This window comes from Oscillospiraceae bacterium (assembly GCA_009780275.1).
Lineage (GTDB): Bacteria > Bacillota > Clostridia > Oscillospirales > UBA929 > WRAI01.
Genome location: WRAI01000017.1, coordinates 1 through 53,166, shown reverse-complemented (window position 1 = coordinate 53,166; position 53,166 = coordinate 1). Strand labels below are relative to the sequence as shown.

The window sequence follows — 53,166 nt, the reverse complement described above, 5'->3', positions numbered from 1 at the left end:
GGCCCCGAGGGTGGGTTTAGCGAAGATGAAGCCGAAAAAGCGATGCAATCATTGACAGCTGTGACGCTGGGTGCGAGAATATTACGTTGTGAAACCGCACCCGTGGCGGTGTTAGCGAGCATTACGTTATATTATGAGGTGTAATTTTGGAGCAGATTATTCAAGTAGACCGCATGGAGGAGCTTATCGCACTATTCGGCAGCTTTGACCAAAACATTCGGCTGATTGAAAAGCAGTATGGCGTGGTGATTGTCAGCCGCGGCGATGAGGTGAAAATTAGCGGTGAGGTTGAGGTGGTAGCCTTGGCGGCGCGGGCGGTGCAAGCGTTGCTGTCGCTGGTTGCCAAAGGCGAAGCACTTGATGAGCAGAACGTCAATATGGTCATGCAGATGGTGGAAGACGGGCAGGACAGTCAGCTTGAAGCTATGGGCAAGGGCGTGGTATGTGTGACGGCGCGCGGCAAGCCTATCAAAGCAAAAACGCCCGGGCAGCAGCGATATATTGATGCCATTGCAAAGAACACTGTAACGTTGGGCGTTGGTCCCGCAGGCACGGGCAAGACGTATTTGGCGGTCGCGGCGGCAGTGACGGCGTTCCGTGATAGAGCGGTCAGCCGCATTATTTTGACGCGCCCGGCGGTTGAGGCAGGGGAGAAGTTGGGCTTTTTGCCCGGCGATCTGCAAAATAAAGTTGATCCGTATCTGCGCCCGTTATATGACGCCATGTTTGATATGTTGGGCGGCGACAATTATCAAAAGCATATGGAGCGCGGTTCAATCGAAGTCGCACCCTTGGCATATATGCGCGGGCGGACATTAGATGATTCATTTATCATCCTTGATGAAGCGCAAAATACCTCGCGTGAGCAGATGAAAATGTTTCTTACGCGCATGGGACAGAACTCCAAAGTTGTTGTCACCGGCGACGTGACACAAGTTGATTTACCGAAAGATAAACCATCGGGGCTGATTGAGGCCATGCGGGTGCTGAGAAATGTCGAAGGCATTGCACAGTGTGAATTGAGCCATAAAGATGTTGTGCGGCACGTAATGGTACAGCGGATTATTCAAGCGTATGAGAATTATGCGAAACGTAAAAATTAGCGTATCGAGCGCGCCGTGGAGTATGCGGCGAGCAATTAAACGCGCGGCACGGTGTGCGTTGCGGTGTGAGGGTGTGGACGGCAAACGTCAAATTGCCGTTGCTTGCGTAGACGAAGAAAGCATACGCGGGCTCAACGCTCGTACGCGGAATATTGATAAGACCACAGATGTGCTATCGTTCCCGAGCGGTGAAGATGTTTTTCTGGGCGATGTGGCAATCTGCTTGCCGATAGTAGAGCAGCAGGCTGTTGAGTTCGGACATAGCGTTAGGCGTGAGCTTAGCTACATGACGGTACATTCGATACTGCACCTGTTGGGTTACGACCATGTTGACGAGGGCGCGGAAAAAGCGCGGATGCGTGCGCGGGAGAAAGAGATTATGGAAACATTGGGGGAACTGCGATGAAATCGGGTTTAATTACTATTGTCGGACGGCCAAATGCCGGAAAATCGACGTTGACCAATACACTTTGCGGCGCGAAAGTCGCCATTGTGAGCAACAAGCCACAGACAACGCGTAATCGAATCAGTGCAGTGGCGTATTATGACGATGTGCAGCTTGTGTTGATGGACACGCCGGGCTTTCACAAGCCTAAAAACAAGTTGGATGATGTCATGCAGCGCACGGTGAATGAGAGCATGCTGGATGTTGATGCTCTTGTGCTGGTTGTTGAGCCGGTGGCGCGTATTGGCAAGCCGGAGGGCATTTTGTTGGAGCGTATTAAGGCGATGGGCGTGCCTTGTGTGTTGGTCATCAATAAAATTGACACGTTGCCGCGACAGGAATTGCTGTCTGTGTTGCAACTGTACGCTGAGCAGTATGACTTTACTGCCATGATACCGTTGTCTGCGCGGACGGGAAATGGCGTCGACGCGTTGAAGCAAGAGTTGGCAAAGCTTATGCCTGAAGGGCCGCAACTTTTTCCCGACGGCATGGTGACAGATCAGCCCGACCAACAGTATGCTTGCGAAATTGTGCGTGAGAAGTTGCTGTGGGCGTTGAATCAGGAGATTCCGCACGGTATTGCCTGCGTGTGTGAGCAATGGGAAGAGAGCGCCGGGTTGCTGAGCATCGGCGTGACGATTGTGTGCGAGCGGGAGAGCCACAAGTCGATTGTTATCGGTAAGCAGGGTTCTGTTTTGAAAAAAGTGGGCGAGCAGGCGCGGATTGAACTGGAAAAGTTCTTTAACTGCAAAGTTTTTTTGGAAACATGGGTCAAAGTGCGCAAAAATTGGCGTGATTCGCAGGCGCATGTGCGGAGCTATGGTTACACAGTCGAATGAGCCAGATATTTAGCGAGTTGGACGCCCTTGTGTTGCGGGCAACGCCGTATGGTGACAACAGTGCGTATCTGCTCGTACTGTCCAGACAGCATGGCAAGGTGATGTTGCGTGCGCGGGGTGCGCGGCGGCGCAAATCGCCATTGTTGGCGTTTGTTGAGCCGTTGGTGTATGCACGATTTTCGGTGTTCGACTACCGCGAACGCTTGACTATCAACGACGCCGAAGCACACAGTTTTTTTGTGCCGTTGCGCAGCGATGTACGGAAGCTGGCACTGGCAACATATATGGCCGACGTTGCCGATGTCGTGGCGGACGGCGACAGGCAGGACGATGCGCTGCTGAGATTGATGTTAACTGCCCTGCACAAACTAAGTGGCACTCAGTATACGCTGGAACATATCAAGGCGGTCTTTGAGTGGCGCATCGCGGCGATCGCAGGTTATCAATTAGAAGCTCCGCAAGGGCTTTCTTCTGACCGTGTGAAAGCCATTCATCATAGCCAAACCGCGCCGACTGAGCGGGCATTTTCCTTTGTCGTGAGTGATGATGATTGGCGCGATGAGGCTGAAGATTATCTGCAAACGCACTTGGCGCACGCGTTTGAGAGCTTGGTGTTTTATAAGAGGTTATCATAAGCGCTGAGCAGGTGTCCGGCAAAAATGGAATCCCGGAAACTTGCGTGTAGTTGCGCAGACAACGAAATCAGAAGTGAGTGAAGTTTTGTCAACTAAATGCCGTTGTAAAGTGTGCCAAAAGGGAGAGATAATATGATGGACTTGCAGCAAAAATCTATGCGCATCTTAGAGTTGTCGCGTATTTTAGCTATGCTTGCCGATTGTGCGCAAAGTGCTGAGGGCAAGGCTTGGACAGTGGCACTTATACCGGCGAATAATATGCACGATGCACAGTGTTTGCTGGATGAAACGGCTAACGCATATGATTGCATCGGTACACAGGGTAGTCCGTCTTTTGCCGGGTTGCGCCCGGTGAAAGATATTGTCAAGCGGGCAAACGACGGCGGTGTATTGTCTACGGGGGAATTATTGCAGGTTGCTGATTTGTTGCGCACGGCGCGGGGGGCAAAGTCATATGCGAGTGAAGATAAAGCGGGCAATGTCAACCATTTAAGCAAATATTTTTCCGCCTTGCAACCCATCAAACGTCTCGAAGACGCTATCACAACGGCGATTCTCGGCGAAGACGAGATTGCTGACCATGCCAGTCCGGAACTGGCAAATATTCGTCGAAAAAAACGTATTGCGGCGAGTAAAGTGCGTGAAGTATTGCAAAAAATTGTGTCATCCCGTTCAAAAGTGTTGCAAGATGCCGTGATTACGCAACGCGGCGGGCGGTTTGTTGTGCCGGTGCGCAACGAGCATAAAAATGACGTGCCGGGATTGGTGCATGACGTGAGTTCCAGCGGTGCGACGTTTTTTATCGAACCGCAGGAAGTGGTGACGCTGAACAACGAAATCCATGAATGGGAGGCCGCCGAACGCGCTGAAATTGAGCGAATTTTGGCAGCGCTGAGCAGAGATGTTTCTGAGGTTGGCGACGCGATTTTGATGAATCATGATATGTTGCTTGCGCTAGACTGCATTTTTGCCCGCGCAAAGTTGGCGTATGAAATGTACGCAAGCAGGCCGACGCTTACAGAAAACGGCGCGTTGTCGCTAAGCCGTGCGCGCCACCCGCTGCTTGACCGAAAAATTGCCGTGCCGATTACCGTGACGTTGGGCGAAACGTTTGACACGCTTATCGTGACCGGCCCAAACACAGGCGGCAAGACGGTTGCGTTGAAAACCATCGGGCTACTGTCGTTAATGGCAGCTTGCGGACTGTTTATTACCGCCGATGACGGTAGCCAAGTGCCGCTCTATCGCGCAGTATTGGCAGATATCGGTGATGAGCAAAGCATTGAGCAATCTCTATCCACATTTAGTGCGCATATGACGAATATTGTTGCTATTTTGGCGCAATCAGGGCAGAATACGCTGGTTTTGTTTGATGAATTGGGCGCGGGGACTGACCCGGTCGAAGGCGCGGCATTGGCGCGGAGCATTATTGAATACGCGCGGAGTCAAGGCGCGGTTATTGCTGCGACGACACATTATGCCGAGCTGAAAGCCTTTGCATTGACGACGGCCGGTGTGGAAAATGCGGCATGTGAATTTGATGTTGATACATTGAAACCGACGTATAGGTTGTTGCTTGGCGTGCCCGGCAAGTCTAATGCGTTTGCCATCTCGCGGCGGCTGGGGCTGCCGGAACATATTGTCACACAGGCGGTGCGGCATATTGAAACGGGTGACGCGGCGGTTGAGGATGTCGTCGCGGCACTCGACAGCCAGCGAAAGAAGCTGGAAGACGCGCGTCAAACAGCTGAAGAGCATGCGCGGCTGGCAGGCAATAAACGCGCCGAATGGGACAGGCTGGCGCGTGAGATTGAAAACGAGCGTCAAAAAGCCGCCGAAAAAGCACAAACTGAGGCACACCGTATCTTAGACGAAGCGCGGGCGGCGGCCGATTTAGTGCATGAGGAAATCGCCGCTTTGCGCCGCAAGGCGAACAAGGGCAGCTTTGACACATTGCAAGAGGCGCGGACAAGCATGAAGCGGCAGCTTAATGAGACGGAGAAAGCTTTGCAAATAAAACGAAAAATAGCTGCAAAGCCTAAACAATGTGCTATACAAGTTGGTGATACCGTCGAAATGCTGAAATTGGGTGGACAGGCAACGGTTATCAAGTTACCGGATAAAGACGGCAAGGTTGAGTTGCAAGCAGGCATTTTGAAGGTCAAGGCACATGTCGATGAATTGCAGCTGATTGAGCGCGAGCGAGTGACCGTGGAGGCTAAAAACTACGGGCACGGTGACGGCAGCAGCAATGAACCGACATTTCGCACTGCGCCGCAGGAGCTGCTCATCCTTGGCAAGAACGTTGATGAGGCATTGCCGGAAGTTGACGCATATTTAGATAGTGCCGTTATGGCGAAGATGGAGACGGCGCGTATTGTGCATGGCAAAGGTACGGGTGTGTTGCGAAGTGCAGTGCATGGGCATTTGAAGGGTCATCGGCAGGTTAAGGCATTTCGGCTGGGGCGTTATGGTGAGGGAGAAGATGGCGTGACGGTTGTGACGTTGAAATAGGAGGAAAAGCATGGCGATTATGCTACGAAACGCGGGCGCAAGTGACGTTGAGCTTGTCACCGAACTGTTGCGCGAACTGTACGGCGATGATGAGTCGTACGAAGAATTGCGCGAATGTACCGCGAAAGATTTAGTAAACAAAAAGTCGGCATTTTTTCTCGCGTATGAAGATGAACGGCCAATCGGCGTCAGCCACGGCGCATTGCGGAGCGAGTATGTAAACGGCAAGGCGTACGACGAAACTTGCGGGTACTTAGAGGCAATTTACGTTCGGGAAGCACATCGTAAAAACGGTATTGCGCGCGCGCTTGTTGCTGTGTGCGAGCATTGGGCGCGGGAGAACGGTTGCCGCGAGTTTCTGAGCGATTGCTTGCTGGATAATGTTGACAGCTATAAATTTCATTTGCGGTTGGGATTTGTTGAAACAGAGCGGTGTATATTTTTTAGAAAAGAGTTGGGACGGGGCGGTTGTTGCGCGGGGGATAAAGCGTAAAGTTGTTATGTCAACCAAAAAATGCGGAAATTTGCATTCCATGCATAAGGAGCAAAAAAGTTGCCATGAAAAAGTTAGTCATATTGGTCGCGTTGATTACAGTGCTGCTTAATATTGTTGTAATGCCTGTTATGGCGTTGTCGATTGCGCCGCCGGAATCGTTTGAGATTATCTCAGAGGACCAAACAAGGGTGTTTCGTTTCTACGGTTACGTCTTTTGCGAAGAGAGCGGCTATTATCGGTTTGAACACGAAGATGGTGATGAAAGAGCGGCGATTTATACAAATACAGAGCCGAGGCAACTTGTATATACCATCAATCATTTTAGGAGGGCATGGCTGGGGCTGCGGGCGTATTTTTCCAATGATATGTCGTATTTTGTTTCGTCTGTTACTTGCTCATCGGGCAGGAGCCAGTCGTTGGTTTTTTATGCGTATGGCGAAGTTGTCAGAACATATTCAAGGCATCATTTGTTAAATAATCCTGATGCAGAAACAAGACGTAGGGAGATGGATTTTGCAAGACCGTATCGGTACAACTGGTCAATTACAAACTTTGATGCCGAAAGCAACGAGCTGACAATACGAACGGACGAGCGCAGAACGGTGGTTTTTGACATTGAAACCGGCGAAATTATATTAGATAATCAAGGATTTTTTATTGATTTTGCCGGACTTTTTGCAAGATTTTTCAGACAAATTATGGCAATTGTCATTGTAGCGATAATTGCTGTCAGTATAGGGATGTTTTTGCAGCAACAAAATAAGGGCAAAAAAGCATGATGCAATCTCTGGGGTTATGCCGTCCAACAAGCATTTTCTGCAATGTGGACAAATACGCCGATATGGTATATACTATTAAAGTTATACATTTTTAACCCGAATTGGAGATAAGTCATGGAAAAGAACTATAATCATGCCGCTGCTGAAAGTCGCACATATGCCATGTGGATGGACGCAAACGCTTTTCGCGCCCGGGTCAATCCCGATAAACCGCCGTTTTCTATCGCTATGCCGCCGCCGAATGTAACAGGGCAGCTGCACATCGGTCACGCTTATGACAACAGTTTGCAGGACATTCTTATTCGCGCCAAACGCTTGCAGGGGTATGAATCGTGTTGGGTTCCCGGTATTGACCATGCCGGCATTGCAACGCAAGCGCGTGTGGAAAAAATGCTGCGCGAAGAGCATGGTGTGACGCGCCACGATTTGGGGCGTGAGAAATTTCTTGAACATGTTTGGGCGTGGAAAGAACAGTACGGCGGGCGTATTTTTGAGCAGTTTAAGAGCCTTGGTGTGTCCTGTGACTGGGAACGTCAGCGTTTTACCATGGACGAGGGATGTTCTCGTGCAGTGGTTGAGGCATTTGTTAAGCTGTACGAAAAAGGCTTGATTTATAAAGGGTTGCGCATTATCAACTGGTGTCCGAAATGTGAAACGGCGTTGGCGAACGATGAGGTTGAGCATAACGACCGTGAAGGAAATTTGTGGCATATCAAGTATCCTGTTAAAGGCACTGACGAGTATTTGATCGTTGCGACGACGCGCCCTGAAACGATGCTGGGCGACATGGCGGTTGCCGTACACCCCGAAGATGAGCGATATACGCACTTGGTAGGCAAGATGGTGGTGCTGCCGCTTGTTGGGCGCGAAATCCCCGTAATTGCCGACGAATATGTCGACCGCGAATTTGGCACGGGCTGTGTAAAAATCACGCCGTCGCATGACCCGAATGACTTTGATGTAGCGCAGCGGCACGGCTTGGCGCAATTGATTGTGCTGGACGGGCAGGCTGTTGTAAACGAAAATGGCGGGCAGTATCAAGGCTTAGCGCGTTATGATGCGCGCAAGAAAATGCTGGCTGATCTAGAAGCAGCGGGGCTGCTTGCAAAAACCGAAAAACGCACTCACGCCGTTGGTAGCTGCTATCGTTGCAAAGACACAGTTGAGCCGCTGGCGAGTGAGCAGTGGTTTGTCAAAATGGAGCCGTTGGCGAAAAAAGCGATAGACGTTGTAAAAAACGGGAAAATGGCGTTTGAACCGGAACGTTTTACGAAAATTTATTTACACTGGATGGAAAATATTCGCGATTGGTGTATTTCGCGGCAATTGTGGTGGGGACACCGCATTCCGGCCTACACTTGCGCGGCGTGCGACGAACTTGTTGTGGCGCGTGCCGTGCCGAAGGAATGCCAAAAATGCGGGCAAAATGATTGGCAGCAGGATTCTGATGTGCTGGATACGTGGTTTTCGGCGGCATTGTGGCCATTTGAGGTCTTTGGCTGGCCGGAGAAAACATCCGATTTGGCGTATTTTTATCCCACAATGGTTGTCAACCCCGCGTACGACATCATTTTCTTTTGGGTTGCGCGCATGATTGTTATGGGCTTGGAATTCATGGGCGATGTGCCGTTCAAAACGGCGTTTATTCACGGTCTTGTGCGGGCTGAAGATGGGCGAAAAATTTCAAAATCGCTCGACAACGGCGTTGATGTGGTTGAAATGGTGCAAAAGTATGGCGCAGATTCGTTGCGCTTGGCGTTGACAATTGGCGTAGGCAACGGCAACGACTTGCGGTTTAGCGACGAGAAGTGCGAATCTATGCGAAATTTCGGGAATAAGCTATGGAACGCGGCAAGATTTGTACTGAGTAACGATGTTGAATTAAGCGAATCAAGCTTGCCCGATACATTGCAGCAAGAAGACAAATGGATTCTTAACCGTTTGCACACGACAGTACAAAATGTTACGGCGGCAATCGACCGTTACGATTTAGGCATGGCGGCGCAGATGATGGTGGACTTTGTGTGGAACGAATTTTGCGATTGGTATATCGAGTTGTCCAAACCGCGCGTATTTGCGCACGAACAGGACGTTCAGCGCGTGTTGACATACGTTTTGTCCAAGATTTTGACGTTGTTGCACCCGTTTATGCCATTTATTACCGAGGAAATATGGCAATCGTTGCCGCATAAACCGTGTGATTTACTCGTGCGCGGCACATGGCCGCAAGCTGACGGCAATGCGCCGTATGCGGCAGAAACCGCGGCGATGGAACGCGTGATGGAAGCTATCCGCGCCATCCGTGCCAAGCGTGCCGAGATGAATATTCCGCCGAGCAAAAAGACGGCACTTATGATTGTAACAGACGAGCTTGTCGCTTATGATGCAGGTCAAGCTGTGTTGTGTAGGTTGGCTTCGGGCAGTGAAGTGTCGGTTACGAATGTTAAACCAAGTGACTTGACAGGATATGTGCAAGTAATGACGCAGGAGGCGCTGATTCTTCTGCCATTAGATCAGTTGGTTGATCGTGAGGCCGAGATCAAGCGGTTGCAGGCTGAGAAAGTCAAAGTGGAAAAAGAGCTTGCGCCGTTGCAAGCGCGGTTGAACAATGAGGGATTCATTGCCAAAGCACCGCCGAATGTCGTTGCGGCCGACCGAGAAAAAGAGGCATCATTAATGGCGAAATTGGCGAAAATCACGGAAGGATTGGGCAGTTTGTGAACTATCAGGAGTCGTTAAATTATTTACATGGTGTTGCGAAGTTTGGCACAAAGCCTGGTTTAACACGCATTCAAGCATTGCTCAATGCGATGGGTAATCCCGAAAAAGGCTTGCGTTGTATTCATGTCGCCGGCACGAACGGCAAGGGGTCGACGTGTGCTATGATTGACGCGGTGCTGCGTAAACAGGGCTATCGTGTGGGGTTGTGTACGTCGCCGTATATGTTTGATTTTTGTGAGCGAATCCGTATTAACGGCGAGATGATTTCGCAGGACGAATTGGCAGAGCGGATGACGGCAGTCAAGGCGGTTATCGAACAAATGGAACGCGACGGGGAAGAGCCGCCGAGCGAATTTGAAATTGTTGTGGCCGTGACGTTGCAAGTGTTTTCGGCGCATGACGTTGATTTTTGCGTGATTGAGGTCGGCATGGGCGGGCGTTGGGACGCTACCAATGTGATTGAGCCGCCGTTGATTGCGGCGGTGACGGCGATTGCGTTTGACCATATGGAATACCTCGGCGACACATTACCGCAAATTGCGTACGAAAAATGTGGTATATTCAAGCGTGGCAGCCGTGCTGTGGCAATGGGCGGGCAGTCTGACGGCGTGTTGAACGTGATTTTAGAGCAATCGCTTGTCAAGGAAATTCCTTTGACATTTACCGAGCCGGAGTCTATTATTATCTTGGAAGCAACGCCGGCGCAAACGCGGTTCACATACCGCGGCAAGCCGTATTGTTTGGCGTTGGCGGGCGAACATCAAGTTAAAAATGCTGCCGTTGCAATTGACTGTTTAGAGCAACTGCGTCTTTGCGGCGTAGTGGTTGATGAGCAAGTGATTCAAGACGGTTTGCAATCGGTAGAGTGGGCGGGGCGGCAGCAGATTTTGAGCGAAAAGCCGCTGGTCATGGCGGATGTTGCGCACAATCCCGACGGTATGTATGCGTTGGTGAATTCGTTGAGATCAATGTACGAAGGGCGCGAAATTCACGCCGTTGTCAGTATGCGCCGCGGCAAGCAGGCGGATGTATGCGTTGGTTTACTTGCGCCGCATTGTAAGGTGTTTTATGCAACCGCGGCGAATGCCGACCGTGTTATGCCTGCCGAGGACTTAGCCGCGTTGGCGAGTGCGCATTGTGCTGATGTAAAAACCTGCGAGACAGTCACGAATGCGGTTAAAATGGCGTTAAAGGCGGCGCAAGATGGCGATTTAGTGTTGATTTGCGGCTCGCATTACATGATGGAAGAAGCGTATTTAGAAGTTCAGAATTCGGGATTCGGAATTCGGGGTTAAGGAGCAACGATGAAATTACGAGAATTATTGTCAAACCCCGGTGTTCGGGTACATTTTATTGGAATTGGCGGCGTTTCGATGGCGCAATTGGCGGAATTACTGCACAAATCGGGGCATTTTGTAAGTGGCTCGGATATGCAGGACAGCCAACGTGTTGGTGACTTGGAAGCGTTGGGCATTGAAATATCGACAGTACACGACGGCAGCTTGATTGGCGATGCAAAAGTTTGCGTGCGGTCGGCGGCGATTCGTGATGACAACGCTGAAGTCTTACAAGCCAAGGCGTTGGGGATTCCGTTGTATGAACGCGCCGAACTCTTGGGCGCGATTATGACGGCGTATGAATACTCGGTTTGCGTTGCGGGCACGCATGGCAAGACGACAACTTCGTCAATGCTGACGCATATTGCAACGACTGCCGACCGCTCGCCCACGGCGTTTATCGGCGCGCGGACGCCGACGCAGCCCAAGGGCTTTTGTTTGGGTGACTCGAATTTAATGATTACCGAGTCGTGTGAATACTACAATTCGTTTTTGCATTTTCATCCGAAAATTAGCCTAATTTTGAACATTGAGTATGACCATCAAGACTTTTTTAGCGATTTAGGTGCGGTTTTGGATGCTTTTAGGCAATTTGCGAAAAACACGCCGGAAGACGGCATTTTGCTGATTAACGGCGCGTGTCCGAATTGCCGCGAGGCATTGGACGGCATGAAGTACAAGACGTTCGGCTTGGCTGAAAGCGACAATGTGCAAGCGACAAACATTATGTGGGACAAAGGGTGCGCCAGTTTTGACGTAACTGTGGACGGGCGTTTTTACGCGCACGTTGCGTTGAGTGTGCCGGGCGATTTTAATATGCTTAATGCGCTTGGTGCGTTGGGCGTAGCGCAAATGCTGGGGATTCCGGGGCAAGAGGCGGCCGTTGCATTACAGAGCTTTCGGTCGGCGGAACGGCGCATGGAGTTGAAAGGGCGGTGCAACGATGCGTGGGTCTATGATGATTATGCGCATCATCCCACGGCGGTGGAATTAACACTCAATGCCGTGCGCGAGATGGGTTTCAATGCTGTGCGCGTGGTGTTTCAACCGCATTTGTACAGCCGCACCGCGCAAATGCTCAACGAATTTGCCGAGGCGTTAAGACTGGCCGACAGCGTGATTGTTGCCGATATTTATGCGGCGCGCGAGCCGGACGAGGGTATTGTGTCGAGCGCGAAATTGGCAGCGTTGATACCCGGCGCGCGGGCAGTGAGTGATTTTGGCGAGATTGCCGAGATTTTGCGCAAAGAGGTTCAGCCGAACGATTTGATTTTGACCATGGGTGCGGGGGATGCGTATCAAGTGGGGGAAATGTTGGTTGTTAATAACGTTTAGGAGTATACTCAGAAAATTTATATTAGGTGGTATAGCTATGAGCCATATTATTGAGAAATGCGAAAAATGCGGAAGTGATAATTTGAGGCAAGGTGAACTTACAGGTTATGGTGGCAGTTTGTTCAACCCAGATGGAAAAAGATCTATTTTTGGTATGCTGAAAGTTACAGCTATCGCTTGTAAAAATTGCGGAAATGTTTTCAATTTGGCGTTAGAGAACCCACATAAACTTAAATAATGATTTCGCAGTATAAGCAAAGTACCACACAACGGCTTGATAATCAATAGTGAATAAGTTTTATATTTTGAACAAAAGAGGTATTTTGAAATGACAGAAAAACAAAAAAACGCCTTAAACAAAATAATTGTTACTTTACCGAATGATTGCCGGAAAAGCTACTTGGAAGTTGCCGAATATGCAATATCATTGGGTTATATGCCTGCATTAACAGGAAAAAACGAAGATAAAGCGGATTTTAGAAAGAGTAAAACGAAGAAAACAATTTTAAGTATCAGAACGAAAAATAATTCACCACAAATAGCCATGAGTTTTTATGCACTACAACAATACACAGGTGTGTTCAAAGAAGCCCTTGAAAAAATATATAACTATGAAAATACTGGATACGAAACGCGTTGTTTTGAATGTGAAAATAAGTGCGGGCAATGCGGCACTGGAATAGCATACGGTTATTCAATTATTCTGCCCGACGGCAAGTATGGGTTTATTTGTGGGCATTGTGTCATTCCATTGCCGACATTCTGTGCCGAAAACATACAAGAAGTCAAAGAAGCCTTGAAAATACAAGATGAGTTTTACTTAAAGAAAATGTCTGAATAGTATAAGCATTTTCAGCTGTAATTCGTCTTCGACGCTCAACGTATTTTATGCGCCGATAGGCGTTGTATCGTGACGCTATATAGCAAAATCCAAGGAGAAAATAATGCAAGAAACATTTTACGCCAACGCTATCGAGCGTGATTTAGCGGCGGGCGCGAGTGCTGCGCAACATACATTTACCGTTCAAGCCATTATTGACAAAGGCTTGGCCGGGATGGGACTGTCGCCGTTTGAGGCAGCAGTGCTGCTGAAAAACAAAGACCCGCAAGTGACGCAGAGCATTCTCGATGCCGCACGGCAGGTTAAGCAACGCATTTACGGCAAGCGTGTAGTCATTTTTGCGCCGTTATATATCAATGACCATTGCGTAAACAATTGCCGCTATTGCGGTTACAAAGCCGATAATCAAACGCTGCGCCGTGTGTTGACGCAGGACGAAATTGCCGCCGAAGTGCGCGTGTTGGAGTCGATGGGACACAAGCGTTTGGCGCTCGAAGCCGGGCAACATCCCGACCACGCGCCGATTGAGTATATCACTGAAAGCATTGAAACGATTTACAACACCGTCAACGATAACGGTGTGATTCGCCGTGTCAATGTCAACATTGCGGCGGCGAGTGAGGATGATTACCGCAAACTCAAAGCTGCCAATATAGGCACTTATGTTTTGTTTCAAGAGACGTATCACCCCGAGGCATACGCCTACTATCACCCCGACGGTCCGAAAAGCGATTTTACGTGGCACTCAACGGCGATGGATAGGGCCATGTCTGCCGGTATTGACGATATTGGCTTGGGGGCATTGTTTGGGTTGTACGACGCCGACTTTGAGGTGTTGGGTCTACTGCACCATGCGTTGCATTTGGAGAAAACGCACGGCGTTGGACCGCATACGATTAGTGTGCCGCGAATGAAAGCGGCTGCGGGTTCAGCCGAGCCGTTGTACCCGTTGGATGACGAACATTTTGTAAAAATTGTTGCCGTGCTGCGATTGGCGTTGCCGTATGTTGGATTGATTGCTTCAACGCGAGAGTCGGAGATTTTGCGTAAGCGGCTGTTACACGCCGGAGTCAGCCAAATTTCGGCGGGTTCGCGGACAGGGGTTGGCTCTTATACGTTGGACGAAGAAGCATTAAGCCAGTTTTCAGTTTCCGATACGCGAAATTTAGACGAAGTGGTACGCTGGCTGTGTGAAGATGGATTTATTCCCAGTTTCTGTGTTGACTGCTATCGTGAGGGCAGGACAGGGGATTTGTTTATGAATTTAGCTAAAAGTGGAAAAATTAATGAATATTGCACGCCGAGTGCGTTGAAAACTTTAGTAGAATATAGTGCGGGTTATGCCACAGGCGACACTAAGGCGGCGATTGCGGCGTTGTTGGAGCGCCTGCAATCAGAACCGGAAGAAGACGTGGCCTACAAAGGGCATTGTTGCAATAGTCATTAAAAAAGCTGGGAGGGCAATACGAATGAAACGGACAATTTTAGCAATCTTACTACTGACAGTACTCGCGCTCGCCGGATGTGAGGACAGTATCGACAGTGATTTAGTCGGCACATGGGTGGCTGAGATTTCTGATACTAGCATGGACGAAAAGTTAGAAATTGTCTACATATTCCGTGCTGACGGCAGCGGGGAAGTCGGCACGAGGATCGACGGTGCGGAAATATCGGCAATTTCGCCGGATCCATTTTATTGGCATGTCGACGGCAGACAAATTGTCTTTGCTTTCCCGCATGGAGATGACACATCACCGCCCGCCGAAGAACGCCATTGGTTTGAATTGCGTGAAGGAGAGCTTGTATTGCGCGATACGCGCGAACCGGATGTAGAGTGGTTCTTTGAGCGGGAATAAAAATAACAACGTAAACAACCCCCATGGGATTGGCAACGCCATATCCCATGGGGGTTGTCGTATCAGTTAATCTGCAAAATCCTTTTCCAATGCAGTAAAGACGTCACGGCCTACCAAAAAGAAAATCCATCTTCATCAATGCCGAAGTTATCGCCAAGAGCCGCCTAGTATAGAATTACAGACTCTCTCCAAAATCCTGTCTAAATGCCTTGGCCAAATCATCTGCCCAATTCCCCACAGGCGCAAGCCGCCCGAAGAAGAAGCGCAATACGTTCGGCTCTTCGACAAACTTCAAGCCGCCAATCAGTTTGCGGTTTTCATACAGCCACGCCAAACGGTCGGCGGTGTACTTCACTTGCGATAGTGTAAAGACACGCTTAGGCACAGCCAAACGCAGCAATTCCATCTCGGCGAGTTTATCCTTGCCGGTGGTCTTGTCGCGTTCCTCACTCATTGTGCCGCGCTCCATACCGCGCACGCCGCTGGCGATATACATCGCCGCTGCCAATGCGCCTGCCGGATAAATTTCCTGTGGAATATGTTCACAGAACGCCCGCGCGTCAATATGACACCCAAGTCCACCCGGCGGTGTGACAACAGGCACACCGCGCCCGAGCAGTTCATTGCACAACGCCTCAACAAAAATCGGCGTTTGGCTGATGACTTCGATATCCATCGTCTCGCGCAACCCAACGGCCAATGCCTCCATTTCGCGCACCGACATGCCGCCATAAGTCAAAAAGCCCTCGTATAACGGAATTAGCTCGCGCATCCGTAGGAATAAATTGTCGTCCGATACCATAATACCACCGCCGCGCGCTGCGCCCAGTTTCCGTGCCGAGAAGTACACAATATCCATCAACTCGCCGATTTCGCGCGTAATCGCTTTGATATCAACGCTCTTATATGCCGCCTCACGGGTTTTGATAAAGTACAGGTTGTCGGCCAACAGGCTGGCGTCATAGACAAGCGGAATGCCATGATTGCGGCAAATGCCGGATACGTCGCGCATATTCGCCATCGAAACAGGCTGACCGCCGATAAGGTTTGTGCCTGCCTCAATGCGTACAAAGCAAATCTTATCTTTGCCCAGCCGCGAAATGGCGGCATTGAGCTTATCAAGGCACATATTACCCTTAAATGGATGGTTGCTCGTGATGTTGAGACCCTCGTCGATGACAATTTCTTCGATTGAACCGCCATTCAGCCCGATATGCGCCTTAGTCGTAGTGAAGTGGTAATTCATCAGCGCGACCGAACCGGGGTTGGGCTTGACCAGCACTTCGGCAAGGATGTTTTCACAGGCCCGTCCTTGGTGAGTGGGCAGAAAATGCTTCATGCCAAAAACATCTTGAATGACTTCTTCAAGACGATAATATGTTTCCGAGCCGGCATAGCTGTCGTCGGCCTGCATCATAGCGGCGAATTGATTTTCGCTCATGGCGTTGACGCCGCTGTCTGTCAGCATATCTAAAAATACATCGCGATTTCGCAGCAGGAAAGTATTAAAACCGGCTTTTTTCATTGTTTCCAGTCGTTCTTCGACCGGCAAGAGGTTAATTTTTTGCACCATACGCACCTTGTGCATTTCGAGGGGGATGGACTCACCGCTTCGCATTTTGACGTTAGACATGATGGCCTCCTATGTAATGGACAGATTTTGAGTTTCGTGTTAGAATACAAAGTATAACACGCTTGCGCTGCGCCTGTCAATATTTAGTGCGTGATGACGTTTGCGCCGCATTCATCACCCGTTGCAAAATCCGACATTCTTTGGTATGATAGTTTCACGGACGAAAACGCCGTCTGCCACTTAGCGTTGGGACAAGTTTGCACGCAGTCGCTGGACACTTTTTGACATAAGGAGAACGGGTCACATGACAGCACCAAAAACATTACTAAGTGCCGAGAAAATCGCCGCAAAAGTCCGCGAGCTCGGCGCGGAAATCACGCAAGATTATCAAGGAAAAAGCCCATTGTTGGTCGGCGTTTTGAAAGGCTGTGTCACCTTTATGGCCGACTTGGCGCGCGCCATTGACTTACCCTGTGAATTCGAGTTTATGAAAGTATCATCCTACGGCGCCGGCACAAAAACATCTGGCACAGTCAAAATTTTGATGGATTTGGGTTGTGACATTGAAGGGCGCGACATCATCATCATTGAAGACATCCTCGACAGCGGCTTGACACTTGATTATCTTATCAAGCAACTGCAAATCCGCAAACCGGCGTCAATTAAAATCTGTACGCTGCTGGAAAAACCATCACGCCGTCAAACCGATGTGGTGGTGGATTATCTTGGCTTTCAGGTGGAAGATTTATTCGTAGTAGGCTACGGCCTCGACTACGCGGGGCTGTATCGGAATTTATCGTATATCGGTATCCTCGAAAATTAACTATTGACAAATACTGTCATACCATATATAGTATGTCTCTACGAATTTTTTCGAAAGGTGGAGTGATACATGTCCGAGCTCATTCGCATCGCCGATTGCGTGGTGTCGTTTGACGACGAAATTATCTTGAACAGCATCAATCTCAACATTAAGGATAAAGAATTTCTCACACTGTTGGGTCCCAGCGGCTGCGGCAAGACAACAACCCTGCGTATTTTAGGCGGCTTCCTGTCGCCGACAAAAGGTGATGTCTTTTTCGAAGGCGTGAGAATTAACGACGTGCCGCCGCACAAGCGCAACGTCAATACAGTCTTCCAACGATATGCTCTGTTCCCGCACCTCAATGTCTACGAAAACGTTGCGTTCGGCTTGCGTATCGCCAAGCTGCCTGAACGCGAAATTCGTGCGCGTGTTAAAGAAGCACTCGAAATTGTCAACCTTAAAGGCTTTGAAAGCCGCAAAACGCATCAAATGTCTGGTGGGCAACAGCAGCGCGTCGCCATCGCTCGTGCCATTGTCAACCGTCCGCGCGTATTGCTGTTGGACGAGCCTCTCGGCGCGCTTGATTTACGATTGCGCAAAGATATGCAAAATGAACTGAAGCGCATTCAGCAAACCCTTGATATCACGTTCGTCTATGTCACGCACGATCAAGAGGAAGCATTGACCATGAGCGATACCGTTGTCGTTATGGATAAGGGCGAAATCCATCAAGTCGGCACGCCCGAGGACATCTATAATGAACCGCAAAATGCTTTTGTTGCCGATTTTATCGGCGAATCAAACATTCTCGACGGTGTTATGCTGGAAGATAAACTTGTCGAGTTCTTTGGGCGCAAATTTCCGTGTCTTGATGGCGGCTTCGACAAGCGCGAACCTGTCGACATTGTTATCCGCCCTGAGGACATCGACATCGTACCCGTCGAGCAAGGCCATCTCAAAGGCCGCGTGACAAGTATCACCTTCAAAGGCGTGCATTACGATATTATCGTCGACTTCGCTGGCTTCAAATGGTTGATACAGTCGACCGACCAACCGGAAATTGGTGCGCAAATCGGCATCCGCCTGAATCCCGAAGATATTCACATTATGAAAAAGAGTCGCTATTCCGGGCAATTCGGCGATTACAGTTCATACAGCGCCGAATTTGACGAGTTGGTGGAATTTAATGAGCAGGAAGAGAGTTACGACGAAACGCAGCATGGTGAATTGCGATGAAAAATAGATTGATAGCCGTGCCCTACCTGGTATGGATGGCGATATTTATCGTCGTGCCGATGGCTATGGTGGTATTCTTCGCCTTTACCGATCAGCACACAGGACAATTTACATTTGGAAACATGGCTCAATTGGGCGAATTTTTGCCCGCATTTGTTGATAGCATTCTTTACGCCGCTGTCGCGACGTTGTTCTGCTTTTTAATTGGCTACCCCACGGCATACTATATCGCGCGTTGCCGTCCAAGCCGGCAACGGTTGCTTATGATGATGATTATTCTGCCCATGTGCATGAGTTTCCTGCTGCGCACACTGGCATGGGTGGCATTACTGCAAAACACCGGCATTGTCAACAGCGCCATCGGGCTTATCGGCATCGGGCCGCTGCCCTTACTGCGCACACCGCCGGCACTGGTGTTGGGCATGGTGTACAACTTCTTGCCATATATGATTCTGCCGCTTTATACCGTACAATTGCGCATTGACAAGCGTGTTATCGAAGCGGCGCAAGATTTGGGCTGTGATCGCAAGCAAGTACTGCGCAAAGTGCTGCTTCCATTGAGTATGCCCGGCATCGCGGCGGGCATCACGATGGTCTTCGTGCCCGCAGTGAGTACTTTCTACATCACACAGCAGATGGGCCCCGCCGGCCAAATGCTCATCGGTGATATGATCGAAGACATGTTTACCACAGCGTATAACCCCAATGTTGGTGCCGCGCTGTCACTGGTATTGATGCTGATGGTGGTGCTTTGTATGGGCGTCATGAACAAGTTTAGCGATGACGAGGAGGGTGTATTCTGATGAGAAGAAGCGCTGAAAAAACGCGTCCGCCGCATGGAATCGCAAGCCGAAGTGGAGGGTTTTAGCGTGACAATGAAAGCATTAAAAGCCTTTACCATCGGCGTCTTCATTTTTCTATATCTACCGATTGCCTTCTTGATTGTGCGTTCGTTTGACGCCAGTTCAACGCCGACCATCTTTACTGGTTTTACCCTTGACAATTACCGCCAGTTGGCGGGCAACAGTCGCTTGATGCTGCTGTTGCAAAATAGCTTAATTGTTGCCTTTCTCGCGGCCACCGCAGCGACGATTCTCGGAACAATGGCAGCCATGGGTATCGTGTCAATGCGCAAAAAAATGCGTGGTGTCGTTATGAAGCTGACTCGCATCCCCATCACCAACCCCGACATCGTAACAGGCGTATCGCTGGCCATTTTCTTTGTCTTTATTGGACGTACCATGCAATCGGAGCGCGATGCGTTGGGCTTTGGGACATTGCTGATTGCGCACATCACGTTTAATTTGCCGTACGTCATCCTTGCGGTCATGCCCAAGTTGCGGCAACTCGACCCACATATCAGCGAAGCGGCAAGGGATTTGGGTTGTACGCCGTTCCAATCGTTCCGTAAAGTTGTACTGCCCGAGATTTTCCCCGGCATATTGGGTGGGTTTATGATGGCCTTTGTGCTGTCGCTCGACGATTTTGTCATCAGTTTCTTCGTACATGGGCCAAGTTTTGTGACCCTTCCGGTCGAGATTTACAGCTACACCAAACGTGCCATGCCGCCGCCTGTTTACGCCATGTTCACGCTGTTGTTCTTGACCGTGCTGGCGGTGATGGTGCTCATCAATCTACTGCAAGCGCGCAGTGCTAAGTATATGAAACCCGAAAACGGCCGTCCGCGCGGCGGGTTGTTTGGCCGGATGTAATCACCGTAGGGGCGCATTGTGGGCGCCTGTGTAAAAAATATAAACAATCATGGAGGTACAAACAATGAAAAAGAAAATCGTTTCCCTGCTTGTCATGGCAATCGTTTTGGCGGGCATCACCCCACTCTCGCAAACAGCCGATGCCTGCGTAACCTGCGAAGATAACACGCACGGTGTGCAAGACTTCACTGGTGTCACCATCAACGTCTTCAACTGGGGGCTGTTCATTGACGAAGATTTAATTGCTGAGTTTGAAGCCGAAACCGGCATCACTGTCAATTACAGCACATACAGCACCAATGAAGAGCTGTACACACAACTGCAAATAGGCGGCGCGAGCTATGACGTTATTGTGCCGTCAGACTATATGATTGAGCAGCTCATTGAAGAAGACATGCTTTTTCCTTTAAATTTCAACAATATACCAAATTTCCAATATATTGACGAGTTGTTCCTCAATCCTGCGTACGATCCGCAAAATGCATTTTCCGTGCCTTATGCATGGGGCATCACCGGTATCATCTACAACAGTGACCACGTTAGCACACCCACAAGCTGGGGCGCGCTGTGGAACGAAGACTATGCCAATCGCATTTTGATGTTCAACAACCCGCGCGATGCGTTCGGCGTTGCGGCGCTGTATCGCGGTGATAACATCAACGATATGTCGGATGAAGCAATCATAGCGCAGCGCGAACTGCTTATCGAGCAGCGACCGTTGGTGTTGCAGTATGTCATGGATGAAATCTATACCCTCATGCCGGCGGGCGAAGCATGGCTCGCGCCGTGGTATGTTGGCAGTTTCTTCTATATGCAGTACAGTAATCCGTCACTGCGGTTTGCCATTCCGGACGAAGGCGTAAATTTCTTTGTTAACGCCATGGTTGTGCCGGCCAGCTCACGTCACCCCGAGGCAGCCGAAGCATTTATCAACTTTTTTACCCGTCCCGATGTATCCGGTCGCAACATGAACCATGTCGGGTACAGCACGCCTGTCACGGCTGCGCGGGAATATATTGAGTTGAGTGACGAGAATTTTGCGTTGGCATACCCCGACTATGAGTGGCTGCGTGCCAATGCCTTTGAGCATATGTTTGCCTTCGAGTCAGTCGAAGCCACCAATCGGTTAAATGACGAATTCCGCCGCGTCCGCGCCGAACGCAACTTGCTTCCGTATTTGATTGGTGTTCCGGCCGTTGTTGTTGTACTGGCAGGGCTCTTTATCGCCATGAAAGTAGCCAAGAAAAGGAGAGCTGCTGAGTAGGTCGGATTTCTGCAAGCAATGTATCGCACACGGGGTATGATAGATTGTAGCGGGCGCACTTCGTGCGCCCGCTTGCTTTTTTTGTTGTCATGTGGTATATTGACAGAAAAGGATATATGAATTTTAGCATTATGCGAGATAGGAAATTATGACAAAAGACGCAAAATCTTCATTAGCGGCGCTGCTGCTGGTCATCGCGATGACCGGAATGCTCTTTTTGTCTGCTTGCCGTCACCAAACAGGAAGCCCATCTGACGAAAAATTGCCTCAGCTGGAGGAGACCGGCGTAACATTGACAACCGAGTTGAGATATTATGCAGAGGGAACGACAATGGTTCTCGCATTTTGGGAGAATAACACCGAGTATAACATTACGTTTGGCGAGCCATTTGTGCTGGAACGATACGATGCAAGCCGGGGAAGATGGGTTGACCTCACCCAAAGGGATGGCGTTGGCTTTATTTTGCCGGCGTACACCTTAGATGTTGGTTGGCGCACAAAACATACGTATAATATCGGAATGTTCTGTGAAAATATCACTGAAGGAAGATACAGAATCAGAACAAGTTATTCTTGCATTTGCAGAGACGAAGACATAGGCATTGCCGCCGAATTTTTTGTAACGCGCGATATGTCACTTGTTGAGGCTAGCGAGCTTGATTTTTCTGAGCGTGCTATCAGTCGAGAACTCCGTATTTGGCACATAGACGATGAAGCAAAGGGCAGAAGCGACTTCCCTGTCCGTGTATGGAAAAATAGATATACCTTTGATACAACAATTGTTGTCAATGGTCGGGATTACTACATGAATATCGCTCAAGGTGTTGGCGGATGGGGCATTGTGCAAGGCATTTTTGTGCTCAGACAAAATGGTAGTGTATATTTGTTGTACTCTTTTTCAAGACAGGGACAAAGCGGCGAGCGCCTATCATATATCGGCATTTTTGACCTTGACACGAGAGAAGAAATTTTTAGATCGGAACCTTTTGCGCTGTATGATATTTCTGTCAATTATCGAGGAAATGGCGTATTTCATGCGGGATTTATGGAACATTTTGAGGATTTTGAGGGTGGTTTCGGGAGCAGTTGGGTCTCTGATATAGGGTATTTCAAAGTTAGTAACAGCGAAATTGTTTTTCTTGAATAAAAAACATCAAGCGCGGTTCATAATTTTCTCATATTTTTAGGTTAAAATGTAGATGTAAAAGCACATAAAAAGAGCGGATAAAACGCTGCACGAGGTGAAATATGAATTACGAACAAGATGACATTGTTGTCACACAAGAAGAGACCGGGCAAAAGTTTAACAATTTTTATGAAAAGACAAGAGCGGTTGCGCCGCAGCCGATACACATGCCGTCGCCGCAAATCACACCATCGTTGGCACCCAAGCGAAAGCGAAACGGCTTGACTACTTTGCTTGTGCTGCTTTTGGTGTTTGGTACATTTATCACTGGCGTTGCCGGTGTAATGATTGGCGTAAATTTGGATCAGAACACCGCGCCGCAGCGATCCGGTGGGACGCAAAATGTTGAAAATCCCGCTCACGCTGCACCGAACCGAGATAATGAAAACGCCGGGGATCGTGATTTCCCACTAAACTTGCCTACGGGTGATCAGTTGAGTGCGGTTGAGGTTTTTGAGAAATGCAACCAAGGCGTTGTTGCCATTACAGTAGAGGTGGCAGGACAAAACGCTCTCGGACAGTCTGTTACGCGGCAATCGGCCGGGTCTGGTTTTATCATTACTGCAGACGGGTACATCGTGACTAACCATCATGTTGTCTTTGGTTACCAAAAAGTTACAGTTATGTTATATAATGGCATACGCTATGAAGCAACAGTTGTCGGCAGTGACGAGTTGAGCGACCTTGCTGTGCTGAAAATTGATGGTGAAGACCTGTTTTATTTGGAGTTTGGCGCATCAAGCATGCTGCGCGTAGGGGAGACTGTCTACACTATTGGTAACCCGCTCGGCGAACTGGCAAATACATTTACCGATGGCATGATTAGTGCATTGGAACGTGAAATTCTTATCGAAGGTGACCACGGCAATGCTATTTCTATGAATTTGTTGCAAACGAATGCAGCAATCAGCCCGGGTAATTCCGGCGGGCCTTTGCTTAATGTATATGGGCAAGTTGTCGGTGTCATTAATGCTAAAAGCGTGCGGGAAGGCGTAGAGGGTTTGGGGTTTGCCATACCGATTGATGACGCGCAGCCGTTGATTGTCGATATCATCGCCAATGGCGTGGTGACAACACGCGCTGCATTGAATATCACGGCAACCAACTTCTTTGAAGTGCGCGGCAGCCGGCAGATCCCTATCGAGGGTGCAGGCGTGTATATGGTTGTTGAAGACGGTGCAGCGTATCAGGCTGGCGTACGCGAAGAAGACTTGATTATTGCGATAAATGACATTGCAATCAGCAACACTGATGACTTGGTGCGCGCATTGCGACAGTTCACGGTAGGAGATGTTGTACGCTTGACCATTGTACGTGACCGCAATGAGATTCGTTTAGATGTAACGCTTGGGCCACCGATGGCGGTGCAGGTTGAAGATGAGCCGGTGGCAGAAGAAATGCCATAAACTATCCAAGCGAATAAGGGGCGATATACCTATATCGCCCCTTGCATTTTGTTTGAGTATTTGCTATAATAAAAATCGTGTCATTAAGGTATTGCGATATGGAGAGATGTCCGAGAGGTCGAAGGTGCAGCATTGGAAATGCTGTGTAGGGTAAAACTTACCGGGGGTTCGAATCCCCCTCTCTCCGCCATTTGGAACAAATCCGAACACTCAACCGTTCTTTGTAGGTGAAGTGTTCGGGTTTGTTGTATCGTTGGAGTAAACAGAAAAAGGGCGGTGTGTCACAAAGTGTGACGCACCGCCCTAACCTTACAACTTACGAAGTCACGCCGCTAATTGCTCGTCCTGCCTTGCTTTCCATTCCTCGAACTTGCGTTGATTTTCCTCGCACTCATAAAATGCTTGAATTGCGGGTAAAAAGCATCGTGCCAGCGCGTCGATTTGCTCTTGTGAATATTCAATTTTGGGTGTGTGCGTTTCTGTCATATATTAAAAATGCCCTCCATTATCGCTCTAATTGTTTTGTTTTTGATTTCTGTGGTCGGAATACTTTGTCGGCGGCTTCTTTGCGAACATCTTCGGGAATAAGTCGCAAAATCTGTTTCGCTTGCTCGTAATGGTGTTTTACCGTGAAATAATCCATCTTTTCCGTCATAGTCAACTTGCTGTCTTTCACTTCCTGCTTTAATTCGGCATTTTGTTCAGCGAGAAAGTCAATCGTGCGGCGATATTTCTTGACTTGCCCCTCGAATTGCTACCAATTTGGCATGAATTTGTGGAGCTGTCCGAGCAACTCATCTTTTTTCTTGCCGGCGTTAAACGGCGTTATCTCGGCAAGCGTGGCGACAATCTTCGCTGCCTGTTTTTCGAGATTGACAGCTTGCTTGAAAACACGCATCGGGATGTGTTGCCGCCCAGTAATACTGGCGGGTTCGCCGCGTTCGAGGTCGGGAAATTTCTGCACCATGTGTGCAAAAAAATCATCTTGCCATTTTGACAACTGCGTCCGATTGCCAATGATTTCTTTCGCGGATAATCGCCCATCGGGCGTGATGGGTGTAAAGCAAAGATGCAAATGCGGCGTTTTTTCGTCCATGTGAACGATGGCGGCGAAAATGTTTTCCTTGCCGATTTTCTGTGCGAGAAAGTCAACGGCGGTAGTGAAAAATTCTTTGATTTCGTTGCGTTTCTTCCCCTTGAAAAAGTCGGGGCTGGCGGTGACGAGTGTGTCCACAAAGCGGATACTATCCTTGCGGATTTTACATTGTGCGGTGGCAATTCTGTTGTCGCTCTCGCGTTTGTTGGTCGTTGTCGGTTCGATGATGTGGAAATTGCGGTGCTTGCGGCTGGGGTCAATGTCGGGGTTGCTGGCGTACTTTTCTTTTTTGCGTTCGTGATGGGCTTCGAGCGCGCCCGCGCCGCCCTTTTGCTTGCTAAATCTCATGATTGCGTACTGTGGAATGGTGAAAACCTCCTGATTTTTGATTTTGGCACAACAAAAAGCCGCCACTTCCTTTCAAAGTGGCGGCGGAATTTTCTTTGCTGCTATGTAATGATTTCTGTGTTTTCGTCCTCGTATTTTTCGTAGGCGGCGGCGATGGTGCGTATACGCTTCAATACGCCGCTGTGGTTTTTATAACCTAATTCTCGTGCGATTTTCTCGGCGGTGTAGCCTGCCATTCGCAGTTCCAAAATGCGTGAATCTTTGGGCGATAATCGCGCCTTGAATTGCTCGATGTAGTCCTCGGAAAGGACATTTTCGACAAAGTCGGCATCGCTTGCCGCCATGTCGTGGATTGCGTGGTTGGCGTTTGCCATGCTTGCTTCAAGTGAAATCATTTTGGTGCTTGCCCGCGAGTGATACCATTTGCGGAGAAAATCAATACGGGGTTGGCTGTTTCTCCACGGCTCGAAATCTTCATGACAAGGCATTTCACGCATCACGTCCAAAATTGGCTGCCAGTTTTGCTCGGCAATCACACGCTTGACAGCACGGAGCATGGCTTCATTGACATATTCGGGATTGAAAAACGGCACTTCTTCATGTCGGCGCAAGTTAAATAAATATTGCAAGCCGAAATCCGTTTCGTCCTCAAATGCTTTCGCCCAAACTTGAATGTAATACGCGAATATCCATGCCGGGGAATATCCGCTGTACTGCTCAATCCAACCTTTCAAGCCGAAATGCGGGAAAACTAACCGTGCTGTTGCCCTCATCACTTCATCGAGAAAAGCATCGCTTTCGAGGGTAGCAAGGTGTTCCTCGCTTGCTTGTATGCCGCCTAGCCCTCGCGGGAATTTGAGAAGTGTCGGGTATTGCACGAGCATTTCCGACGGCAGGATATAAACCATCGGGAGCAGGCGCAGTGGGTGATTGCGGGGTATGTTATACTGGGCAGACATGGGGGTTCACCTCCTTTCAAAAATCAACTTACACATATATACGACATAAGTATAGGTGAAATGTTCCCGTTTTGTCAAATTTATTTTCAACTGGACAATGGCAAGGTTATATGGTATACTCATGTCGTGGGTAGCGACATTATCTACATCACGCATATACATGCTGACTTGTGCGTGAAGTTTATATTTTGTGAACAGGAGAAATGCAAAATGCATAGGTCAATGTTTCAAGTGTATGTTAAAGATAGCGTAAAAGCAGTTGAACTATATCAACTGGCATTTGACGCAAAAATTAAGGGCGTTCACGAAAATGAAGACGGAAGTTATATGCACGCTGAACTTGATATTTTTGGACAAGTATTAGCATTATCCGAAAGTGTAGATGCAACCTTTGGAACCAATATGCAGTTCTGCCTTCACATGGGGGGCGGCAATGAAGAAAAAGTCAAGAAAGCGTATGAAGTATTACGTGATGGGGCTGAAATTAATCAGCCGTTGGGCGAAAATTTTTACAGCCCATTATGCTTTATGCTAAGAGACAAGTTTGGTGTTTGTTGGTGTATGTTCGTGTAGTATAAGCAAAATCGACCACGCCGATGGTGGTTCAATTTAACAGCGGAAGTTTATATTTTCCGCATTCAAGGGTAAAATCCGCGTGCGGATTTTTTATAAAGATTTTTTGAAAAAGGCTTGACTCTTACCTTAGGTAAGGCTTTATACTAACCTTGTTACCGCGAAAAATACAAGGAGAAATACTATGAGCCAATTAACAAAAATCAACGAGGTCACCAATCGCTACGATGTAACCGCACGTACATTACACTACTACGAAAAAATGGGGCTAATCGCAAGCTCCCGTGACGAAAATTCGGGCTATCGGCTCTATGACCAAGTAGCACTCACACGCTTAAAACAAATTCTTATCTTACGGAAAATGAACATTTCGATTGCCGATATCGGAAAAATATTTGCGGCAAACAATTCTGATGCCGTGCTTTCTGTGTTGGACAGAAAAGTGGACGACATTGACAGCGAAGTAGCGCACCTGCACGAGTTGAAAGAAATTGTACTGGAATTTATTCGACAACTTCGACAAGTCGATTTTCATAACGAAGCAGATGTGAAAATGCTATTTGATAAAGCGGTGGAAATTGAAACATCGTTGGCACAAGATAGCCCCGATATTGCTAATTTGCTTGATACATCTGATGTGATAGATGAGCAGTTGACAAGTGTTGCGGTCGAGAGTAAGGAAGAAAACTCGCCGCACATATTAGAGCGTTTTGAAATTGTGAAAAGTCCTGCATATCGCTTTATCGGCAAATCAGTTTATGTACGCAACGATTGGAGCAACCCGCATTTTGAGCCTGCCCATGTACAAGGGCAGTTGTGGGTGGCTAAAAAATGGGTCTATTCAACCCTTGACGAAATGACTAACTACATTGCTCCCGATATGCCATACGCCGGGGCAATTTATATGTGGGATAGATACGATGATAGAAGTCAACTAATCGGATATATGATTGGCAAGTTTATGAAAGCAGATACACCTGTGCCTAACGGCATGGATTACTTTGATATGCCCGAGGGCTATATCGCCAAAGGTTGGGGCGGCTTTGTTGAAGGTCAAATAAAAGACATTCTCAGAGAGTCGAACGAATACAACGACGCGTCATGGTCGTGGGGTGGCGATGTGTTTGCGGATTATAATGCAAGGGGCGATGATGGGAGCATTGATAAAGATAAAACCGGGTATTTCATAGCGTGTACGAAAGTGGGTGAATAATATGTCAGCTAAAATTACAATCGTAGATGCCGCTATTGGCGTTATTGACAATGAACAAATAGATGGCTTGATAAAATTCAATGATTATCTTGCGAGCATAAGACTAACCCCAAGAGATACAAAAGCAGGCGGTACTTGGGTGGTTAAACACAAAGGGAAATCCGTTTGTCATATACGATTAGATGACACCGAACAGAATTGGAATATTTCATTTGGGCATTTCACAAATAAAGAAAAATGGTTTGTGAATTACGACCAATACATAACAGATAATAGTTTGAAACAATTTGTATGGGACAATATTCATACTGCGCCATCACCTAACTCGAATTGTATCAAAAGGGAATGCAAAGGACTTGACAGCATTACGATATTAGGCAAAACGCTCAATGATGTATGCAGGTGCGTAGGAGTCAGAGTTTATAATCCAAATAATGAAGAAATTGAACAAGCGAAGAAGATAGTGCTGATTATTAAACAGTATATTGCCGATTTAGTGACGGCAAGTTAGGTTCAAAATAAGCATTTCCACCGCTAACCACTAACCGCCGACCTACGCCGTGAATAAGCACATTTTGCACCATTTCACAACACCAACAGGGTACGATATGCCCCACCCTCCTTATGAAAACACGCCGTCATTTCTCGCTGTCCGCTGCCCTTTGCCTACGGCAAAAGCCAGCGTCCACGCTCGAAACGCCGCCTCGTTTTCCTGCCGCTCAAATCCGCTGTTGCCTTCCGGCAACACGCGAGTTTGCCCGTCAGTCGGAGGGCAGGCATAACACACTAGACTTTGCAAGCAAAATCGTGTGCCAAAGGGCGCTTGCCGCCCCTTTGGAAACCCCGACGCACCAACAGGATAGAGTAACGTTTCGTTACTCTATCCTGTTGGTTTTGAGTGCGTCCCACATCGTCCGCACTCAACCAAGGCCGCCCTGTTTTGGGGCGCCCTTGTGGGGTATGACTGTACGTTTCACACAGTCATACCCCTATTGAACGATTCGTTACATAGGGTGTCCTGCTGCCTAAGTTGGACTTAGCCGCTTGATGAGCGGACTTTGATTCCACTCACGCCCTAACTTGAAGTTAGCCCGTCAAATGGGGTGTCCGTTTCGGACAGTCCTTGCAATGGGGTTTAATCAAAATGATACCTTTTGAAAATTATCCCACAAAACATTGACGCCGCCCCCGCGAATGTGGTAAAATAAAGTCATATTTTGCGAGGGAGGACACGCCATGAAAGCCGTCATTTATGCCCGATATTCAAGCGACAATCAGCGTGAGGAGTCCATCGAGGGGCAGCTTCGCGAATGCAAAGAATACGCCGAACGGCAAAATCTCACCATTGTTGGCACATATCTTGACCGTGCTTTGACGGCAACGGCAGACAATCGCCCCGAATTTCAACGCATGATTGCCGACAGCTCGCAAAAGCAATTCGAGGTAGTCCTCGTTTGGAAGTTAGACCGTTTCGCCCGAAACCGTATCGACAGCGCAACATATCGTGCCATTTTACGGCGAAATAATGTCAAAGTCGTATCAGCCAAAGAGAATATCAGCGAAGGCCCGGAGGGCATTATTCTCGAATCAATTTTGGAGGGCATGGCGGAATATTATTCGGCGGAGTTGTCCGTCAAAGTCAAGCGAGGACAAAAAGAAAACGCCTTGAAGTGCAAAGCAAACGGCGGCATGATACCGTTCGGCTACAAGGTCAATGCCGAGCGATTTTACGAAATCGACCCGCTCACCGCACCCATTGTCCTTGAAATATTTACACGCTACGCAGACGGTCAAACCGTCAACGAAATCAGCGAAAACATGAACAATCGCGGCGTTTTTGCCAACACAAAATACAAATATACCAACAAGAGCAGCTTGCATAATTTATTGAAAAATCGGCGATATATCGGTGAATATAAATACGGCGATACCATAACGCCGGACGGTATGCCCGCCATTGTGCCGCAAGACATTTTCGATAGAGTACAGGCTCGAATGGCGAAGAACAAACACGCTCCGGCAGCGGCAAAAGCACCCGATGAATTTATCCTCACGACTAAATTATTCTGCGGCACGGATGGCGTTTTCATGGTGGGAACAAGCGGCACGAGCAAGACGAAAAAGGCGTATCACTACTACAAATGCGGCAACGCGATTTATAAAAAGTCATGCGAAAAGAAAGCGGTTCGCAAGGATTGGATAGAGCGGCTTGTTGTTGCCAAAACGAAAGAGCTTGTGCTGAATGACAAAATGATAGCGCAAGCGGCAACGTCAATCGTAGCCTTGTACGGCAAGGAAAATACGGTTATTCCTCACCTTCAAAAACAGCTCAAAGAGGTTGAGAAAAGCATTGTCAATATGCTCGATGCCATTCAACAGGGCATTATCACCGCCTCGACAAAGCAACGGCTTGACGATTTGGAAAACAAGAAAATCGACCTCGAAATCGCTATCGCGCAAGAGAGTATCACCAAGCCGCCGTTGAGCAAAGAGCAGATTGTGTATTGGATTAGCCAATTCAAAGACGGCGATGTGGATGACCCGGTTTATCGCAAGCGGATTGTTGAGATATTTGTTAATTCTGTCTATTTACAGGACGATAAACTTGTGCTATTATACAACTGTAAAGATGGCACACGCACCATCACGCTCGATGAAATCGAGTGTTCGGATTTGGAGGAGCAAGCCCCGCCATTAGGCTCAAAAATCCTGTGATTGCAACGGTTTCAACGATTGGAAATTGCGGCTTACACGATTACATCAAAACAAACAGGCTAACCTTGCAAAGGAACGACTGCGCTTTTCGGTGTGGTCGTTTTTGTTTTAATGACTAGTGTAGCCTTATCAAAGAAAAACCACCGCACTTCATATGTAACGGTGAGCATTTTTTCTTGCGAATATTGACGAAATATTGTATAATTATTTGAGTAGTGGCGTAAGGAGTGATATACTAACGTATAACGCATGACAAACAAGAGTACACGGTGGTGCTTATTTAAGGGGTTAAATATGGATTTTAATGCACAAACTGACAACATCTATCACGGAAAAACAAAAACGTATTTTCAGGAGGTCGCAAGTTCATATTACAATGGAAACTATCGAGCGGCTATTGTCGTTCTTTATTCGGTGGTGATTACAGATATTGTTTACAAACTGGACGAGCTAAAAAATGTATATGGGGAAAAGCAAGCAGCTGATATATTATCAGCTATCGAGGAACTTCAGAAAAGAAATCCTAAGTCTGCTGAGTGGGAAAGTCAACTGATAGAAAAAATTGGCAGAGCAAATGATTTTTTTGATGTTGTCACGCATAAAAATTTGGAGTACTTAAGGAGCATACGGCATCTTGCGGCTCACCCTGCATTAGACCATGACCGTGAGCTTTATACACCAAATAGAGATACGGTTGCTTCGTGTATCTCAAATATGTTAGATGGGATTCTTACGAAACCACCAATTTTCATAAGAACGATTACTGACAAAATATTGACTGACATCGCAAGCAATAAAGATGTGTTCATAAATGACCTTGCCAATTTTGAGAAATATATGGCCTCGGTGTATCTAAGGCACATGAGCCAAAATATGATAAAAAAGGTTTTTAGTGCCATATGGAAAATGACATTTTGTCTAGAAAATGAAGACTGTGATAATAATAGAAAAATTAACAGCCATTGCCTTACGGTAGTAATGAAGAGATATACTGCTGATTTATTGTCTGATATAGGCGAGAATAAACCAGTATACAGCAATATCAATCCCGCTCTAATAGATGACATATGTTTGTTTATATGCGCTTTCCCAGAGATATACTGTCGGTTGAGTGAGTCTGCCACTACACTGTTACAAGCAAAGGCTAATAGTAATGAAAAATTTAATATTGTTGCGCACTTTTTATCTGAGAGTATTGAGGAACATTTAGATAAAATGCCAAGTGAGAAGTTACACTATAATGCTATTAAATTTCTCGAAAAAAAGCAATAGAATTTTTGGGGAAAGACATTTCATTATTCATTACATATTACATTAACTTGTTTGGAAATCGTCAATCATACGATGGCGCAGACAAGTGCTTTGAAAATTTAATAGAGCCATATCTAGAATTATATACTGCTGAGCAATTCATACAACTGATAGAAAAAATAAACACTAATTGTCAGCTCAATCAGAGATGGCGTGCACATGGAAACAATACCGAAATATATAGATTTGCAAAAAAAATATTGCCTGTTGATTTCGATTATAGCCAATACACAAATTTTAAGTATAACGCTGATGACTCTGATTTAATTCAAGATACGGACGAACTCAATGACGATGGTCAATTACTCTTCTAGGATTGATTGCAACGGTTTCAGCAATCGAATACCACCCCGTACACGAATTTCAAATCAACGATGGCATTGCAACAAAAAAACGACCACACTTCAACAGTGCAGTCGTTTTTTGTTTAGTGGTATCGTTTTTAGGCTAAAGTGAGGTCGTACCATCAACGCCGTTCCAACGAGCGCCACTTAGATATTATCTAAGGCATGACTGAGCGACAAGACACATATGGATGGACATGGACAATTTTGAGGTGAGATAATGCCAAAGCAACCAAATAAAAAGACGCTGCTTGAACGCGCCGCAGATATGATGGATTTGCCGGCCGATACCGTGGCTGGCGTGCCGCGCATGGAAATGGTAGGCAATCAGCAATTTTATATCAGCAATCACAAGGGGTTGCTGATGTATGAGAACAACGAAGTTGCCATCAATTGCGGCAAAACCATTGTGCGTGTGCGCGGACATGGGTTGACCATTAAGGCTATGAATATTGAGGATTTAATGGTTGAGGGCGGCATTGTTGCCATTGAATTCGAAACGTAAAGCAAGGGCTCTCTTGCTAATCGGAGGTAATAAACATTATGCAAAGAGCGATCAATTACGGGCGCGGTATTGTGCGATTTGCGATTCTCGGCAGCAATCCCGAGCGATTTTTGAACATTTGTGCCGAGCATCGTGTAGCACTATGGCAGTTGGAACGTGTTGATACTACTGAAATGTGCGTCAGTGCACATTTTGCATCATGCCGTAAACTGGTCAAACTGGGCGAGCAGGCAGGATTTTCTGTCAAACATGTAGGACAAATGGGTGCGCCGTATGTATGGCGCCAACTGCGCCAACGGTTGGGGATGATTATTGGATTGGGGATATTTATAGCAGCCGTTTTCATTATGGCACAGTTTGTATGGGATATTGAAGTTATAGGCTATGATGAATTACCGCGTGAAAAAATCCTCATGCACTTGCAGGATATTGGCATCGGGATCGGTACCCCGACCAATCGCATTCGGTCAAGAGATGTGCGCGATGAGATGATGCTGCGCATTGAAGAATTGAGTTGGTTGGGCATTAACATACGAGGCAGCCGCGCCATTGTTGAAGTGCGTGAACGTGTGATGGGTGAACCGCGGCTGGAGACATCGACACCATGCCATATCGTGGCACGGAAGCCGGGTGTCATTGTGTCGATGCGTGTGTATAACGGATTGAATTTGCGTGAAGTGGGAGATACCGTCAATGCCGGCGATATTCTTATCAGCGGCGCAGCGGCTACTGAGCATGGAACGTTGCGTATTATGCACGCAATGGGTGAAGTTTATGCGCGGACATGGCATGAGATTGAGGGTGTTGTGCCGTTGTATTCACTGGGGAAAGAATACACGGGACGGTCACGCATGCGATATACGCTGCAAGTCGGCAATTGGCTGACACGGCTATCGGCTGGGCGGAGTGTTCCATTCGAACATTATGATAAACAGCGAGAAGAACGAAAACTCTCAGTTCCGCCGGGCGTAACACTACCATTGATAATGATTCGTGAAGCGTACTTAGAGTTTGAGCCGTTTGAATATGTTATGAACAAAGATATTGCAGAGGCGGCATTGGAGCGGCACTTGATGGAACAACTGGCGCAACGCAGCCGTGATGCCGAGATTTTGCAGGTTGAAATTGAGTTTTTCTTGCGTGATGACGCATTATTTGGGCGATTGAGGGCAGAGTGTTTAGAACGTATAGGTGTTATGCAGGCATTTGATCCGTTAGAACTGCCGCCTATAGAAGTCCCTAGCGAATTGCAATAGCGCTTTCCGCTCGTTTTCCACTTCCTTGTCAATGACTGCTTGCAACAATGTTTGCAATAGCTTGCCGATTTGTGCACCCTGTGCAATATCTAAAAGGTCGTTGCCGTTGACTGCCAGCTGCTTCAAATTCAGGCAAGAGAATGTGGCGAGAACGTTATCGAAAATGTCAACCGGCGCTGTTTCATCAAAAGCCTGACGATATGTCAACAAGTCGCGGATAGCGTCAACGCCGTATACCGCAATGATATGAGCCATTGCGTGTGGCTCGCTTGGTAAATCAATTTGGCGGTGCATTGCCTTGATGCGAGAAATCGTGCGATTATCTAACCGCAAGCGTTTAGGGAATCCATTATGGCACAGCATTGCAATGCGTACAATGACATCGTCAGACCGTTCAATGGCTTGACAAAGCGTGCGCCAACCTTCGCTGCTAAGTGCTGACCATTGCGGCGCAAGAGCGGCGAACAGTGCTTGATTATTAAACATTGGACGCAAAGAGCAGCTCATCAGCATTGCGCTGACTTCAGCGGTAATTCGCTCAGAAGCAATGTGTCGCAAGGATTCAGCACATTCGTACATAGCAGCTTGTGTATGTGATTCAATGGAAAATCCAAGCTGACAGGCAAAACGTAATGCCCGCAAAATACGCAAGGCATCCTCGGAAAACCGTTGCACCGGCTCGCCAACACAACGAATAATCTTAGTTTGGCAGTCGGCTGCGCCGCCAAAAGGGTCGAAAAGCCCGCGCTCGGGATTCCACGCCATGGCATTAACAGTGAAATCGCGACGGGCTAGATCAATTTCGATAGATTGTCCGAAGAAAACGGCATCGGGACGGCGGCCATCGGAGTATGCGCCATCGGCGCGGAACGTTGTAATTTCAATAGGGATATGTTCATGTCGTATCGTCACTGTCCCATAGCGAATGCCTGTATCAACGACGTGCGAATCACTAAACACTTGCTTGACTTGCTCGGGCGTGGCTTGTGTAGCAATGTCATAGTCATGCGGTGTACGATTGAGCGCCAGATCGCGCACACAGCCGCCAACAAAATAGCTTTCGTAACCGGCGGCATTCAAATGATTGAGAATTTCGATACAAGGTGTGTTCATGGCGTGTCAGCATTGTCTAATATGGATGTGCATGAGTGGCAGCGAGTGGCTTCTTTATGTACCCCACTCATGCAGAATGGGCAAGTGCGTTCGGTTGCGGGCTCATCTTCCGGCTTTTTCCCAATACAGCAGACTCTGTTCATGCCGCGAACGATGAGAAATACGACGAACGCCATAATGAAAAAATTCATGACAGTCGTGAGAAATGCGCCGTAATACAATGTGGCATTCCAGATGGTTACGGTCAGGAAATCCAAGTTTCTGCGGATAAATAATCCGATGATAGGCGACAAAATATTATCGGTCAGTGAGGTGACAACGCCTTGAAATGCCACGCCGATAATGACACCAACGGCGAGGTTCATGACATTGCCTCGCAGAGCGAATTCCGTAAATTCACTAAAAAATTTCTTTATAAATTTTCTCATAACTAGCTCCTAAATGATGAGGTGAAATTGTGCAAACCATTGATATTGCCGTTGTCGCGGCATACATGCTGATGATTTTATTCGTAGGGTTATGGGCAGGTCGTCACGTTAAGAGTGTACACCAATTTAACGTTTCTGGCAAGACCTATGGTATGTTTACGATGGTGGCGACGCTGTCGTCGTCGTTTATCGGCGGCGGATTCTCTAATGGAAATGCCGCGGAGACATTCACAAGCGGCATTGGTAATATTGCGGCGCTGATGGGCTTTTCAGTTGGACAATGGCTCATTGCGCGTTACTTATTGCCGCGTGTACGCGATTTGTCGCAATGTACATCACCCGGAGACATCATGGGGCGTGCCTATGGAAAGCAGGCGCGGGTTTTGACCGGATTATGTTCGTTCTTTTTTGCTTCCGGTATTTTGGCGGTACAAATCGCGGCGGTGGGTCATATTTTTCGACAGTTGCTAAGTATTCCCTATGGAGTAGGTATTTTGCTTGGTTTTTCGATAGTGTTGCTCTATTCAACAACTGGCGGTATCGCCTCGATTATTGCCATTGACCGTATTCAATTCATTGTACTGATGGTGGGCATTCCGTTGCTTGTGCTGTTCGGGCTATCGGCAGTCGGCGGGGTAGGGGCGTTGGCACAATCTCTACCGCCGCAATACTTGCGCATTGCACCAACAGGCGACTGGATGGCGTTCGCGGGACTATTTGTGTCGCTTATGGTGGGCGAAGCGTTGATTCCGTCATACGTTCAACGTATGTTTGTTGGGCGTGAGCGCGATACTTTGCGCAAGGCCACAATGGCGACAGCATATCTGTCAGTGCCGTTTTTCATCATGACGGGGGGGGTAGGGCTGATTGTATTTGTGCTTGACAGCCAAATTGCTGCTCCGATGGCAATGCCGGCGTTGATTTTGAATGTTATGCCGGTTATTTTACGCGGTGTTGTCATTTCGGCAATGCTGGCTGTTGTGATGAGTGCGGCGGATACGATTTTGACGTCGGCGACTGTTGGGTTATCCAATGATGTGATTTTGCCGCTTGTCAAATTGTCAGACAAGGCGCAGTTAAATTTGACGCGCGGCATTAACGTTGTCACCGGGTTAACTGCCATGACCATTGCGTTGCAAGGACGCGGAGTATTTCAATTGCTCCTGTTCTCATACCGTTTTTGGGCACCTGTTGTGCTGGCACCACTAATCGCGGCCTTGGCGGGCAAACGTGCCCGCCAGTCGATACTGTTTGTAGCAGCGATCTGCGGAGTGACTGTAACACTGTGGTTGGGTGACGCGCCGTTGAGCATTGCGGCGGGATTTGCTGCAAATGCAGCGGTATTTGCGCTGGGGATGGTATATTTTCCACTAAAACGATTAAAATACCCCTATGAGTAAACAAATCGGAAGACAAACAATCACATTTCCATCCAAGCCGACAATCACGGCCAGTGCTTGCATGGTCGGTAAGCGCGAAAGCGCAGGGCCATTGGGGCATACATTTGATTACGCATCGGATGATACGACATTTGGTGAAAAAACATGGGAGAAATCCGAAGCGCGTATGCAAAAGGATACGCTGCAGTATTTATGCAATAAATCGAAATTAACCCTGGAAAACATCGACCTTATATGTGCAGGCGATTTGCTTGACCAATGTGTGGGATCGAGCTTTGGCCTGCGTGAGAGCAGTTTGCCGTTTTTGGGGTTGTATGGCGCGTGTTCAACGATGGCAGAGGGGTTGCTTGTTGCGTCCATGGCAGTTGACGGGCAGTATGCGCAGAATGCCGTGGCCATGACATCGTCGCACTTCTGCACAGCAGAGCGGCAGTATCGCATGCCGTTGGAGTACGGCGGACAGCGTTTACCTACGGCACAGTGGACGGTCACAGGTGCGGGCGGTTGTGTTATCAGTGCGCAAACTGCCGAGAATTTGCCGCGCATAAGCCAAGCGTTAATCGGCAAAATCGTCGATTGCGGCATCACTGATGCCGGACATATGGGTGGCGCGATGGCACCTGCAGCATATGAGAGTATCATTGCCTTTTGGCAAGACACCGATACCAAACCGAGTGATTATGACCTGATTTTAACGGGTGATTTGGGCATAGTGGGTAAATCAATTCTTGAAGATTTGCTCAAAACAGACGGCTATGACCTCGGTGACCGTTTGCAAGACTGCGGTGCGATGATTTATGATATCAACACCCAAGACGTGCATGCCGGCGGATCGGGCTGCGGATGCAGTGCCGTTGTGTTGTGTGGACATGTGTTGGAGCGTATGCGCGCCAAAGTGTGGAAGAAGATCCTTTTCTGCGGCACCGGTGCATTGCTGTCACCATTGAGCGTCATGCAAGGGGAAAGCATTCCCGGAATTTGTCACATCGTGTGCATTGAGGTGTAATATGGACTTTGTGAAAGCATTTATTATTGGCGGCTTGCTATGCGCCATTGGGCAAATCATCCTGGATAAAACAAAGTTGACACCGGCACGACTATTGGTGATTTATGTCGTAACAGGTGTGATATTGACTGCGGTTGGCATATATGCGCCGCTTGTAGAATGGGCGGGCGCAGGTGCAACCGTACCATTGACAGGTTTTGGCTATGCGTTAGCCGAAGGCGTTCGGCGCGGCGTGGCAACTGACGGGGTGTTTGGTGCGTTTACAGGCGGCATAACAGCAACTGCCGCAGGCATTGCAGCAGCAGTTGTGTTTGGGTTTTCTTGTGCACTGTTGGCTAAAAGTCGAGATAAATCGTAGATTATGATGACAACTTCGCCATGTTCGGTTTCTTGGTCAAACTGTAACAGCAGGGAAAGATAGTTATGGGGATTTTTCACGTTGAGCTTTTATTATTATGCCCTTATTTTCCGTTTGTGAGCCGTCAATGCCACGTTACAATCCGAGATGCCAACCAAACCGGCACGAGAAAAATGCCGAAGAAGAGCAGAATAATGTGTGGCAAAAGCGATTGAGGGCTATTGATAAAGGCAAAGTAAAAGAACAACAGCAGTCCGCCGACAGAGCAGAGTAGATGGAACAGCAAGTTGAAGCGTGTTGCCGAACGGAGTTTGATGCCGGATACGATACACTCGGTATACGTGGCAATGCTGTCGCGCTCAATGAGTGCTGCCAGCTTGATGTTGAGTGGATGCTCAGGTGACGAAAGTGCCAGCCGCTGCTCGGTGGGGGGGATGTCTACATGATCACCTAAGCCGCTCATAACCTGGTTGAGCAACCGTGGCGTAATGTTGAAATCGCGGCAGACAAGTACAGGCGGGACATTGTAACGCAAGAGTTTGCGCACAGAGCGACGCACGTCTTTGCTGGTGGTATATTCTAACGGGAATGAACATGCCAAGCTCATGTTGATAGCAGTATAAATGGCTGTGCGTGACGGCAGTTTTTTTGGCAGTGACACGCCCATGCGCCGCATAAATGAGCCGGAGCCTACCAAAATGCGGTCGCTACCAATCTCGCCGGAAAAGCCGCCTTCCTCATGAAACTCAAATTGGCTGACAGATTGAATAACATCGCCCATTTTCATATCGCGAATCAACTCATCGGTCAAGATGGATAAGTTGCATTCACTGACACGTAAAATGCTGGCAGTGTAAGTGATGGCACGGGCGGGAGAGTGGTCATTGAACGGCACCATACCGGTAATTTTTACACGCCCCGGCGGAAACAAGTCGGCGTCACGCAAGGCAGACACGCCGTCGCCGGCGAGTGCCGCGACGCCCGGCCATCCCGCGATACAAGCGCGGAAGCGCGCCAAATGTCGCACTACGCGGCGATAGGGTAAAGCAAAGCTCAATCCGATAGTAAATGGCGCGACAGCCAGCGTAAGGATGGAGTACCACCACAAAAAGAGGTAAGGTGTTTCGTTGCTGATAGCTGCAATCAGCGCGAAAAGCACTGCCAAGACAGATAAAATCGGAACCAATTTGCTATCCACGACGGCAGCTTGGTCGCGACTTTCGATCTGTTGTACAAAATCATCATGATTGCCTGTAATACGCCCGAAGATGGCATGGCGTTCGTAGCCGGCCTCTTTGCGGAATAGAACAATAGGTTTTTCGATGGATGCCGCGACCTTGAGCGTTTGATGCCGTGCGGTTGCTTCACTGAGCCGTGCCCATAAGCTGAACATGAGTGATAAGGCGGCGATGATGTTGAGAGGCACAAACCTAAGCTCACGGTAAGGCAATTGTGCGGCAGGCGTGAGAAATATCTGATAAATAAACGCTAACGATGCCAAGTTGGCGACGGTTACTGCGAACGAGCGTCTAAGGCGCAAGGTAATCAGTTGCCGGATGCCATCGGCGATGACGTCATAGCATAATGCCATGACCGCCAAATGCATGGCGGCTGTGAAGCCATAAAATCGATACGGGCGGAAAAACAACCCCAGTCGTAATGTGATGTCCTCTGATAGCGGTAACGGCAACGTCTCCGCCAGTGTGAGGTAGAGCAGCGGCAGGATCAGAAATGGCAATAATGCAGCACGCAATCGCAGTAACGGTAAGGTTTTGCCGATGGTGTCGGCGGTTTCTTCCGGCGTAGGCTGATATTCTTGACTGGGCGTTCGGCCGATTTTCTCGCGCCAGCGTTGCCATAATGATGACTTTACTTCGATAGGCACTTCTAAAGGAATATCCTCATCAACACTTTGACCCACAAAGTCAGATGATGGCGCAAAAGCATCTTTGAATGAACCCTCATCATCCGTTTCAATTTCGACAGGCTTGATAACTGGAAGGGGAGCTGATTCTTTAAGATGGATGGCGTGTTGTAAGTCAAGTTCTTTGAGTTCCTCAGTCAGTTGCTTAAACTGTGCCGTTGGGTCTACTTTTTTTGTAGCTTCGAGAGATGAAGCAGAGGGTGACGCAATAGATATCTGGAGGGGATCGGCCTTAGGTGGCGTAGGCATTTTTATATCATCAAGCCCGGTAATTGTCACTAAATCCGGCGGCGTGAGCTCGCTTGGCACAGGTTGTTGCCCCTCTTCAAACATGAAATCTAAATGTTCCCATTTATCGGATCTATTTTTATTGCTTTTAGCGCGTTCGCCTTTTTGTCTAGGCATTATTTTTACCTCCGTGTTTTTACTGCGGTATACAATAAAACAGCTGCTGCAGCTGATACGTTCAATGAACCGATTTTGCCCAACATAGGTAGACTGACAATAAAATCACATTGCTCGCGCACCAACCGAGACAGTCCCGATTCCTCTGAGCCAAGTACTAACGCGCACGCGCCGGAAAAGTCGGCGTCAAGTCCGTCAACATTGCCGTCGGCATCGGCACCATAAATCCATAAGCCGTTGTCCTTTAACGTTTTTAATGCTGTAGTCAAGTTGCTTACCCGAGCCAGCGGCAAATGCTCTAACGCGCCGGCTGCCGCACGGTCAGTCCAAACTGACAAGCTTGCCGAGCGTCGTTTGGTAACAACGACACCATGCGCGCCCGCTGCCTCGGCCGTACGGCAGATTGCGCCGAGGTTGCGGCCGTCGTCAATGCCGTCACAGCAGACAATTAGCGCTGGCCGTTCCGACTGCTTTGCGTTGGCTATAATCTCATCCAAATCGGCGTAACGCCGCGCTGCAACGCTGGCAATCACGCCTTGATGTTTGCCCGTGGCGCTCATGCCGTCAAGATTGGCGCGTTCGCGCTCGATAACGACGACTTGGGCGCGTTTTGCCTCTTGGAGCAGCCCTCTAAGGTTTTTTGCGTCCTTGGAAACGTATAGCTTATCCAACGGTCGCCCGGCACGCAACGCTTCGGTGATGGCGTGCACACCCTCTAAAAGCTCAACCGAAATATCATTAGTGTTTGTGCTTGATATATTATCATCCATGACGCGCCCTCCATATCGTGCGGTTTAGATTACATTATAACACATTATGTCGACTAGCGCAAGGCTTGATATACGGTGCGAGTGGTGGTATAATTGAAGGCAAGATTATGTGTTGAGAGAGTAAAATGGATATAACGATTGTTGACTGGTTTGGCTATCACCTTTCCCCGCAAGAAAGAATGCGTCACATCAACGAGGCAGGGTTTTCGGGCGTTTTATTGTTGTGGGCAGATTATTTCGACAGTGACTACAAGGATTTTCCCGCATATGCAAGAGATGTCGGACTATATGTTGAAAACGCTCATGCGCCCTATATGAACGCCAATTTTCTGTGGGAAGATAGCATTAACGGGCAGGATTATGTACGGGAAATGATTACGTGCATAGAAGACTGTGCAGATCATGATATACCAACACTGGTCATGCACCCCGAAAATAAAAACGGCAATAAGGAAGTTATGTTGCCAAACAAATTTGATTTTGGTATTGACAGATTGAAAGAGATTGTGGAAGTGGCGGAACGCCTAAATGTAAATATTGCCATAGAAAACATGAGCCGCCCCGAATTTCTTGCATATATTTTCAGAGATATTCAGTCGCACCGGCTGGGCTTTTGTTTTGATAGCGGTCACTGGAATTTATTTATGCCTGAAATTGATTTATTGAGTTTGTATGGTGATAGGCTGATGGCGTTACATTTACATGACAATGATGGAGTAAATGATTGTCACGCATTGCCTTTCTCGGGCAATCTTCATTGGGATATCATAGCGGAAAAGTTGAAAATGTTTGGCTATAATGGGGCGTTAGCCCTTGAAGTGAGCAATGCGAGATTTGAATATATCAAAGAACCCGATAAATTTCTACGACTCGCCGTCGAAAAGACAAAGGGTCTTTTGGATTGAATTTTGAACAAAATCATGTTACAATAATCGCAACAATACGACAGAGGAGAGGTCACTATGCCTTACACAGCAATTCGCGAAATCTTTGCCGCGCCGCAAGCATTTGACGGGCAACAAGTTGAACTTGCCGGGTGGGTGCGCTCGGCACGGGACATGAAAAACTTTTGCTTCCTTGACCTCAATGACGGTACGCGCATGGGCGGCATTCAGGCGGTGGGGGAGAGTAATTTGCCAAACTTTTCCACCATTGCCAATCTGAATGTCGGTACGGCAGTTACCGTGCGCGGTACGGTTGTCTGTACGCCGCAAGCCAAGCAACCGTTGGAGTTGAAACTTGCCGAATTGAGCGTAGAGGGCGAATCGCCGCCCGAGTATCCATTGCAAAAAAAGAGACATTCGATGGAGTTTTTGCGCACGATTGCGCATTTACGGCCGCGTACGAATACCTTTCAGGCGACTTTTCGCGTGCGGAGCGAAGCGTCGTTTGCCATCCATGACTTCTTCCACAAGCGCGGCTTTGTTTACGCCCATACGCCGATTATCACGGGCAGTGATGCCGAGGGTGCGGGGCAGATGTTCCGCGTGACGACGTTGCCGCCAAGTAAGGACGATTTCACTCAAGATTTCTTTGGCAAACAGACGCATTTGACTGTTTCGGGGCAATTGCAGGCCGAGGCGTTTGCATTGGCGTTCGGCAAGACATACACTTTTGGCCCGACATTCCGTGCCGAAAACTCAAATACGCCGCGCCACGCCGCTGAATTTTGGATGATTGAGCCGGAAATTGCTTTCGCCGACATCAACGATGACATGGAGCTTGCCGAAGCCATGATGAAACATATCGTCAGTCACTTATTTGAAACATGCGCCGACGAATTGGCATTCTTCGACAGGTTTATGGAGCAAGGGTTACTTGAACGGTTGGAACAGCTGCGCGACGTGCCGTTTGGGCGCATGACCTACACCGAGGCGATTGCAGAACTGGAAAAAGTCAAAGATAAGTTTGAGTTCCCTGTGGCGTGGGGCAGCGACATCCAGACCGAACACGAGCGTTTTTTGAGTGAAACCTTGATGAAAAAGCCCGTCTTTGTGGTTGATTATCCCAAGGAAATCAAGAGCTTTTATATGCGTCTTAATAATGATGGCAAGACGGTTGCCGCAATGGATATGCTCGTGCCGGGCGTGGGTGAGTTAATTGGCGGCAGTCAGCGCGAGGAGCGGCTGGATGTGTTGGAAAAGCGCATTATCGAAGACGGAATGTTGCCGGAAGCCTACGAGTGGTATTTGGAGCTGCGTAAGTTTGGCGGTGTAAAACACGCCGGCTTTGGGTTAGGTTTTGAGCGGTTGTTGATGTATGTGACAGGCATGGCAAACATTCGCGATGTTGTACCGTTTCCGAGGACTGCGGGGCAGTGTGAGTACTAGGAGATAAATATGAAACTCGACCGCCTGCTCGGCATTGTTACACTGCTATTACAAAACGATCGCATGACGGCACCCGAGTTGGCTGAAATCTTCGAGGTCAGCCGCCGTACTATCGGGCGTGATATTGACGCGCTTTGTGTTGCCGGCATTCCGATTGTCACGGCGCAAGGCGCGGGCGGCGGCATTGCGATAGCCGAGGGATTTACACTGGATAAAAACGTGCTGCGCGATGAGGAGTTGCCCGATTTAATTGCCGCAGTGCAAGGATTAGGCAGTGTTTCCGACGATGCTAAAACGGCGTTGACACTTGATAAGCTGGGCGCAAAATCAGACAAGAAAAATCCCATTAAAATTGATTTAGCCTCTTATTATAAGGGGCAATTGACTGAGAAAATTGCGCTAATTAAACGCGCCGTGCGTGAATCGCGGTTGATTGTGTTTGACTATTACAGCCAAAGCGGGCATTCGCGCCGTTGCATTGAGCCGTATATCGCGCTGTTTCAGTGGTCATCGTGGTATGTGTTTGGTTTTTGCATAGAGCGGCAGGATTGGCGTATGTTTAAGCTGCAACGCCTGTGGGATTTGAATACGCGCGACGAAACATTTGCGCCGCGGGAGATTCCGCCCGATCGGCAAGACTTTGGCATGAATTTTACCGATGATATTGAATTAACGGCGTTGTTTGACAGCAGTGAGAAATATCGATTGATTGAGGCGTACGGTTTGGGCAGTTATGAGGAAACCAACGATGGCTTATTGTTTGCATTCGGGTTTGAAAATCGTGCGTTTTTGCTGAACTGGTTGTTGGGCTTTGGTGATAAAGTCAAAGTGCTTGCGCCGGACGATATTGCCCGAGAAATACAGGATATTGCTGAGAAAATTTTGTTGAAGTATAGGTGAAGTTTATTTTCAACAGGACATACTGTTGTCGTGTTTGAGGTGGTATACTAACATTGCTCGTCAAAATTACGAGCAAGAGCTTAAAGGAGAAAAACAATGATTACTAAATTTGGTGGCATGAACATTTCATCAAAGAATCCGGAAGCATTAGCGCGGTTCTACAACGAAAAATTAGGGATTCCGATATGCGGAGAAGACCCGACAGACTTTGACGGCGCAGAAATCGGGTTTGATATAAACCAACCGCATATTTGGATTTGGAACGAGAACGAATGGGGCAAATCAAATACCGGTACGGTTACATTTGTTTTTGAGTGCGATGACCACGATAGAACATATGAAGAATTGAAGACAAAAGGGGTTGAGCTTGACCCTCCGACAACGGCTTCATGGGGCGGAAAAGAGCTTATCGTGAAAGACCCCGACGGGAACACTATATTGATATTGTGAGGATAATACCATGCTTGATAAAATCATCATACTGTTGTCGTGTTTGAGGTGCTATCATTGAGCAATAATTCATATATAGGAGGCAACAAAAATGCACAGAGTATTTTTTGAAGCAATCATTAAAAATAGCGTCACAGCCGCCGCACTTTACCAAAAGGCCTTTGATGCCGAGCTTGTTGCAGAACACAAAAATGAGGACGGCAGCTATGCTCATGCTGAGCTCAGTATCAACGGGCATATATTGGCGTTGATGGAGCTGCGCGATGAAATTGTTATCGGAAACACTATGATGTTTGCACTGGAATTTGGCACGGGCAATGAAGATTGTGTACAGAAAGCGTACGAGATTTTGAAAGATGATGCAACAATCATCGACGCTTTGGGGCCTTGTCCATATAGCCAACTTCAATTTGTATTGATTGACAAATTTGGTGTGCGCTGGTGTCTTTTTGCGTAAATGCAGTGAATGATATGCGGGTGGTAGAATCCATCCATACAAAACAGGAGGATACATACATGAGCAAAATTCAATCACGCTGCGGGCTTTGTTGCGACACCTGCCCTTATAAAGAATCAAACGGCTGCAATGGCTGTCTTGTCAGCGGTGGCAATCCGTTTTGGGGTGAGTGCGATACGGCAAAATGCTGTATTGAAAAAGGTCACGCGCATTGCGGCGAATGCGAAAAGTTGCCAATGCTTATCTGTGCCGAAACACATACTTATGATTCAACTATGTGCAACGATATTTACAACATGTCTTGCGGCGATGATGAGGAATGCGATACGCCACCGGGCAAACGTATAGACCAGTGCAGAGAATGGGCAAAACTACATCCGATAAAGTAAGGAGTTTGCTATGAATCAACAACACATAACCGCCCTGCGCATGGAACGGCAGCATTTGAACAGCACGGTAAGCCACGCCGAGTACGACGCACTCTACCGCGACACCCAGCCCGGGCAAAACGTGTATTGGAACGGTTTTGGCGACCCGCCGAGCATCACATACCGTGCCGATTTTAACGACATAGAATATAACCGTCAACGGCAAGCCGAGCGCAAATTGCTTAAAGGCGGTTTCAAGGCGGCAATCTCGGTTGGATTGTGCGTGAGGATTTGGCGTTGTTTGCGGGGTTAGCGTGCAAGCCGCTGATTGTGCCGAATCCCGTGCAGGAGAGTGTTTGGGAACTTATCGAGCGTGAAGGCCCGATGAACATTGAGTATTTGAAAGAAACGCTGCAACTGCGCGTTAAAGACATTACACCGGCGTTGCACCGCTTGCAAGAAGCGTTTTTGGTTTACGAAGACCAGTACGACGGCGAATGGGACAGAGGTTGGTATAAGTTTGCCGAAATGTTTCCTGATGTTGACGTGGAACAGTATTCGCGCCATGAGTCGTTAATAATTGTGCTGCAACGGTTTGCGTATCGTCATGTCGTGTTTGACAGCAAGATGGCAAAATCGTTTTATAAATTGCCCGAAAAAGAAATCAAATCCGCGATAGCTACGATGATTGAAAATAATACGATTTTTGAAACAGAGCACGGCTATATGCTGCCCGATGACGTAAAATTACTGGAAACTTACGCTGAAATGCCGAAAAAACGTGTTTTTGCCATGCATCGCAACGACTTTATGGTAAAGTCAAACGAACATTGGCTAAAAACGATGTTTACGCACGATTACCCCGATACATTATATTATATTCTCGTTGACGGCGTATTCTGCGGCGCAGTTGTTGGCAAATTTCGCTATACACCGGAGGTTGAAGATGTGATTGTTGATTTGCCGCAAGACGAAGCAGCGGCGCGAAAAGACGAGCTTTTGCAGGCGGTGCAAGCGTTGTGCGGGATTATGTCGCGACGATATTTGGGGGAAGTATTATAGCTGATTGTTATAGTGAGTATTCGTAGGGGCAGGAATTTATATTAGCTACCGCATTTGAGGTAAAATCTGAGTGCGGATTCTTTGTAAAAAACTTTTGAAAAAAGGCTTGACTCTTACCTTAGGTAAGGCTTTATACTAACCTTGTTATTGCGAAAATACAAGGAGAAAATACTATGAACCAGTTAATAAAAATCAACGAAGTCACCACACGCTACGATGTTACGGCGCGTACATTACACTACTACGAAAAGATGGGGCTTATCCATAGCTCCCGTGACGAAAGTTCGGGTTATCGGCTCTATGACGAAACTGCGATTGTCAGATTAAAGCAAATCCTAATCTTGCGTAAAATGAACATTTCGATTGCCGACATCGGACAAATATTTTCGGCAAACAATTCCGATGCTGTTCTCTCGGTCTTGGACAGAAAAGTTGATGACATTGACAATGAAGTAGCACATTTGCACGAATTAAAAGAAATCGTGTTAGAGTTTATTCACCAAATGCGGCAAGCTGATTTTCACAACGCATCGGACATAAAAATGCTATTTGACAAAGCGGTGGAAATTGAAACATCATTGGTACAAGATAGTCCAGACATTGCGAACTTGCTTGATACATCTGATGTTGTTGACGAACAGCTAACAAGCATTGCGGTTGAGAGCCAAACGGCAAATTCGCCGCACATATTGGAACGGTTTGAGGTAGTAAAAAATCCTGCATACCGCTTTATCGGCAAGGCTGTATATGTCCGCAACGATTGGGGTAATCCACACGCTGATACAGGGGGGATTCTCGGAAGCGTTTGGAGTGCTAAGAAGTGGATTTTTTCGACCCTTGACGAAATGGCGGACTATATTGCGCCCGATATGCCATACGCAGGTGGCGTATATATGTGGGATAAGTATGACGAAAAAAATAGACTGCAAGGATATAAAATCGGCAAATTCATGAGAGCAGATACGCCTGTGCCGGACGGTATGGATTATTTTGATATTGATGAGGGTTATATTGCCAAAGGTTGGGGTGGATTTGTTGAGGGACAAATAAAAGATATTCTCAGAGAGTCGAACGAATACAACGACGCTTCATGGTCGTGGGGGGGCGATGTGTTTGCTGATTACGATGCGCGTGGCGATGACGGTAGCTTTGATAAAGATAAAACCGGGTATTTCATTGCGTGTACGAAAGCAGGAAGATAAGATGGCAGAGAAAATAAAGCCCCAAGCAGAAGATGCTGTTACTTTACATCTTGATGGCGAAACAGCACAAAGCGCACTTGACTTTATTGAGTTTATGAAAGAAAATAAAATGTCGCTCAAACATACATCGGGAAGGCATTGGAAAGCAAGCTATAAATCAAAAGGCGTTTGCTATATGCTGATTGATGAAAACGGATGGATTTTGCGATTCAGTCAATTCACAAGAGAACGCTGGTTTGTAGATTATGAGCACTGTATAACAGACGCAGGGCTGAAAGAATTTATTTTAAGCAAAATAAATCCACGGAATTGCCCCGATCGAGATTGTGGTATTAGCAGAAACAAAATGATTCTGGGTAAAACCTTCGATGAAGTGTGTACATGTTGGCCTCTTTATTTGAAAAACCTTGATGGTGAAGACCTTGCAAACATCAAAAAATTTGTTTTAGTCATTAAACAGTTTATTGCCGAGTTGGCGGTGTAGCAAGTAAGCATGGAGCAAAGGTTTCACGCAAGTCTACCCAATGCCTTGATTATCGAAATTAGATGTAATATAGTCTGAGGGTAGATTTATTAGATAGCGTACATTTGCACCGTTTGCGCAGACGGCACGATTGATTTGTCAAGGGGTGCAAATGAAAAAAGGGCAAAAAAATAGCACAGAGGATAATCCCTGCGCTACTTCGAGTATTAAGTTTCAGCTATCAAGTGTTATCACTCGCAATTCATTAAACGGCTTATTTATCTTATGTCTGCCAGTAAAAATCTCTGTTTCAATAGCCAAAAACGAGCCTGTGAGGTGTTCTTTGAACAATTCGCAGGCTTGCTCAATTTGTGCCTTTTCGCTCTGCCGGCAAGCGTATTTTCCGGCAGGGATTGTTTTATTCGCCATGCGTTTTGGCACTTCCATATAAGCAAAATATGAGGTGTTATCCCCAGAATGTTCACACAAAAAACCGTATTCCGCTGAACCGTCTACATCGCCTATATCGGCAAACGACACAAACAATTCCAATAAATCTAAATCTCTCAACGAAGTGCCGCACGGCTTGATATAGAAATGTTTTTGTGGAAAATCGCGCTCATATATTTCTTCGGGGTTGTATTGCTCGGACAAATCCATTTTCTGCTCTAAGTCGCGGATAAGTGCCAACCCTTGTCGGATTTTTTTGAGTTTCTGCTCGGCAATCTCTTTTCCGTGTGTTAGGAATGCACGGAAATTCATCATATCATCTGCACTTGTAAACTGCGTTAATTCTTTGAGTGGTATGTCTAACTCAATGCAAAACATGATGATTTCAACGTGATATGCTTGGTCGAAAGAGTAGTACCGATAGCCCGAATCGGGGTCAATATGGGCAGGTTTTAGAAGATTTAATTTCTCGTAGTAACGCAATGAGCGCAAACTCGCCCCTGTCAATTTTGAGATTTCACCAATGGAAAGCAAACCGTTTTCTCTGCTCATAAAAATAATTTTTCCTTTTTTTGAAATTGGGTATTGACTCTGACATAATGTCATGGTTTATACTTTGATTATACCGCAAGTGCGACCGAAAGTAAAGGAGAAATTACAATGACAGAGCACAAAGAAGTCCTCACGTTAGAGGAAGAAAAAGAAGCAGCGGCAAAAGCCGCCGAGGAAGAAAAACTGAATAAACCGATAACATTTAAGTTTTTGCTTTCATTCACAATCCCCACGATATTATCATTCATTATCATGGGCATATTCGGCACGATTGACGGCGTTTTCGCCGCACGCGGAATCAATCAAGAAGCCCTCGGTGCAATCAATTTTGTTATGCCATTTTTCACATTTACAATGGCGATTGGTGCAATGTTATCCATCGGCGGTACAGCTCTTATCGCAAAGAAAAAAGGCAAAAAATTATTACAAGAAGCTCGCGAAAATTTCACCCTATTAACTCTTGTTACTTTTGTGACAAGTATGATTATCTCTGTTGTAGGTTGGTTTGCAAGAAGTCCGCTGTTGCGACTGCTCGGCACGGATAGTGATGTTTTTGACTTGGCCTTGGAGTACATTCAACCACTAATTTTGATGATGCCGTTTATTATGGTCGGTATGTTCCTCGTTCAGCTTATGATTGCCGAAGGCCGCCCCGTTCTTAGTATGTTCGCTTCCAGTTCGGGCGCACTCGTAAGCACTTCATTAAATGCCTTATTCATTTTTGTATTTGATTTAGGCGTGATGGGGCTTGCATTGGCAACGGGTATCGGCTATGCCGTGCCAACGATATTGGGCATGATATATTTTACTTTCAGCCGAAAAAAAGGTATTTACTTTGTCCGTCCGAAATGGGATATTCGCGCTCTCGGTCGTTCTTCAATGAATGGTATCAGCGAAATGGTGACGATGTTGGCTACAACCGTAACGACTATCGTTATGAACAACGTACTTGTCCGCATTGTTGGTTGGGAGGGCGTTGCGGCGGCAGGTATCGCTTTGGCAGGAATGGGCATTTTATCTTCGCTTTTCTTTGGCTACGCTTCGGGTATCGCACCTGTTGTGAGTTACAATTTTGGAAAGAAAAAGCACTATGGCGCAGACAGCGAAATAGGGCAAGAGCGGCACGGCAATTTGAAAAAGCTATACAAAAAGAGCTTGATTATCGTTGCGGCATTGTCTGTCATTGCGTTGGTTGGCACACTCATTTTCGCTGATTTGATGGTGAGGATTTACGTTTCGCCAAACGATGTATGCGTACATTTGAATGGACTTGTTCAAAGTGTTTGCAGCGCACATTTGCCTGTCTATGAGTATATGAGCGGATATGGTGCTGTGCCGATGGAGTATCTCACGGCATGGGGCGGTGAGATGTGTACAGGGCATTTGCACGCAATGTCGGTGCGGGGTTTGCGAATTATCTCGTTTGGCTTTTTGCTGATGGGGTTCAATGTGTTTGCGACAGCATGGTTTACGGCGTTTAACGATGGCTTGGTATCGGGTTTCATGTCGCTTATGCGGACGATGGTGTTTACATTGACACTCTTGGTTACATTGCCGAGAATTATCACGCCGAGTTTGGACGGTGCGTGGCTCGCCATGCCGTTGGCGGAAGTGTTAGCGATTGTCGTGACGATTTTCTTTTTGAGAAAGATGGGCAAGAAGTATTATTATCGAGAGGGGTAACAGATAGACAAGCTACGGCGGCATGATTTATGCCGCCGTTTTTCTTTGTGTGTCACCGTGTCATATCTCTTGTTGGTGTTCTCGTTTCTGGCTGCACCAAATCATAAACCGCCCGCCGTATTTTGTAAACTTGGTCGGTTTCTTTTTTGAGTTTTTGGTATTGGTGGCTTAACACTTGCTTGTCGGCAAGTAACCGCTCCCGCTCTGTTCGCCATGCCTTTGTGGGGATTGTTTTTCTGCCGTTTAAGTGTCGGTCAAGATAGGCTTTTGAGGTTGGGCATTTAGTCTTTTTGTAATCCGCTACTTGCCGTAAATGCTCGTCCAAAACTTTCAATCGCCGCTCGATGGGTTTTGACTTGTTGCGAATATCATGTTGCGTGGAATACATTTCTTTCAGCTTGCTTTCAAGTGCCGCCATGTCTTTAATGTCATTGCTGACAAGGAAGTTCACAATTTCAGCGGTGTACTTCAAGTGGCGTATTCCACTCCGGCGGTCAAAAATGCTCTGCACAACTTCGGCAAGGTTTGGCTCTTTCGGAATGTCACGCACCCACTTTTGGAGTTTCACAATCTGCGCTTTGAGTTCTCGCAATTTCTGATTTGTAACTTCGATTGCTCGGTTGATGTTGCCCCTGTCTGTGGCAACCCCTTTTTGCTCCATCTGATGAGCTGCCGTGCCGAGTTTGATAGATGGGATTTTATCAACGCCCTGCCGTTCATAACTCCGATGGTCTACTCGCTCGGCGTGATTGTGCTTTTCTAAATGAGCGTTGAGAGCAACCGCCCAACCCTCGCGCCATTCTTCGGCTTTTGTCTGCTCGTTCCAATCCACGGTAGGGATTTTCTTGCCATCAACCGTGCGGGATTTCTGCCCCCATTTTCCGTCTTGTTCAATGGGGCGCATGGTGAGTAAAATGTGTGCGTGTGGGTTTCCATCGTCCTTGTCGTGGATAGCAATATCGGCGCACATTCCCGCCGAAACAAAATGCTGATTGACATACTCATTGACAAGAGAAATGTTTTGCGTTTCCGTTAATTCCACAGGCAGGGCAAGTTCAATTTCCCTCGAAAGTTGAGCGGTTTTATAGCACTCGAATTTTTCAACGGCGTTCCACAAAACGGCACGGTCTGAATATTCGGCTGGGGCATGGTCGGGCAGTAAAATCTCGGTATGCACAACCCCGCCTTTTTTGGTATAGTCATGGGTCACGCCGTCATATTCATTTATGATTTTCTCACCTGCACGATAAGCGGCGGCGGCAACGGCTGATTTACCTTTTCCACGGCTGATTATTTTAATACTGCAATGATAGATTGCGATGGTCGTACTCCTTTCTATGGCGGTGGCTACAAAGACACGGCGAAAGTGATTTTTGTTCCGCAGAACGAAAATCGCTTCCGCCGTGTTTGCAAGGGGTTTGGGGAGTGCAGCTCCCCAATTT

54 protein-coding genes, 1 tRNA gene and 1 pseudogene are annotated in these 53,166 nt (G+C 47.6%); 44 read left to right on the top strand and 12 right to left on the bottom strand.

Annotated elements, in window-relative coordinates:
* Nucleotides 1-42 precede the first annotated feature (42 nt).
* The 15 genes from FWE06_06395 (at nucleotide 43) to FWE06_06325 (ending at nucleotide 14,901) form a co-directional block, all read left to right on the top strand.
* Nucleotides 43-144 (top strand): hypothetical protein, encoded by a 102-nt coding sequence (locus tag FWE06_06395; GenBank protein MCL2546808.1) that lies wholly within the window; start codon nucleotides 43-45, stop codon nucleotides 142-144.
* Nucleotides 144-1,103, top strand: a complete 960-nt coding sequence (locus FWE06_06390) for a PhoH family protein (protein ID MCL2546807.1) — start codon at nucleotides 144-146, stop codon at nucleotides 1,101-1,103. Before FWE06_06395 ends, FWE06_06390 begins: the two co-directional genes overlap by 1 nt.
* Nucleotides 1,084-1,509, top strand: coding sequence for an rRNA maturation RNase YbeY (gene ybeY / locus FWE06_06385; protein MCL2546806.1), 426 nt, complete (start codon nucleotides 1,084-1,086; stop codon nucleotides 1,507-1,509). The genes FWE06_06390 and ybeY overlap by 20 nt, the downstream gene beginning before the upstream one ends.
* Nucleotides 1,506-2,387, top strand: coding sequence for a GTPase Era (gene era, locus FWE06_06380; protein ID MCL2546805.1), 882 nt, complete (start codon nucleotides 1,506-1,508; stop codon nucleotides 2,385-2,387). Before ybeY ends, era begins: the two co-directional genes overlap by 4 nt.
* The gene (recO, locus tag FWE06_06375) at nucleotides 2,384-3,022 is read left to right on the top strand and encodes a DNA repair protein RecO (GenBank protein ID MCL2546804.1); all 639 of its coding nucleotides are present in this window, start codon (nucleotides 2,384-2,386) and stop codon (nucleotides 3,020-3,022) included. The genes era and recO overlap by 4 nt, the downstream gene beginning before the upstream one ends.
* 132 nt (nucleotides 3,023-3,154) lie before the next feature.
* Nucleotides 3,155-5,536, top strand: coding sequence for an endonuclease MutS2 (locus FWE06_06370; GenBank protein MCL2546803.1), 2,382 nt, complete (start codon nucleotides 3,155-3,157; stop codon nucleotides 5,534-5,536).
* A gap of 10 nt (nucleotides 5,537-5,546) precedes the next feature.
* Nucleotides 5,547-6,029 (top strand): GNAT family N-acetyltransferase, encoded by a 483-nt coding sequence (locus FWE06_06365; GenBank protein ID MCL2546802.1) that lies wholly within the window; start codon nucleotides 5,547-5,549, stop codon nucleotides 6,027-6,029.
* A gap of 65 nt (nucleotides 6,030-6,094) precedes the next feature.
* Nucleotides 6,095-6,811 (top strand): hypothetical protein, encoded by a 717-nt coding sequence (locus tag FWE06_06360; GenBank protein ID MCL2546801.1) that lies wholly within the window; start codon nucleotides 6,095-6,097, stop codon nucleotides 6,809-6,811.
* Nucleotides 6,812-6,925: 114 nt separating this feature from the next.
* Nucleotides 6,926-9,532 carry a valine--tRNA ligase gene (locus tag FWE06_06355; protein MCL2546800.1) on the top strand — a complete coding sequence of 869 codons (2,607 nt, stop codon included), beginning with the start codon at nucleotides 6,926-6,928 and terminating at the stop codon, nucleotides 9,530-9,532.
* Nucleotides 9,529-10,827 carry a bifunctional folylpolyglutamate synthase/dihydrofolate synthase gene (locus FWE06_06350; GenBank protein ID MCL2546799.1) on the top strand — a complete coding sequence of 433 codons (1,299 nt, stop codon included), beginning with the start codon at nucleotides 9,529-9,531 and terminating at the stop codon, nucleotides 10,825-10,827. Before FWE06_06355 ends, FWE06_06350 begins: the two co-directional genes overlap by 4 nt.
* A 9-nt stretch (nucleotides 10,828-10,836) precedes the next feature.
* Nucleotides 10,837-12,204: a UDP-N-acetylmuramate--L-alanine ligase gene (gene murC, locus FWE06_06345; GenBank protein MCL2546798.1), complete on the top strand. Its 1,368-nt coding sequence runs from the start codon at nucleotides 10,837-10,839 to the stop codon at nucleotides 12,202-12,204.
* 37 nt (nucleotides 12,205-12,241) lie between these two features.
* Nucleotides 12,242-12,442, top strand: coding sequence for a hypothetical protein (locus FWE06_06340; protein MCL2546797.1), 201 nt, complete (start codon nucleotides 12,242-12,244; stop codon nucleotides 12,440-12,442).
* Nucleotides 12,443-12,532: 90 nt separating this feature from the next.
* Nucleotides 12,533-13,045, top strand: a complete 513-nt coding sequence (locus tag FWE06_06335) for a hypothetical protein (protein MCL2546796.1) — start codon at nucleotides 12,533-12,535, stop codon at nucleotides 13,043-13,045.
* Between the two features lie 103 nt (nucleotides 13,046-13,148).
* Nucleotides 13,149-14,492, top strand: a complete 1,344-nt coding sequence (hydG, locus tag FWE06_06330) for a [FeFe] hydrogenase H-cluster radical SAM maturase HydG (protein ID MCL2546795.1) — start codon at nucleotides 13,149-13,151, stop codon at nucleotides 14,490-14,492.
* A gap of 22 nt (nucleotides 14,493-14,514) precedes the next feature.
* Nucleotides 14,515-14,901 (top strand): hypothetical protein, encoded by a 387-nt coding sequence (locus FWE06_06325; protein MCL2546794.1) that lies wholly within the window; start codon nucleotides 14,515-14,517, stop codon nucleotides 14,899-14,901.
* Between the two features lie 175 nt (nucleotides 14,902-15,076).
* Here the strand turns inward: FWE06_06325 and FWE06_06320 are convergent, their stop codons facing one another.
* Nucleotides 15,077-16,534, bottom strand: coding sequence for a tryptophanase (locus FWE06_06320; GenBank protein MCL2546793.1), 1,458 nt, complete (start codon nucleotides 16,532-16,534; stop codon nucleotides 15,077-15,079).
* Nucleotides 16,535-16,778: 244 nt separating this feature from the next.
* Here FWE06_06320 and hpt point away from each other — a divergent pair, with 244 nt between their 5' ends.
* From hpt to FWE06_06280, 8 genes are all read left to right on the top strand, one after another.
* Nucleotides 16,779-17,297: a hypoxanthine phosphoribosyltransferase gene (gene hpt, locus FWE06_06315; protein MCL2546792.1), complete on the top strand. Its 519-nt coding sequence runs from the start codon at nucleotides 16,779-16,781 to the stop codon at nucleotides 17,295-17,297.
* A gap of 69 nt (nucleotides 17,298-17,366) precedes the next feature.
* On the top strand, nucleotides 17,367-18,515 hold the full coding sequence (locus tag FWE06_06310; GenBank protein ID MCL2546791.1) for an ABC transporter ATP-binding protein: 1,149 nt from the start codon (nucleotides 17,367-17,369) through the stop codon (nucleotides 18,513-18,515).
* Nucleotides 18,512-19,318, top strand: coding sequence for an ABC transporter permease (locus tag FWE06_06305; GenBank protein MCL2546790.1), 807 nt, complete (start codon nucleotides 18,512-18,514; stop codon nucleotides 19,316-19,318). The genes FWE06_06310 and FWE06_06305 overlap by 4 nt, the downstream gene beginning before the upstream one ends.
* Nucleotides 19,319-19,390: 72 nt before the next feature.
* Nucleotides 19,391-20,227: an ABC transporter permease gene (locus FWE06_06300; protein ID MCL2546789.1), complete on the top strand. Its 837-nt coding sequence runs from the start codon at nucleotides 19,391-19,393 to the stop codon at nucleotides 20,225-20,227.
* 64 nt (nucleotides 20,228-20,291) lie between these two features.
* Nucleotides 20,292-21,491, top strand: a complete 1,200-nt coding sequence (locus FWE06_06295) for a spermidine/putrescine ABC transporter substrate-binding protein (protein ID MCL2546788.1) — start codon at nucleotides 20,292-20,294, stop codon at nucleotides 21,489-21,491.
* A 148-nt stretch (nucleotides 21,492-21,639) separates the two neighbouring features.
* Entirely contained in the window at nucleotides 21,640-22,638 is a 999-nt protein-coding gene (locus tag FWE06_06290; GenBank protein ID MCL2546787.1) for a hypothetical protein, read from the top strand.
* 101 nt (nucleotides 22,639-22,739) lie between these two features.
* Complete coding sequence (locus FWE06_06285; protein MCL2546786.1) at nucleotides 22,740-24,083, top strand: S1C family serine protease; 1,344 nt, start codon at nucleotides 22,740-22,742, stop codon at nucleotides 24,081-24,083.
* A gap of 100 nt (nucleotides 24,084-24,183) precedes the next feature.
* Nucleotides 24,184-24,273: transfer RNA gene (locus tag FWE06_06280), tRNA-Ser, on the top strand.
* 134 nt (nucleotides 24,274-24,407) lie between these two features.
* Here FWE06_06280 and FWE06_06275 read toward each other — a convergent pair.
* The 4 genes and pseudogenes from FWE06_06275 to FWE06_06260 all read right to left on the bottom strand — a co-directional run bounded on the left by FWE06_06275 (nucleotide 24,408) and on the right by FWE06_06260 (nucleotide 26,486).
* Nucleotides 24,408-24,569, bottom strand: a complete 162-nt coding sequence (locus FWE06_06275; GenBank protein MCL2546785.1) for a hypothetical protein — start codon at nucleotides 24,567-24,569, stop codon at nucleotides 24,408-24,410.
* 19 nt (nucleotides 24,570-24,588) lie between these two features.
* Nucleotides 24,589-24,738 carry a hypothetical protein gene (locus FWE06_06270; protein ID MCL2546784.1) on the bottom strand — a complete coding sequence of 50 codons (150 nt, stop codon included), beginning with the start codon at nucleotides 24,736-24,738 and terminating at the stop codon, nucleotides 24,589-24,591.
* Nucleotides 24,739-24,765: 27 nt separating this feature from the next.
* A pseudogene (locus FWE06_06265) lies at nucleotides 24,766-25,545 on the bottom strand (plasmid recombination protein).
* A gap of 83 nt (nucleotides 25,546-25,628) precedes the next feature.
* Nucleotides 25,629-26,486 carry a hypothetical protein gene (locus tag FWE06_06260; GenBank protein ID MCL2546783.1) on the bottom strand — a complete coding sequence of 286 codons (858 nt, stop codon included), beginning with the start codon at nucleotides 26,484-26,486 and terminating at the stop codon, nucleotides 25,629-25,631.
* Nucleotides 26,487-26,696: 210 nt separating this feature from the next.
* On the opposite strand from FWE06_06260, the gene FWE06_06255 reads away from it, so the two are divergent.
* The 3 genes from FWE06_06255 (at nucleotide 26,697) to FWE06_06245 (ending at nucleotide 28,783) form a co-directional block, all read left to right on the top strand.
* Nucleotides 26,697-27,059 (top strand): VOC family protein, encoded by a 363-nt coding sequence (locus FWE06_06255; protein MCL2546782.1) that lies wholly within the window; start codon nucleotides 26,697-26,699, stop codon nucleotides 27,057-27,059.
* Nucleotides 27,060-27,243: 184 nt separating this feature from the next.
* Entirely contained in the window at nucleotides 27,244-28,272 is a 1,029-nt protein-coding gene (locus FWE06_06250) for a MerR family transcriptional regulator (GenBank protein MCL2546781.1), read from the top strand.
* A 1-nt stretch (nucleotide 28,273) separates the two neighbouring features.
* Nucleotides 28,274-28,783: a hypothetical protein gene (locus FWE06_06245; GenBank protein ID MCL2546780.1), complete on the top strand. Its 510-nt coding sequence runs from the start codon at nucleotides 28,274-28,276 to the stop codon at nucleotides 28,781-28,783.
* A gap of 111 nt (nucleotides 28,784-28,894) precedes the next feature.
* Here the strand turns inward: FWE06_06245 and FWE06_06240 are convergent, their stop codons facing one another.
* A complete protein-coding gene (locus FWE06_06240; GenBank protein ID MCL2546779.1) occupies nucleotides 28,895-29,071 on the bottom strand; it encodes a hypothetical protein in 177 nt (58 codons plus the stop codon).
* Nucleotides 29,072-29,508: 437 nt separating this feature from the next.
* Here FWE06_06240 and FWE06_06235 point away from each other — a divergent pair, with 437 nt between their 5' ends.
* The 4 genes from FWE06_06235 (at nucleotide 29,509) to FWE06_06220 (ending at nucleotide 34,403) form a co-directional block, all read left to right on the top strand.
* A complete protein-coding gene (locus tag FWE06_06235; protein MCL2546778.1) occupies nucleotides 29,509-30,987 on the top strand; it encodes a recombinase family protein in 1,479 nt (492 codons plus the stop codon).
* A 294-nt stretch (nucleotides 30,988-31,281) separates the two neighbouring features.
* Nucleotides 31,282-32,259: a hypothetical protein gene (locus FWE06_06230; protein ID MCL2546777.1), complete on the top strand. Its 978-nt coding sequence runs from the start codon at nucleotides 31,282-31,284 to the stop codon at nucleotides 32,257-32,259.
* A 603-nt stretch (nucleotides 32,260-32,862) separates the two neighbouring features.
* Nucleotides 32,863-33,147, top strand: a complete 285-nt coding sequence (locus FWE06_06225) for a sporulation protein (GenBank protein ID MCL2546776.1) — start codon at nucleotides 32,863-32,865, stop codon at nucleotides 33,145-33,147.
* A 38-nt stretch (nucleotides 33,148-33,185) separates the two neighbouring features.
* Nucleotides 33,186-34,403: a sporulation protein YqfD gene (locus tag FWE06_06220; GenBank protein ID MCL2546775.1), complete on the top strand. Its 1,218-nt coding sequence runs from the start codon at nucleotides 33,186-33,188 to the stop codon at nucleotides 34,401-34,403.
* Here FWE06_06220 and FWE06_06215 read toward each other — a convergent pair.
* A complete protein-coding gene (locus tag FWE06_06215; GenBank protein ID MCL2546774.1) occupies nucleotides 34,362-35,516 on the bottom strand; it encodes a CCA tRNA nucleotidyltransferase in 1,155 nt (384 codons plus the stop codon). The two genes, FWE06_06220 and FWE06_06215, sit on opposite strands and share 42 nt — an antisense overlap.
* Nucleotides 35,513-35,944 (bottom strand): large conductance mechanosensitive channel protein MscL, encoded by a 432-nt coding sequence (mscL, locus tag FWE06_06210; protein ID MCL2546773.1) that lies wholly within the window; start codon nucleotides 35,942-35,944, stop codon nucleotides 35,513-35,515. Before mscL ends, FWE06_06215 begins: the two co-directional genes overlap by 4 nt.
* 29 nt (nucleotides 35,945-35,973) lie before the next feature.
* Here mscL and FWE06_06205 point away from each other — a divergent pair, with 29 nt between their 5' ends.
* From FWE06_06205 to spoVAE, 3 genes are read left to right on the top strand one after another with little or no spacing between them, the layout of a single operon-like run.
* Complete coding sequence (locus tag FWE06_06205) at nucleotides 35,974-37,344, top strand: sodium:solute symporter family protein (GenBank protein ID MCL2546772.1); 1,371 nt, start codon at nucleotides 35,974-35,976, stop codon at nucleotides 37,342-37,344.
* Nucleotides 37,337-38,350, top strand: coding sequence for a stage V sporulation protein AD (gene spoVAD / locus FWE06_06200; protein ID MCL2546771.1), 1,014 nt, complete (start codon nucleotides 37,337-37,339; stop codon nucleotides 38,348-38,350). The genes FWE06_06205 and spoVAD overlap by 8 nt, the downstream gene beginning before the upstream one ends.
* A gap of 1 nt (nucleotide 38,351) precedes the next feature.
* Nucleotides 38,352-38,708, top strand: a complete 357-nt coding sequence (spoVAE, locus tag FWE06_06195; protein MCL2546770.1) for a stage V sporulation protein AE — start codon at nucleotides 38,352-38,354, stop codon at nucleotides 38,706-38,708.
* Between the two features lie 124 nt (nucleotides 38,709-38,832).
* Here the strand turns inward: spoVAE and FWE06_06190 are convergent, their stop codons facing one another.
* Nucleotides 38,833-41,037 (bottom strand): hypothetical protein, encoded by a 2,205-nt coding sequence (locus FWE06_06190; GenBank protein ID MCL2546769.1) that lies wholly within the window; start codon nucleotides 41,035-41,037, stop codon nucleotides 38,833-38,835.
* Nucleotides 41,038-41,042: 5 nt separating this feature from the next.
* Nucleotides 41,043-41,807, bottom strand: coding sequence for a 23S rRNA (guanosine(2251)-2'-O)-methyltransferase RlmB (gene rlmB / locus FWE06_06185; GenBank protein ID MCL2546768.1), 765 nt, complete (start codon nucleotides 41,805-41,807; stop codon nucleotides 41,043-41,045).
* Between the two features lie 125 nt (nucleotides 41,808-41,932).
* Between rlmB and FWE06_06180 the strand changes: the two genes are divergently transcribed.
* The 10 genes from FWE06_06180 to FWE06_06135 all read left to right on the top strand — a co-directional run bounded on the left by FWE06_06180 (nucleotide 41,933) and on the right by FWE06_06135 (nucleotide 49,060).
* Nucleotides 41,933-42,712, top strand: a complete 780-nt coding sequence (locus FWE06_06180; protein MCL2546767.1) for a sugar phosphate isomerase/epimerase — start codon at nucleotides 41,933-41,935, stop codon at nucleotides 42,710-42,712.
* Nucleotides 42,713-42,769: 57 nt separating this feature from the next.
* Entirely contained in the window at nucleotides 42,770-44,137 is a 1,368-nt protein-coding gene (gene asnS / locus FWE06_06175; GenBank protein ID MCL2546766.1) for an asparagine--tRNA ligase, read from the top strand.
* Nucleotides 44,138-44,146: 9 nt separating this feature from the next.
* On the top strand, nucleotides 44,147-45,037 hold the full coding sequence (locus FWE06_06170; GenBank protein MCL2546765.1) for a YafY family transcriptional regulator: 891 nt from the start codon (nucleotides 44,147-44,149) through the stop codon (nucleotides 45,035-45,037).
* A 96-nt stretch (nucleotides 45,038-45,133) separates the two neighbouring features.
* Nucleotides 45,134-45,487: a VOC family protein gene (locus FWE06_06165; protein ID MCL2546764.1), complete on the top strand. Its 354-nt coding sequence runs from the start codon at nucleotides 45,134-45,136 to the stop codon at nucleotides 45,485-45,487.
* Between the two features lie 91 nt (nucleotides 45,488-45,578).
* Nucleotides 45,579-45,944 carry a VOC family protein gene (locus FWE06_06160; GenBank protein MCL2546763.1) on the top strand — a complete coding sequence of 122 codons (366 nt, stop codon included), beginning with the start codon at nucleotides 45,579-45,581 and terminating at the stop codon, nucleotides 45,942-45,944.
* 59 nt (nucleotides 45,945-46,003) lie between these two features.
* The gene (locus tag FWE06_06155; GenBank protein ID MCL2546762.1) at nucleotides 46,004-46,333 is read left to right on the top strand and encodes a DUF3795 domain-containing protein; all 330 of its coding nucleotides are present in this window, start codon (nucleotides 46,004-46,006) and stop codon (nucleotides 46,331-46,333) included.
* Nucleotides 46,334-46,343: 10 nt separating this feature from the next.
* The gene (locus tag FWE06_06150) at nucleotides 46,344-46,625 is read left to right on the top strand and encodes a hypothetical protein (GenBank protein MCL2546761.1); all 282 of its coding nucleotides are present in this window, start codon (nucleotides 46,344-46,346) and stop codon (nucleotides 46,623-46,625) included.
* On the top strand, nucleotides 46,592-47,374 hold the full coding sequence (locus FWE06_06145; protein MCL2546760.1) for a hypothetical protein: 783 nt from the start codon (nucleotides 46,592-46,594) through the stop codon (nucleotides 47,372-47,374). The genes FWE06_06150 and FWE06_06145 overlap by 34 nt, the downstream gene beginning before the upstream one ends.
* A 173-nt stretch (nucleotides 47,375-47,547) precedes the next feature.
* Nucleotides 47,548-48,576, top strand: a complete 1,029-nt coding sequence (locus FWE06_06140) for a MerR family transcriptional regulator (GenBank protein ID MCL2546759.1) — start codon at nucleotides 47,548-47,550, stop codon at nucleotides 48,574-48,576.
* Nucleotide 48,577: 1 nt separating this feature from the next.
* Nucleotides 48,578-49,060 (top strand): hypothetical protein, encoded by a 483-nt coding sequence (locus tag FWE06_06135; protein MCL2546758.1) that lies wholly within the window; start codon nucleotides 48,578-48,580, stop codon nucleotides 49,058-49,060.
* Nucleotides 49,061-49,273: 213 nt separating this feature from the next.
* Here the strand turns inward: FWE06_06135 and FWE06_06130 are convergent, their stop codons facing one another.
* Nucleotides 49,274-50,041 carry a MerR family transcriptional regulator gene (locus FWE06_06130; protein MCL2546757.1) on the bottom strand — a complete coding sequence of 256 codons (768 nt, stop codon included), beginning with the start codon at nucleotides 50,039-50,041 and terminating at the stop codon, nucleotides 49,274-49,276.
* A gap of 108 nt (nucleotides 50,042-50,149) precedes the next feature.
* On the opposite strand from FWE06_06130, the gene FWE06_06125 reads away from it, so the two are divergent.
* Nucleotides 50,150-51,724, top strand: coding sequence for an MATE family efflux transporter (locus FWE06_06125; GenBank protein MCL2546756.1), 1,575 nt, complete (start codon nucleotides 50,150-50,152; stop codon nucleotides 51,722-51,724).
* 52 nt (nucleotides 51,725-51,776) lie between these two features.
* Here the strand turns inward: FWE06_06125 and FWE06_06120 are convergent.
* The coding region (locus FWE06_06120) for a MobA/MobL family protein (protein ID MCL2546755.1) at nucleotides 51,777-53,166 on the bottom strand (1,390 nt) is incomplete at its 5' end.

Excerpts from the sequence above, each read along its gene's own strand:
- FWE06_06395 (MCL2546808.1), top strand. The coding sequence starts at position 43 with ATGCAATCATTGACAGCTGTGACGCTGGGTGCGAGAATATTACGTTGT.
- ybeY (MCL2546806.1), top strand. The coding sequence starts at position 1,084 with ATGCGAAACGTAAAAATTAGCGTATCGAGCGCGCCGTGGAGTATGCGG.
- era (MCL2546805.1), top strand. The coding sequence starts at position 1,506 with ATGAAATCGGGTTTAATTACTATTGTCGGACGGCCAAATGCCGGAAAA.
- recO (MCL2546804.1), top strand. The coding sequence starts at position 2,384 with ATGAGCCAGATATTTAGCGAGTTGGACGCCCTTGTGTTGCGGGCAACG.
- FWE06_06370 (MCL2546803.1), top strand. The coding sequence starts at position 3,155 with ATGATGGACTTGCAGCAAAAATCTATGCGCATCTTAGAGTTGTCGCGT.
- FWE06_06365 (MCL2546802.1), top strand. The coding sequence starts at position 5,547 with ATGGCGATTATGCTACGAAACGCGGGCGCAAGTGACGTTGAGCTTGTC.
- FWE06_06360 (MCL2546801.1), top strand. The coding sequence starts at position 6,095 with ATGAAAAAGTTAGTCATATTGGTCGCGTTGATTACAGTGCTGCTTAAT.
- FWE06_06355 (MCL2546800.1), top strand. The coding sequence starts at position 6,926 with ATGGAAAAGAACTATAATCATGCCGCTGCTGAAAGTCGCACATATGCC.
- murC (MCL2546798.1), top strand. The coding sequence starts at position 10,837 with ATGAAATTACGAGAATTATTGTCAAACCCCGGTGTTCGGGTACATTTT.
- FWE06_06340 (MCL2546797.1), top strand. The coding sequence starts at position 12,242 with ATGAGCCATATTATTGAGAAATGCGAAAAATGCGGAAGTGATAATTTG.
- FWE06_06335 (MCL2546796.1), top strand. The coding sequence starts at position 12,533 with ATGACAGAAAAACAAAAAAACGCCTTAAACAAAATAATTGTTACTTTA.
- hydG (MCL2546795.1), top strand. The coding sequence starts at position 13,149 with ATGCAAGAAACATTTTACGCCAACGCTATCGAGCGTGATTTAGCGGCG.
- FWE06_06325 (MCL2546794.1), top strand. The coding sequence starts at position 14,515 with ATGAAACGGACAATTTTAGCAATCTTACTACTGACAGTACTCGCGCTC.
- FWE06_06320 (MCL2546793.1), bottom strand. The coding sequence starts at position 16,534 with ATGTCTAACGTCAAAATGCGAAGCGGTGAGTCCATCCCCCTCGAAATG.
- hpt (MCL2546792.1), top strand. The coding sequence starts at position 16,779 with ATGACAGCACCAAAAACATTACTAAGTGCCGAGAAAATCGCCGCAAAA.
- FWE06_06310 (MCL2546791.1), top strand. The coding sequence starts at position 17,367 with ATGTCCGAGCTCATTCGCATCGCCGATTGCGTGGTGTCGTTTGACGAC.
- FWE06_06305 (MCL2546790.1), top strand. The coding sequence starts at position 18,512 with ATGAAAAATAGATTGATAGCCGTGCCCTACCTGGTATGGATGGCGATA.
- FWE06_06300 (MCL2546789.1), top strand. The coding sequence starts at position 19,391 with ATGAAAGCATTAAAAGCCTTTACCATCGGCGTCTTCATTTTTCTATAT.
- FWE06_06295 (MCL2546788.1), top strand. The coding sequence starts at position 20,292 with ATGAAAAAGAAAATCGTTTCCCTGCTTGTCATGGCAATCGTTTTGGCG.
- FWE06_06290 (MCL2546787.1), top strand. The coding sequence starts at position 21,640 with ATGACAAAAGACGCAAAATCTTCATTAGCGGCGCTGCTGCTGGTCATC.
- FWE06_06285 (MCL2546786.1), top strand. The coding sequence starts at position 22,740 with ATGAATTACGAACAAGATGACATTGTTGTCACACAAGAAGAGACCGGG.
- FWE06_06275 (MCL2546785.1), bottom strand. The coding sequence starts at position 24,569 with ATGACAGAAACGCACACACCCAAAATTGAATATTCACAAGAGCAAATC.
- FWE06_06270 (MCL2546784.1), bottom strand. The coding sequence starts at position 24,738 with ATGACGGAAAAGATGGATTATTTCACGGTAAAACACCATTACGAGCAA.
- FWE06_06260 (MCL2546783.1), bottom strand. The coding sequence starts at position 26,486 with ATGTCTGCCCAGTATAACATACCCCGCAATCACCCACTGCGCCTGCTC.
- FWE06_06255 (MCL2546782.1), top strand. The coding sequence starts at position 26,697 with ATGCATAGGTCAATGTTTCAAGTGTATGTTAAAGATAGCGTAAAAGCA.
- FWE06_06250 (MCL2546781.1), top strand. The coding sequence starts at position 27,244 with ATGAGCCAATTAACAAAAATCAACGAGGTCACCAATCGCTACGATGTA.
- FWE06_06245 (MCL2546780.1), top strand. The coding sequence starts at position 28,274 with ATGTCAGCTAAAATTACAATCGTAGATGCCGCTATTGGCGTTATTGAC.
- FWE06_06235 (MCL2546778.1), top strand. The coding sequence starts at position 29,509 with ATGAAAGCCGTCATTTATGCCCGATATTCAAGCGACAATCAGCGTGAG.
- FWE06_06230 (MCL2546777.1), top strand. The coding sequence starts at position 31,282 with ATGGATTTTAATGCACAAACTGACAACATCTATCACGGAAAAACAAAA.
- FWE06_06225 (MCL2546776.1), top strand. The coding sequence starts at position 32,863 with ATGCCAAAGCAACCAAATAAAAAGACGCTGCTTGAACGCGCCGCAGAT.
- FWE06_06220 (MCL2546775.1), top strand. The coding sequence starts at position 33,186 with ATGCAAAGAGCGATCAATTACGGGCGCGGTATTGTGCGATTTGCGATT.
- FWE06_06215 (MCL2546774.1), bottom strand. The coding sequence starts at position 35,516 with ATGAACACACCTTGTATCGAAATTCTCAATCATTTGAATGCCGCCGGT.
- mscL (MCL2546773.1), bottom strand. The coding sequence starts at position 35,944 with ATGAGAAAATTTATAAAGAAATTTTTTAGTGAATTTACGGAATTCGCT.
- spoVAD (MCL2546771.1), top strand. The coding sequence starts at position 37,337 with ATGAGTAAACAAATCGGAAGACAAACAATCACATTTCCATCCAAGCCG.
- spoVAE (MCL2546770.1), top strand. The coding sequence starts at position 38,352 with ATGGACTTTGTGAAAGCATTTATTATTGGCGGCTTGCTATGCGCCATT.
- FWE06_06190 (MCL2546769.1), bottom strand. The coding sequence starts at position 41,037 with ATGCCTAGACAAAAAGGCGAACGCGCTAAAAGCAATAAAAATAGATCC.
- rlmB (MCL2546768.1), bottom strand. The coding sequence starts at position 41,807 with ATGGATGATAATATATCAAGCACAAACACTAATGATATTTCGGTTGAG.
- FWE06_06180 (MCL2546767.1), top strand. The coding sequence starts at position 41,933 with ATGGATATAACGATTGTTGACTGGTTTGGCTATCACCTTTCCCCGCAA.
- asnS (MCL2546766.1), top strand. The coding sequence starts at position 42,770 with ATGCCTTACACAGCAATTCGCGAAATCTTTGCCGCGCCGCAAGCATTT.
- FWE06_06170 (MCL2546765.1), top strand. The coding sequence starts at position 44,147 with ATGAAACTCGACCGCCTGCTCGGCATTGTTACACTGCTATTACAAAAC.
- FWE06_06165 (MCL2546764.1), top strand. The coding sequence starts at position 45,134 with ATGATTACTAAATTTGGTGGCATGAACATTTCATCAAAGAATCCGGAA.
- FWE06_06160 (MCL2546763.1), top strand. The coding sequence starts at position 45,579 with ATGCACAGAGTATTTTTTGAAGCAATCATTAAAAATAGCGTCACAGCC.
- FWE06_06155 (MCL2546762.1), top strand. The coding sequence starts at position 46,004 with ATGAGCAAAATTCAATCACGCTGCGGGCTTTGTTGCGACACCTGCCCT.
- FWE06_06150 (MCL2546761.1), top strand. The coding sequence starts at position 46,344 with ATGAATCAACAACACATAACCGCCCTGCGCATGGAACGGCAGCATTTG.
- FWE06_06140 (MCL2546759.1), top strand. The coding sequence starts at position 47,548 with ATGAACCAGTTAATAAAAATCAACGAAGTCACCACACGCTACGATGTT.
- FWE06_06135 (MCL2546758.1), top strand. The coding sequence starts at position 48,578 with ATGGCAGAGAAAATAAAGCCCCAAGCAGAAGATGCTGTTACTTTACAT.
- FWE06_06130 (MCL2546757.1), bottom strand. The coding sequence starts at position 50,041 with ATGAGCAGAGAAAACGGTTTGCTTTCCATTGGTGAAATCTCAAAATTG.
- FWE06_06125 (MCL2546756.1), top strand. The coding sequence starts at position 50,150 with ATGACAGAGCACAAAGAAGTCCTCACGTTAGAGGAAGAAAAAGAAGCA.